The sequence below is a fragment of the Fictibacillus sp. B-59209 genome, assembly GCF_036216745.1.
Classification (GTDB): domain Bacteria; phylum Bacillota; class Bacilli; order Bacillales; family Fictibacillaceae; genus Fictibacillus_C; species Fictibacillus_C marinisediminis.
This window is the reverse complement of sequence record NZ_JARMMC010000020.1, coordinates 173681-230747: the sequence shown is the minus strand read 5'-3', so window position 1 is coordinate 230747 and position 57067 is coordinate 173681. Positions and strand designations below refer to the sequence as shown.

At 44.4% G+C, this 57067-nt stretch carries 60 protein-coding genes (2 of these 60 cut by a window edge); 47 read left to right on the top strand and 13 right to left on the bottom strand.

Annotation, left to right across the window (positions count from 1 at the left end; genetic code table 11):
* The 5 genes from P4361_RS17605 to P4361_RS17585 all read left to right on the top strand — a co-directional run.
* Positions 1-734, top strand: partial view of an ATP-binding protein gene (locus tag P4361_RS17605; RefSeq protein WP_062236622.1) — the 3' portion only. The gene continues 520 nt to the left of window position 1, outside the view; only the last 734 of its 1254 coding nucleotides appear in the window; the start codon falls outside the window, past its left edge; the stop codon is at positions 732-734.
* Between the two features lie 83 nt (positions 735-817).
* A complete protein-coding gene (locus P4361_RS17600) occupies positions 818-1387 on the top strand; it encodes a TetR/AcrR family transcriptional regulator (RefSeq protein WP_328090270.1) in 570 nt (189 codons plus the stop codon).
* Positions 1388-1552: 165 nt separating this feature from the next.
* Entirely contained in the window at positions 1553-3946 is a 2394-nt protein-coding gene (locus P4361_RS17595; protein WP_328090269.1) for a YhgE/Pip domain-containing protein, read from the top strand.
* Positions 3947-4158: 212 nt separating this feature from the next.
* Positions 4159-5310 carry an ABC transporter ATP-binding protein gene (locus P4361_RS17590; RefSeq protein ID WP_091006908.1) on the top strand — a complete coding sequence of 384 codons (1152 nt, stop codon included), beginning with the start codon at positions 4159-4161 and terminating at the stop codon, positions 5308-5310.
* On the top strand, positions 5300-6856 hold the full coding sequence (locus P4361_RS17585) for a glycine betaine ABC transporter substrate-binding protein (protein ID WP_328090268.1): 1557 nt from the start codon (positions 5300-5302) through the stop codon (positions 6854-6856). Before P4361_RS17590 ends, P4361_RS17585 begins: the two co-directional genes overlap by 11 nt.
* Before the next feature lie 46 nt (positions 6857-6902).
* Here P4361_RS17585 and P4361_RS17580 read toward each other — a convergent pair whose 3' ends face one another.
* Positions 6903-7625: an amino acid ABC transporter ATP-binding protein gene (locus P4361_RS17580; RefSeq protein WP_265408427.1), complete on the bottom strand. Its 723-nt coding sequence runs from the start codon at positions 7623-7625 to the stop codon at positions 6903-6905.
* A 234-nt stretch (positions 7626-7859) separates the two neighbouring features.
* Here P4361_RS17580 and P4361_RS17575 point away from each other — a divergent pair, with 234 nt between their 5' ends.
* The 18 genes from P4361_RS17575 (at position 7860) to paaX (ending at position 25011) form a co-directional block, all read left to right on the top strand.
* Positions 7860-8846, top strand: coding sequence for a LacI family DNA-binding transcriptional regulator (locus P4361_RS17575; RefSeq protein WP_091006902.1), 987 nt, complete (start codon positions 7860-7862; stop codon positions 8844-8846).
* A 53-nt stretch (positions 8847-8899) separates the two neighbouring features.
* Positions 8900-10198, top strand: a complete 1299-nt coding sequence (locus P4361_RS17570) for an ABC transporter substrate-binding protein (protein ID WP_328090267.1) — start codon at positions 8900-8902, stop codon at positions 10196-10198.
* Positions 10199-10438: 240 nt separating this feature from the next.
* Positions 10439-11683, top strand: coding sequence for a sugar ABC transporter permease (locus P4361_RS17565; protein ID WP_328090293.1), 1245 nt, complete (start codon positions 10439-10441; stop codon positions 11681-11683).
* Positions 11684-11713: 30 nt separating this feature from the next.
* Entirely contained in the window at positions 11714-12541 is an 828-nt protein-coding gene (locus P4361_RS17560; RefSeq protein ID WP_053355526.1) for a carbohydrate ABC transporter permease, read from the top strand.
* A 117-nt stretch (positions 12542-12658) separates the two neighbouring features.
* On the top strand, positions 12659-13393 hold the full coding sequence (locus tag P4361_RS17555) for an MBL fold metallo-hydrolase (RefSeq protein WP_328090266.1): 735 nt from the start codon (positions 12659-12661) through the stop codon (positions 13391-13393).
* Positions 13394-13510: 117 nt separating this feature from the next.
* On the top strand, positions 13511-14500 hold the full coding sequence (locus P4361_RS17550) for a lipoate--protein ligase (RefSeq protein WP_328090265.1): 990 nt from the start codon (positions 13511-13513) through the stop codon (positions 14498-14500).
* 265 nt (positions 14501-14765) lie between these two features.
* Positions 14766-16100, top strand: a complete 1335-nt coding sequence (locus tag P4361_RS17545) for a phenylacetate--CoA ligase family protein (protein ID WP_328090264.1) — start codon at positions 14766-14768, stop codon at positions 16098-16100.
* A 129-nt stretch (positions 16101-16229) separates the two neighbouring features.
* A complete protein-coding gene (gene paaA / locus P4361_RS17540) occupies positions 16230-17138 on the top strand; it encodes a 1,2-phenylacetyl-CoA epoxidase subunit PaaA (protein WP_425590279.1) in 909 nt (302 codons plus the stop codon).
* A gap of 23 nt (positions 17139-17161) precedes the next feature.
* Positions 17162-17509 carry a 1,2-phenylacetyl-CoA epoxidase subunit PaaB gene (gene paaB / locus P4361_RS17535; protein ID WP_053355522.1) on the top strand — a complete coding sequence of 116 codons (348 nt, stop codon included), beginning with the start codon at positions 17162-17164 and terminating at the stop codon, positions 17507-17509.
* Positions 17506-18312, top strand: a complete 807-nt coding sequence (gene paaC, locus P4361_RS17530) for a 1,2-phenylacetyl-CoA epoxidase subunit PaaC (protein ID WP_256226642.1) — start codon at positions 17506-17508, stop codon at positions 18310-18312. Before paaB ends, paaC begins: the two co-directional genes overlap by 4 nt.
* A 30-nt stretch (positions 18313-18342) precedes the next feature.
* Positions 18343-18843 carry a 1,2-phenylacetyl-CoA epoxidase subunit PaaD gene (paaD, locus tag P4361_RS17525; RefSeq protein WP_328090262.1) on the top strand — a complete coding sequence of 167 codons (501 nt, stop codon included), beginning with the start codon at positions 18343-18345 and terminating at the stop codon, positions 18841-18843.
* Between the two features lie 318 nt (positions 18844-19161).
* Positions 19162-19467, top strand: coding sequence for an EthD family reductase (locus P4361_RS17520; RefSeq protein ID WP_256226641.1), 306 nt, complete (start codon positions 19162-19164; stop codon positions 19465-19467).
* Positions 19460-20236, top strand: a complete 777-nt coding sequence (locus tag P4361_RS17515; protein ID WP_256226640.1) for an enoyl-CoA hydratase/isomerase family protein — start codon at positions 19460-19462, stop codon at positions 20234-20236. Before P4361_RS17520 ends, P4361_RS17515 begins: the two co-directional genes overlap by 8 nt.
* Positions 20237-20248: 12 nt before the next feature.
* Complete coding sequence (locus P4361_RS17510) at positions 20249-21019, top strand: enoyl-CoA hydratase-related protein (protein WP_328090261.1); 771 nt, start codon at positions 20249-20251, stop codon at positions 21017-21019.
* A gap of 153 nt (positions 21020-21172) precedes the next feature.
* The gene (locus P4361_RS17505; protein WP_425590275.1) at positions 21173-22042 is read left to right on the top strand and encodes a 3-hydroxyacyl-CoA dehydrogenase; all 870 of its coding nucleotides are present in this window, start codon (positions 21173-21175) and stop codon (positions 22040-22042) included.
* Positions 22039-23244, top strand: coding sequence for an acetyl-CoA C-acyltransferase (locus P4361_RS17500; protein ID WP_328090259.1), 1206 nt, complete (start codon positions 22039-22041; stop codon positions 23242-23244). Before P4361_RS17505 ends, P4361_RS17500 begins: the two co-directional genes overlap by 4 nt.
* Positions 23245-23256: 12 nt before the next feature.
* Positions 23257-24036 (top strand): enoyl-CoA hydratase-related protein, encoded by a 780-nt coding sequence (locus tag P4361_RS17495; RefSeq protein ID WP_328090258.1) that lies wholly within the window; start codon positions 23257-23259, stop codon positions 24034-24036.
* Positions 24037-24123: 87 nt separating this feature from the next.
* Complete coding sequence (gene paaX / locus P4361_RS17490) at positions 24124-25011, top strand: phenylacetic acid degradation operon negative regulatory protein PaaX (protein WP_328090257.1); 888 nt, start codon at positions 24124-24126, stop codon at positions 25009-25011.
* 54 nt (positions 25012-25065) lie between these two features.
* Here the strand turns inward: paaX and P4361_RS17485 are convergent, their stop codons facing one another.
* The gene (locus P4361_RS17485; protein WP_091006882.1) at positions 25066-25578 is read right to left on the bottom strand and encodes a gamma carbonic anhydrase family protein; all 513 of its coding nucleotides are present in this window, start codon (positions 25576-25578) and stop codon (positions 25066-25068) included.
* A gap of 72 nt (positions 25579-25650) precedes the next feature.
* On the opposite strand from P4361_RS17485, the gene P4361_RS17480 reads away from it, so the two are divergent.
* From P4361_RS17480 to P4361_RS17465, 4 genes are all read left to right on the top strand, one after another.
* Entirely contained in the window at positions 25651-26628 is a 978-nt protein-coding gene (locus P4361_RS17480) for an NAD(P)H-dependent flavin oxidoreductase (RefSeq protein ID WP_328090256.1), read from the top strand.
* Between the two features lie 129 nt (positions 26629-26757).
* Positions 26758-27747 (top strand): ABC transporter substrate-binding protein, encoded by a 990-nt coding sequence (locus P4361_RS17475; RefSeq protein WP_328090255.1) that lies wholly within the window; start codon positions 26758-26760, stop codon positions 27745-27747.
* Between the two features lie 125 nt (positions 27748-27872).
* The gene (locus P4361_RS17470) at positions 27873-28892 is read left to right on the top strand and encodes an ABC transporter permease (RefSeq protein ID WP_328090254.1); all 1020 of its coding nucleotides are present in this window, start codon (positions 27873-27875) and stop codon (positions 28890-28892) included.
* A complete protein-coding gene (locus P4361_RS17465) occupies positions 28867-29661 on the top strand; it encodes an ABC transporter ATP-binding protein (RefSeq protein WP_265408411.1) in 795 nt (264 codons plus the stop codon). The genes P4361_RS17470 and P4361_RS17465 overlap by 26 nt, the downstream gene beginning before the upstream one ends.
* 46 nt (positions 29662-29707) lie before the next feature.
* Here the strand turns inward: P4361_RS17465 and P4361_RS17460 are convergent, their stop codons facing one another.
* Positions 29708-30106: an HIT family protein gene (locus P4361_RS17460; RefSeq protein WP_328090253.1), complete on the bottom strand. Its 399-nt coding sequence runs from the start codon at positions 30104-30106 to the stop codon at positions 29708-29710.
* Between the two features lie 235 nt (positions 30107-30341).
* Here P4361_RS17460 and P4361_RS17455 point away from each other — a divergent pair, with 235 nt between their 5' ends.
* The 6 genes from P4361_RS17455 to lpdA all read left to right on the top strand — a co-directional run bounded on the left by P4361_RS17455 (position 30342) and on the right by lpdA (position 36699).
* On the top strand, positions 30342-30737 hold the full coding sequence (locus tag P4361_RS17455) for a thioesterase family protein (protein WP_053355506.1): 396 nt from the start codon (positions 30342-30344) through the stop codon (positions 30735-30737).
* Between the two features lie 68 nt (positions 30738-30805).
* Entirely contained in the window at positions 30806-31906 is a 1101-nt protein-coding gene (locus P4361_RS17450; RefSeq protein WP_248251665.1) for a Leu/Phe/Val dehydrogenase, read from the top strand.
* A 33-nt stretch (positions 31907-31939) separates the two neighbouring features.
* Positions 31940-33001, top strand: coding sequence for a pyruvate dehydrogenase (acetyl-transferring) E1 component subunit alpha (gene pdhA, locus P4361_RS17445; protein ID WP_328090252.1), 1062 nt, complete (start codon positions 31940-31942; stop codon positions 32999-33001).
* Position 33002: 1 nt separating this feature from the next.
* A complete protein-coding gene (locus P4361_RS17440) occupies positions 33003-34001 on the top strand; it encodes an alpha-ketoacid dehydrogenase subunit beta (RefSeq protein ID WP_328090251.1) in 999 nt (332 codons plus the stop codon).
* 12 nt (positions 34002-34013) lie between these two features.
* A complete protein-coding gene (locus tag P4361_RS17435; protein WP_328090250.1) occupies positions 34014-35264 on the top strand; it encodes a dihydrolipoamide acetyltransferase family protein in 1251 nt (416 codons plus the stop codon).
* A 1-nt stretch (position 35265) separates the two neighbouring features.
* Positions 35266-36699: a dihydrolipoyl dehydrogenase gene (lpdA, locus tag P4361_RS17430; RefSeq protein ID WP_328090249.1), complete on the top strand. Its 1434-nt coding sequence runs from the start codon at positions 35266-35268 to the stop codon at positions 36697-36699.
* A gap of 43 nt (positions 36700-36742) precedes the next feature.
* Here the strand turns inward: lpdA and P4361_RS17425 are convergent, their stop codons facing one another.
* On the bottom strand, positions 36743-37291 hold the full coding sequence (locus P4361_RS17425) for an XRE family transcriptional regulator (protein ID WP_328090248.1): 549 nt from the start codon (positions 37289-37291) through the stop codon (positions 36743-36745).
* A gap of 100 nt (positions 37292-37391) precedes the next feature.
* Between P4361_RS17425 and P4361_RS17420 the strand changes: the two genes are divergently transcribed.
* The 4 genes from P4361_RS17420 to P4361_RS17405 all read left to right on the top strand — a co-directional run bounded on the left by P4361_RS17420 (position 37392) and on the right by P4361_RS17405 (position 40941).
* The gene (locus tag P4361_RS17420) at positions 37392-38114 is read left to right on the top strand and encodes an AzlC family ABC transporter permease (RefSeq protein ID WP_328090247.1); all 723 of its coding nucleotides are present in this window, start codon (positions 37392-37394) and stop codon (positions 38112-38114) included.
* Complete coding sequence (locus tag P4361_RS17415; RefSeq protein WP_328090246.1) at positions 38104-38415, top strand: AzlD domain-containing protein; 312 nt, start codon at positions 38104-38106, stop codon at positions 38413-38415. Before P4361_RS17420 ends, P4361_RS17415 begins: the two co-directional genes overlap by 11 nt.
* Before the next feature lie 588 nt (positions 38416-39003).
* Positions 39004-39879, top strand: coding sequence for a Cof-type HAD-IIB family hydrolase (locus P4361_RS17410; RefSeq protein WP_256226626.1), 876 nt, complete (start codon positions 39004-39006; stop codon positions 39877-39879).
* Positions 39880-40059: 180 nt separating this feature from the next.
* Positions 40060-40941, top strand: a complete 882-nt coding sequence (locus tag P4361_RS17405; RefSeq protein WP_425590278.1) for a glycerophosphodiester phosphodiesterase — start codon at positions 40060-40062, stop codon at positions 40939-40941.
* A 12-nt stretch (positions 40942-40953) separates the two neighbouring features.
* Here P4361_RS17405 and P4361_RS17400 read toward each other — a convergent pair whose 3' ends face one another.
* The gene (locus P4361_RS17400) at positions 40954-41631 is read right to left on the bottom strand and encodes a YetF domain-containing protein (protein ID WP_062236525.1); all 678 of its coding nucleotides are present in this window, start codon (positions 41629-41631) and stop codon (positions 40954-40956) included.
* A 339-nt stretch (positions 41632-41970) separates the two neighbouring features.
* On the opposite strand from P4361_RS17400, the gene P4361_RS17395 reads away from it, so the two are divergent.
* Positions 41971-42798 carry an HAD family hydrolase gene (locus P4361_RS17395; protein ID WP_328090244.1) on the top strand — a complete coding sequence of 276 codons (828 nt, stop codon included), beginning with the start codon at positions 41971-41973 and terminating at the stop codon, positions 42796-42798.
* 87 nt (positions 42799-42885) lie between these two features.
* Positions 42886-44184 carry a M48 family metallopeptidase gene (locus P4361_RS17390; protein WP_328090242.1) on the top strand — a complete coding sequence of 433 codons (1299 nt, stop codon included), beginning with the start codon at positions 42886-42888 and terminating at the stop codon, positions 44182-44184.
* 33 nt (positions 44185-44217) lie between these two features.
* Here the strand turns inward: P4361_RS17390 and motB are convergent, their stop codons facing one another.
* Together motB and motA are read right to left on the bottom strand one after the other, a co-directional pair.
* Positions 44218-44994 carry a flagellar motor protein MotB gene (motB, locus tag P4361_RS17385; protein ID WP_053355493.1) on the bottom strand — a complete coding sequence of 259 codons (777 nt, stop codon included), beginning with the start codon at positions 44992-44994 and terminating at the stop codon, positions 44218-44220.
* The gene (gene motA / locus P4361_RS17380; protein WP_328090240.1) at positions 44987-45772 is read right to left on the bottom strand and encodes a flagellar motor stator protein MotA; all 786 of its coding nucleotides are present in this window, start codon (positions 45770-45772) and stop codon (positions 44987-44989) included. The genes motB and motA overlap by 8 nt, the downstream gene beginning before the upstream one ends.
* 242 nt (positions 45773-46014) lie before the next feature.
* Between motA and P4361_RS17375 the strand changes: the two genes are divergently transcribed.
* The 3 genes from P4361_RS17375 (at position 46015) to P4361_RS17365 (ending at position 48519) form a co-directional block, all read left to right on the top strand.
* Positions 46015-46326 (top strand): RNA polymerase sigma factor, encoded by a 312-nt coding sequence (locus P4361_RS17375; RefSeq protein WP_328090238.1) that lies wholly within the window; start codon positions 46015-46017, stop codon positions 46324-46326.
* Complete coding sequence (locus P4361_RS17370; protein WP_256226616.1) at positions 46323-46895, top strand: TlpA disulfide reductase family protein; 573 nt, start codon at positions 46323-46325, stop codon at positions 46893-46895. Before P4361_RS17375 ends, P4361_RS17370 begins: the two co-directional genes overlap by 4 nt.
* 187 nt (positions 46896-47082) lie before the next feature.
* The gene (locus tag P4361_RS17365; RefSeq protein WP_328090237.1) at positions 47083-48519 is read left to right on the top strand and encodes an ATP-binding protein; all 1437 of its coding nucleotides are present in this window, start codon (positions 47083-47085) and stop codon (positions 48517-48519) included.
* 78 nt (positions 48520-48597) lie between these two features.
* Here P4361_RS17365 and P4361_RS17360 read toward each other — a convergent pair whose 3' ends face one another.
* Positions 48598-49281: a CAP domain-containing protein gene (locus tag P4361_RS17360; RefSeq protein WP_248251683.1), complete on the bottom strand. Its 684-nt coding sequence runs from the start codon at positions 49279-49281 to the stop codon at positions 48598-48600.
* A 96-nt stretch (positions 49282-49377) separates the two neighbouring features.
* The gene (locus P4361_RS17355) at positions 49378-49914 is read right to left on the bottom strand and encodes a histidine phosphatase family protein (RefSeq protein ID WP_248251684.1); all 537 of its coding nucleotides are present in this window, start codon (positions 49912-49914) and stop codon (positions 49378-49380) included.
* 232 nt (positions 49915-50146) lie between these two features.
* On the opposite strand from P4361_RS17355, the gene P4361_RS17350 reads away from it, so the two are divergent.
* Positions 50147-50779 (top strand): hypothetical protein, encoded by a 633-nt coding sequence (locus tag P4361_RS17350; protein WP_328090236.1) that lies wholly within the window; start codon positions 50147-50149, stop codon positions 50777-50779.
* Between the two features lie 212 nt (positions 50780-50991).
* Here P4361_RS17350 and P4361_RS17345 read toward each other — a convergent pair whose 3' ends face one another.
* Genes P4361_RS17345 through P4361_RS17330 form a run of 4 tightly spaced genes read right to left on the bottom strand, consistent with a single transcriptional unit; the run spans position 50992 to position 53847 of the window.
* Positions 50992-51990 (bottom strand): NAD-dependent epimerase/dehydratase family protein, encoded by a 999-nt coding sequence (locus P4361_RS17345; protein ID WP_328090235.1) that lies wholly within the window; start codon positions 51988-51990, stop codon positions 50992-50994.
* A 12-nt stretch (positions 51991-52002) separates the two neighbouring features.
* Positions 52003-53136: an MFS transporter gene (locus P4361_RS17340; RefSeq protein WP_328090292.1), complete on the bottom strand. Its 1134-nt coding sequence runs from the start codon at positions 53134-53136 to the stop codon at positions 52003-52005.
* On the bottom strand, positions 53103-53249 hold the full coding sequence (locus P4361_RS17335) for a hypothetical protein (protein ID WP_328090295.1): 147 nt from the start codon (positions 53247-53249) through the stop codon (positions 53103-53105). The genes P4361_RS17340 and P4361_RS17335 overlap by 34 nt, the downstream gene beginning before the upstream one ends.
* A 13-nt stretch (positions 53250-53262) precedes the next feature.
* Complete coding sequence (locus tag P4361_RS17330) at positions 53263-53847, bottom strand: helix-turn-helix domain-containing protein (RefSeq protein WP_328090234.1); 585 nt, start codon at positions 53845-53847, stop codon at positions 53263-53265.
* 192 nt (positions 53848-54039) lie between these two features.
* Between P4361_RS17330 and P4361_RS17325 the strand changes: the two genes are divergently transcribed.
* The 4 genes from P4361_RS17325 to P4361_RS17310 all read left to right on the top strand — a co-directional run.
* Positions 54040-54495, top strand: coding sequence for a MarR family winged helix-turn-helix transcriptional regulator (locus P4361_RS17325; protein ID WP_062236491.1), 456 nt, complete (start codon positions 54040-54042; stop codon positions 54493-54495).
* Between the two features lie 135 nt (positions 54496-54630).
* On the top strand, positions 54631-54813 hold the full coding sequence (locus tag P4361_RS17320) for a hypothetical protein (protein WP_062236488.1): 183 nt from the start codon (positions 54631-54633) through the stop codon (positions 54811-54813).
* A gap of 87 nt (positions 54814-54900) precedes the next feature.
* The gene (gene cls / locus P4361_RS17315; protein WP_328090233.1) at positions 54901-56403 is read left to right on the top strand and encodes a cardiolipin synthase; all 1503 of its coding nucleotides are present in this window, start codon (positions 54901-54903) and stop codon (positions 56401-56403) included.
* A 69-nt stretch (positions 56404-56472) separates the two neighbouring features.
* Positions 56473-57067: the 5' portion of an undecaprenyl-diphosphate phosphatase gene (locus P4361_RS17310; RefSeq protein ID WP_256226602.1), read on the top strand. Its footprint extends 188 nt past the window's final position; the window shows 595 of its 783 coding nt (coding positions 1-595); its start codon is at positions 56473-56475; its stop codon lies off the right edge, out of view.

Here is a 57067-nt window from a genome sequence, read left to right as displayed (position 1 = left end):
TTACTTCTATCATCCTTATTGAAAGATTGACGTTCATTAATATGAGGCTTGAAGAAACCGCCTATCTCGATAAACTCTCTGTGGTAGGGCAGATGGCAGCAGCGATCGCTCATGAGGTCAGGAACCCCCTGACTACTGTCCGGGGTCTCATTCAATTTTTGGCAAAGGATACGGAAGATAAAAAGCTGGAAGAGCTTGCTCCTTTAATATTGGATGAATTAGACCGAACCAATAAAATCATTACTGATTACTTAACTTTGGTCAAACCCGGAAAGCCAGATCTAAAGGTCCTTCAACTGGATAAATTGATCCAGGATACGCTCTCACTGATAAGGCCTTACGGATTTCTTCATAATACAGTCATTGCGTACGAGCTAACTGGAGAGAATGATGAAATCGTTGCTGATGAGCATCATGTGAAACAATGTCTGATCAATATTATTAAAAATGCCATTGAGTCAACGGATGGAAAAGAAGGGCTGATTACAGTTTATAAACATTCTTTCTCCAAAGACTCCATTACACTGGCGATTGAAGATAATGGAAAAGGCATGTCTGAAGAAGAACTTCAGCAGATCGGGCTTCCTTTTTATACAACAAAGACCAAGGGCACAGGTTTGGGCACAATGATTATTAGCCGGCTCATCCGTAGTATTGGAGGGAGCGTGCGGTATGAAAGTACACCGGAGGAAGGGACGAAGGTTTTATTGACCTTGCCTGTTAAATCTTCCTAATTATACTTGTGTGATCCGCAATAACGTGGTAAAGTTTGAAATTGACCAGATGGGAAAAATGGTCAGTGAAAGGGAATGAGCCCATGATTGATCGAAAACAAAATATTATTGAAGCTGCAGCAAAGTCTTTTTCGCTGTTTGGATATAAAGCCACCACTATGGATCAGGTAGCTAAAATTGCTAATGTCGGTAAAGGGACAATTTATACTTTTTTTGATAATAAAGAAGAACTGTTCAGGGAAATTGTAACCGATCTTGTAAGGCAGATACGGTATGTCGCAGCAGATGCGATAAAGGAAGACCGAGCATTTCATGAAAATCTTCATTCCGCCTTATATGGTGTCCTGGATTTCCGCAAGTCCCATCAGCTTGCAATCAAGATTGCACAGGAAGGAAGAGAACTGAATACTCCTGCCGTAAAAGAGGCAAGCGTCATGCTTGAGAAGGCTGTTATCACTTTTATTAAACAAGAGCTTCAGAAAGCCATTGAAAAAGGAGAAATAAGGAAGTGCAACACAGATATTACTTCTTATGTGATGCTGAAAATGTACGTTTCACTCGTATTTGATTGGGAGCAGGAACATGAGCCTCTCAGCAAGGAAGAGATTGCGGACATTTTTGAAAATATTTTAATGACGGGACTTAAAAGGTAACAGTTGCAAACCTGTTATATTCGTGGTATTTTTGTAAATGACCAAATTTTAATTTTAGTCATTTTAAGTGATCTTTATTGCAAGATCTCTCTTTTTTTTTAATAAAATGACCGATTGACCGAAATGGTCATATTGTATGAAATGATAGAAATGGGTGAAATTAGCATGATAAGAAAACAATTTCAGGCCGTCCTACGCAATCCGAAATTACTGATTCCGGTTGCAGCCATTTTGTTTATTCCCATCTTGTACAGTGGAATTTACTTGTGGGCTTTCTGGGATCCATATTCGCATACGGATAGGCTGCCGGTCGCTGTAGTAAACGAGGATAAGGGAGCTAAGCTGGATGGTGAAAAGCTTCAAATCGGTGATGATTTAGTAAAAGATCTGAAGGATAACTCAGACTTCAAGTGGGAATTTGTCAGTTCGGATAAAGCTGAAACGGGCTTAAAGGATAATCAGTATTATGCGGTCATTGAGGTTCCGGGAAACTTCTCAGAAAAAGCTAAAACAGCGATGGATCCTCATCCTGATAAACTTCAGTTAAATTATAAAACAAATTCTGGCTATAACTATCTTGCCTCCCAAATCGGGAAAAAAGGTGTAGAACAGCTTGAAAACAAGCTCTCTAATGAAATTTCCAAAACGTATACCGGAATCATTTTTGATAAAATTGGTGAAATGGGCGATGGTTTCAAGAAAGCATCAGATGGTGCGGGGAAATTAGCTGATGGTTCTTCAAAAGCTTCTGGCGGCTCACACGATCTTGTTAAAGGCACTGAAGCCTTTTCGAACAAGACAGAAGACCTCCACAATGGCTTGAACCAGCTGGCGGGAGGATCGTCACAGCTTTCTGAGGGCTTGAAACAATCCGAAGATGGAGCTGGAAAGCTGTACTCAGGCATGAAAGAGAAATCCCCTGAGATCGACCAGCTCAATAAAGGCGCAAGCAGCCTTGAAAAGGGCCTGAACAGCCTATCCGGGGGACTGGATCAGCTTGACCAAAAAGGAAATCAGATAACGTCTGGACAGGAACAGCTGGCCAAAGGAGCCAATGACTTGAAGACGGGAGCAGCGGCTGCTTATGAAGGCTCAGCCGTACTCGATGATAAAGGAAAAGGTTTAGAGGATGGCGCCCAAAGCATTAGGGACGGAGCGGCTCAGTTATCCTCCGGGATGACAACGTTAAAAGACGGTGCTGACAAAACAGCAGCAGGGGCAAAAACCGTGAATGAGGGACTTGCTTCTTTAAAAGAGGATATGGCGAAAAATCCCGATATGCCAAAGGCTGAAATATTGGCCCGTGTCGCAGCTCTTGAAGCTGGAAGCAAGCAGGTCAGCGACGGTACTCAAAAAGTAGCCGAGGGGACAGCGCCTTTAAAAGCGGGTGCCGATCAACTTTCTGCTGGAGCTAACAAGTTATCAGCAGGCCAGGCACTGTTTCAAAAAGGTGTAGAAGCCCTTCATGCCGGCCAGAAGAAACTGGTAGACGGCACGGCTCAGCTGGCTTCTGGACAGCAGAAATTGCTTGAAGGAACAAAAACGTTTATGTCCCAAATCGGAGAAGCAAAAGGCGGCGCCGATCAATTAGCCGATGGCTCCGCTAAATTGTCTGCAGGAACAGCAGGGTTGTCCCAAGGCTGGTCCGGTCTTGTCGATAACGTCGGCAAACTCAGCCAAGGCCAGTCTAAACTGGCAAAAGGAAGCATTGATCTTACGAATGGCCTGCAGAGTGCAAAAGACGGTTCAGGCAAGCTGAGCGATGGAGCACGCCAACTGAATGATGGGGCTGGTAAACTGGCTTCCGGTGTCGATTCTATTAAATCCGGCAATGAAAAACTGGCTGGAGAATTGAACAAAGCGGCAGAAAAGGCTCACAAAGCGAAAGCTACGGATGATGAAGTCAAAATGATTTCCAATCCGGTAAAAACCTTGAACGCCAGCACCGTAAAAGATATGACCTATGGAACCGGGCTTGCTCCATACTTCTTGTCCCTAGGACTGTTTGTAGGTGCCCTCATGCTGACCATTGTGTTCCCGCTCGTTGAACCAGCGATGAAACCCAAAAATGCATTCAGCTGGTTCTTCAGCAAATATGCTTTTATGGCAGTGACAGGCATTGTTCAAGCTCTAATCGCGGATCTGATCTTGCTGCAAGGTCTTGGTCTCGAAGTACAGAACACAGGCAGATTTGTTTTGTTCAGTATCATCATCAGCTTAACGTTCATGGCCATTATTCAGTTCCTTGTTACAACCATGGGCAACCCCGGACGATTTATCGTTATCCTGATGCTGATCTTCCAATTAACATCAAGCGGAGGAACATTCCCGACAGAAATGATTCCTTCTTCACTGCAGACGGTTCACTTTTTTATGCCGATGTCCTATTCTATCGCCGGGCTGCGTGCTGTCATAACGACGGGGGATTACAGTCTTATGTGGCAGAATGCGATCATACTCGGGTACTTTATGGTTCCAATGCTGGCAGCTTCCCTTCTCTTCTTCAGAATCAAAATGAAGAAGTTCAGAAACGAAGAACCTGCTGCGAACACTATCTAATACTAAGGCAGTCCTATCTATTAATGAGGGGACTGCTTTTTTGCTATAAAGCGTTGTTTAGCTCCAGCACTTGTCGGCCCTTAACAGACTACTAGAGTTTTTCTTAAATTTGCTTGCTAAATTGGTTTCTTGCTTGATCAAATAGGGAAACATAGGAATGATGATAAAAATATGCCGTGACAGAAAAGGAAAGAGAAAGTAGGAGATAGACCTTGATCACATTTAAAAACGTGGCAAAGAAGTACCCTGATGGCTTTGAAGCCCTTAAAAACATTGAATTTCATATTAAGAAAGGAGAATTGATTGCCTTAATCGGACCGAGCGGCTGCGGAAAGACGACAACAATGAAGATGATTAACCGCCTGATCGAACCGACAGGAGGAACCATTCTAATTGACGGTGAAGATATTTCTGAAAAAGATCCAGTTCAGCTTCGCCGAAATATAGGATACGTGATTCAGCAGATCGGCTTATTGCCCCATATGACAATCGGTGAAAACATCTCCCTCGTACCAAGGCTGAAAGGCTGGAAGAAAGACAAGTATGATCATAAAATTGATGAATTGCTGAACTTGGTCGGACTTGACCCAGAAACGTTCAAAGACAGATACCCTTCCGAGCTTAGCGGCGGACAGCAGCAGAGAATAGGCGTCATCCGGGCTCTTGCCGCAGAACCACCTGTTATTTTAATGGATGAACCGTTCAGTGCACTGGATCCGATCAGCAGGGAGCAGCTTCAGGACGAACTGATCAAGCTTCAGGATACTATCCAGAAAACGATTGTATTTGTAACCCATGACATGGATGAAGCGTTAAAAATAGCTGATCGTATCGCCATTATGCGCGAGGGCAGAATTGTCCAGTTTGATACCCCGGAAAGAATCCTCCGTCATCCAGCCGATGATTTTGTCAAAGGCTTTATTGGTGAACAAAGGCTTGAAGACTTAAGCAACGATAAGCCGGCAGCAGCTGATCTCATGATTGATAAAGTTGTGACTGCGAGGGCTTCAAGAGGACTGGCGGAAGCATTGAAGATGATGAAACGCTATAAAGTAGACAGCTTAATGGTGACCAATCCGGAAGACCAGCTTCTTGGGATTGCAACTATTGGTGCGGTGGAACGGTTTTATAACGAGGAAGACAAAACGATTGGTGATATTATGGACAAGGACTTTCATGCCGTAGAGCTGGAGTCACCCTATACGGATGTCGCTGAGGTGTTTGCCAAGAAAAGGGCTTCATTTATTCCTGTCTTGAACAATGGAAAATTGGCAGGCTTGATTACTCAATCCACGATGATGCGTGGCCTTGCAGGAATGAAGACCTCCGCAAGACAGGAAGGAGGGTCTTTAGATGAACAATAAAAACTTTTTCTCAACACTTGTGGATACGTTTAAAACGAGGTGGCCGGACATTCTGGAAGGGCTGCAGCAGCATTTATTTCTTTCTCTTGTGTCGATCCTTATCGCAGCTGCGATTGCCATACCACTAGGCATTTATATTTCAAGAAGAGCTAGAATTGCGGAGCCTGTAATCGGTGTAACAGCTATCTTTCAGACGATTCCAAGCTTAGCATTATTCGGATTTTTGCTTCCGCTCTTTGGCATCGGAAGCACAACCGCAATTATTGCATTGACTGTGTATGCACTGCTTCCCATTTTAAGAAATACATATACTGGCATTACAGGAGTGGATCAGTCTGCGGTTGAAGCGGGCCGGGGAATGGGGATGACGAAGAATCAAATTTTAAGAATGATTGAACTCCCGCTTGCCCTTCCTATTATTATGGCAGGCTTGCGCACCGCCACAGTGTTAACGATCGGGGTAGCCACGTTGGCGGCCTTTATTGGTGCTGGCGGACTCGGTGACCTGATCTACAGGGGGCTTTCAACAACCAGGAATGAGCTCGTGCTTGCTGGTGCTATACCAGCTGCTCTGCTCGCGCTTGTTATCGATTATATTCTGAAGCGGATTGAAATCGCGTCTAATCCGGTCGGCAAAAGGAAGTTTTCGTGGAAAAAGGCGTCTATTATTCTCATACCCGTCGCTGCGCTGCTTCTGTTTTTCGCCATAAGGAGCGGTACATCAGACGATACGATTAAGATTTCAGGGAAGAAATGGACAGAGCAGTATATCCTTCCTTATGTTATCGCGGAATATGTAGAAGCAAAAACAGACTATAAAGTAGACGTAGGAGAAGGGCTCGGAGAAACCCCGATATTGACCCAGGCCATCAAAAAGGGTGATATCGACATGTACGTAGAGTATACAGGGACTGGACTGCTTACCATCCTTAAGGAAAAGTATTCTCCCAATCTTACTCCCGATCAAATCTATGACCGTGTGAAAGAAGGATACAAAAAGAAATATAAACTGGACTGGCTTGAGCCCCTTGGTTTTCAGAATACGTATGCTCTTGCTCTACGGCCTCAAAAGTATAAAGAACTTGGAGTGAAAACCACCTCTGAGCTTGCAGGCAAATCATCACAAGTCACGTTCGGCGCTCCAACCGAATTCTATGAACGTGAGGATGGCTATCCCGGTTTCCAAAAGGTGTATAACTTTAACTTTAAAGATAAAAAAAGCCTTGATCCCAATTTGATGTATGGAGCGGTAAAGGCTGGAAAAGTAGATACCATCGCTGCCTTTACAACTGATGGAAGGATTGCGCGCTATAATCTCAAGCTGTTAAAAGATGATAAGAAATTCTTCCCGCCTTATTATGCGGCACCGGTTGTCAGACAAGAAACACTTAAAAAATTTCCGAAGCTGAAGGATACTGTTAATCAGCTGGCAGGAAAAATAAGTGAAAAGGATATGGCAGAAATGAACGCGAAGGTGGACATCGATAAGGAAGAACCAGGGGATGTGGCAAGGGATTTCCTTAAGAAAAAAGGGTTAGTTAAATAAACATCCAATAAAAAAAGCCTGGCGATGCCAGGCTTTTTTTATTGGACTATAGAACCTTGCTTAAAAAGGATTTTGTCCTCTCATGCTGCGGGTTTCCGAATAATTCAGACGGAATGTTCTCTTCAACGATATAGCCGCCATCCATGAAGATGACACGGTCACCGACCTCACGGGCAAAGCCCATTTCGTGGGTAACAACGACCATCGTCATTCCTTCCTTCGCAAGCTGTTTCATCACTTCGAGCACTTCACCAACCATTTCGGGATCCAGTGCTGAAGTAGGTTCGTCAAAGAGCATGATCTTAGGATCCATAGCCAGTGCGCGGGCGATGGCTACACGCTGTTTTTGTCCTCCAGATAACTGTCCCGGGTAACTGTCTGCTTTGTCATTCAAGCCAACTTTGGATAGAAGAGCGAGAGCTTTTTCTTTAGCTTTCGCTGGTTCCATCCCCCGTACTTTTATAGGCCCAAGCGTCACGTTTTCCAGAACGGATTTATGTGGAAAGAGGTTGAACTGCTGAAACACCATACCAACATCCTGGCGTACAAGGTTAATGTTTACCTTCGGATCAACAAGATTATAGCCATTCACCACTACTTCTCCGCCAGTGATATCCTCTAGCTTATTTAAACAGCGGAGAAACGTGCTTTTCCCTGAACCGGACGGACCGATCACGCAGACTACTTCCTGTTCCTTGATTTCAGAGTTTATATCTTTTAACACTTCTAAATCCCCAAAGGATTTTTTTAAGTTTCGTACTTTGATCATTGAGAGTTCGTTCCCCCTTATTTTATATCCTATTAGATCTCTTTATCGTTTTCCTGATGTTAACTAGATTATACCTTCTGAAAGGGGAGAATGCGATGAATAAAACTTTTAATGTAAACTATTATAAAAATTTTTAGAAAACTTATTGACCTTCTAGGAAGTTTCACCTATACTCAATTTATGAAAACGATTTCATGATTTCGATTTCATAGTTAGAAATGAAGGAGAAACGCAATGGCGACTATTCAAGATGTAGCAAAGCTGGCCGGATTATCGAGAACAACAGTCTCCAGAGTAATCAATCAGCATCCATATGTTACGGATGAAAAGAAAAGACTCGTTATGAATGCGATGGAAGAGTTAAATTATGTACCTAATTCTTCTGCACGCCGGCTAAGAAAGCAGCAGACTGAAACCATTGCCGTTTATGTCCCAAGGATCACAAATCCCTTCTTCAGCCAAATGGTTGAGGTCATGGGAAACTATGCGTCCGATAAAGGATACCAGCTTATTCTCTGCCAGACGAGCTACAGCCGCAATCAGGAGATCAATTATCTTGAATTACTGAAAACGAAGCAAGTAGACGGGTTGATCCTCACGTCCATCGAGAATGAATGGAGTGACATTGAACCGTATATGAACTTTGGGCCGATCATGCTATGCAATGAATACAATGATGAAGCCGATGTACCAACCGTTTATTTAAATCAGGTTGAAGGCGGTTACATAGGGACGCGGCATCTCATCGAGCAGGGACATACGAAAATTGGATATTGCTCGGGGGACAACACCGCATCGCGCGTAGCTTCTGACCGGTACAAAGGCTATAAGAAGGCATTGGCTGAGGCAGGGCTTCCTGTCAACGATGAGTGGTTCCTGACAAGTGCATACAGCATAGAGGATGGAAAGCGGATTTTTCAAACCATCGCAGGCATGCAGAACCCTCCTACGGCAGTGTTTACCGGAAGTGATGAAGTAGCAGCAGGAATCTGGAAGGAAGCGGTCAATCATCAATGGCGAGTACCGGATGATTTAGCCATCATAGGTTTCGATGACCAGCCAATTGCAGATTTGATCGGTTTGACGACGATTGAGCAGCCGATAGAGGAAATTGCAAAGCGGGCAATGGAACAAATGATTCAAACGATAGAAAAGAAACTGCCAAGCAAGAAAAAGGAAATAAAGCTTGATTTTAAACTGGTTAAACGGCGGTCTACCTGATTCCATTAATGGAATCAGCAGTCCGCGTACTATATTAAAGGGGGATAACCTTGATGAACATCAAAAAAATCTCAAAGGTCATTACAACATCACTTGCTCTTTCACTCGTTTTGTCCGCGTGCAGTGACAACAAAGCGAGCACAGACGAAAAGTCAAAGGATTCTGGAAGCAAAGGTAAAAAAGTCGAGTTGATTTATGCTCGCGGTAAAGATGACACACATGCTACGCAAAAGATGGTAGCAGCGTTCGAGAAGAAGTACCCGAACATCGATGTTAAATTCCGTGAGATGCCTGCTGACACAGGAAAGCAGCATAACGCTTACGTAACAGCGTTCAACGCCAAATCTGATGAGATCGATGTCTTTGATATGGATGTTGTGTGGCCGGCAGAGTTTGCACAGGCTGGCTACGTTATGCCGCTTGACCGTTTCATTCAAAAAGACGGTGTAAAGCTGGATGAGTATAACGAAGGTGCATTAAGCGCTTCTAAATTTAAAGGAAAACAATGGGCTCTTCCTAAGTTCATTGATGCCGGTATGCTTTTCTACCGTACAGACCTTGTAAAATCACCGCCGAAGACGTGGGATGACCTTTTGAAGCAGGCAAAAGCAGATAAAGGAAAAGGCGGCACGAAGTTCGGATACTTGATGCAGGCAAAGCAATATGAAGGACTTGTATGTAACGCGGTTGAATTTATCGCTTCTTACGGTGGAGAGATCATCAATGACAAAGGAGAAGTTGTCGTAGATTCTCCACAAGCTGTAAAAGGGATCAAAAAACTTGTAGAAGTTGCTACTTCTGATGTTGTACCTAAAAACGTAACGACATTCGCAGAGCCTGAGTCTCATACAGCGTTCATTAACGGACAATCTGCGTTCATCCGCAACTGGCCGTATCAATATGCTCTTGCTAATGATAAGTCACAATCTAAAATTGTAGGCAAAATTGGCGTAGCACCGCTTCCTGCTGGTGACAAAGGACCTGCTGCTGCACTTGGCGGATGGCAAGCGGGTATCAACAAGAATACTGATGTACCGAAAGAAGCTTGGTTATTCCTTAAATTTATGGCGGGTGAAGAAGGACAGAAGCTTGATGCGATCAATGGCGGACATGCTCCAACGCTCAACAAATTGTTCGACGATCCAGATGTTCAAAAAGCAAATCCTTACTTTAAAGAAGAAGGATTCGTAAACGCTCTTAAATCAGCGGTTTCCCGTCCGGTAGCACCGAACTACACTGAGATCTCAGATATCATCCAAATCCAGATTTCCAAAGCGATCGCTAAAGAAATCACACCGGAACAAGCAGCGAAAAACATGCAAAAAGAAATCTCTGCAAAGCTTCAGAAGTAAGATAAAACCAGACAGGTAAATGCATAAGCCTTCATATTCATGGAGGCTTATGCAAAATTATTAGTGGTATCGATTCCAGAATGAAATGGATGGACTGTTGCTTCGCCAGTCCATCGATGGCATTCGTTATGTAAGGAGTGGACAAACGTGGAAGTAAAGCTAAATCCAGAAAAACAGCCAAAGCAGGTAAAGCCTTCTTCAGGCAAAAAACGAAAAGCGTCTGAAAGCAGATTGGGCTATATGCTTGTTGCCCCGTCTTTGATTTTAATTCTCCTTATCGCAGTTTGGCCCGTACTTCAATCGTTTTATTATAGCCTTTTTGACCTCAGGTTAAATAATCCGACAAAATCCGAAGTAAACTTGAGTTATCACATCGACCTTGAAAAATATTTGAACAGCTACCCTTTCCTGATCAGTACACTCGAGGATGAGGCAGGAAAAGCAAAGGGTTCGACAGCTGAAACGCTGAACGGCTTGATTAAGGAATTAAAAGATGTTGATGCTGGCATACAGAGTGATGCCGCCGTTAAGAAAAAATACGAACAAGTCGATGATAAACTGACCAACATGGAACCGGTAAGCGAGGATCTAAGCTCGGTAAAGGTTGATAAAGCTGATGCTTTGAAACTTGATAAGACGCTTCATAAGGTTTCCACTCAAGTTAAGGCCCTTAAGGGGCTTAAAAATGAAGACGATGCTCTCGGGCTGTCTTCTTCCCTGAACGAAGCGGTAATCAAGCCTAACTTTATCGGATTTGACCATTACAAAAGCAATCTGACGGACAAGCGGATGTGGATGGCGATTTGGAATACAAGCGCGTTTACCATCATTTCCGTTTTTATAGAACTGGTACTTGGACTTGCGATTGCTGTATTGATCAATAAAGCTTTCTTTGGAAGAGGTCTGGTCAGGGCGACGATCCTCATTCCATGGGCAATTCCAACCGCCGTTTCTGCGAAAATGTGGCAGTTCTTATATGATGGCCAGAATGGGATTGTCGCTAAGATTTTTGAAAAAATCGGACTCGTCGATAATGCGACGGATCTCCTGACAAGCAATATCGGAGCCATGTTCTCTATTATTTTTACGGATGTCTGGAAAACGACTCCATATATGGCGTTATTGCTCTTAGCCGGTCTGCAGACAATCTCATCTTCACTCTACGAGGCCGCGTCCATTGATGGAGCGACCAAATGGAAGCAGTTCACCACCATTACACTGCCTTTGTTGAAATCCAGTATTCTGGTAGCCTTGCTGTTCAGAACACTCGATGCTTTCCGGGTATTTGACCTTGTTTATGTACTGACAGGCGGAGGTCCTGCCAACTCAACGGAAACGATATCGATCCTGGCGTACAAAAGAATGTTCGAACAGACCAATTTCGGGGACGGTTCAGCACTGTCGGTTATCGTCTTTGTCTGTGTTGCCGTCATTTCCATGATTTTCATCAAGTTTCTTGGCCGTGAGCTGTTAAACGACAAGTAGGGCAGTTACTGTAAAAAGGAGTGAGAATTCGTGAATAAAAAAGCAGGACCGCTGTTTTATATCTTTCTTGCAATCTTTGTGTTTCTCGTCATGTTCCCGTTCTTATGGATGCTGTTAAGCTCGATTAAGCCAGTTTCAGAGCTGTTTGGGGATAAGGCGTTCCATCCGTTTACAGACCATCCTACTTTTAAAAACTATGTGTCTGTATTCACTAACTATCCGTTTCTTAAATACTTATGGAACAGCTTCGTTGTTTCGGGTGTTACGACGGTGTATACAGTTTTAATCGCATCATTCACAGCTTACGCGATCGCGAGGCTGCAATTTAAAGGGAAGACAGTCATTTTGGGGCTGGTGCTCTCGGTATCCATGTTCCCGCAGATCGCTACCATTTCACCGATCTACATTCTATTGAAGAATATCGGATTGACCAACAGCTACTTAGGTTTGATCATTCCCTATACAACGGTTACGCTTCCGCTGTCGATCTGGATTCTGGTTACCTTCTTCCGCAAGATCCCGTTTGATCTGGAGGAAGCAGCAAAGATGGATGGAGCAACCTTGATGCAGACGTACTGGAAAGTTATACTGCCGCTGGCTGTACCGGGAATCTTTACAACAGCCATTCTCGTATTTATCGCAGCGTGGAATGAATTCCTGTTCGCCTTAACCATCAACACCGATGATAAATTAAAAACAGTTCCAGTCGGGATTGCAATGTTTGAAGGGCAGTTCACCGTACCTTGGGGCGACATAACAGCCGCAACAGTCATTGTGACTGTCCCGCTCGTTATCATGGTTCTGTTGTTCCAACGCAGAATTGTTTCCGGCCTTACATCCGGAGCCGTAAAAGAATAGAAGGCTTTCCTTTCCTTTCGTTTAGGTGCCAGGCACCCGCCTTTGACAGATGTCAAAAGGCGGTGCCTGGCACCTTTTAAGGTTATACTATAAAAAAACCATAAGGAAGTGAATGAAGTGAAGCTAACAGTAATTGGGTATTGGGGCGGCTATCCGGGAAAAGGAGAAGCTACTTCGGGTTATCTTCTGCAGCATGAGGGATTTAATCTGCTGATTGACTGCGGGAGCGGTGTTTTGTCCAGCCTGCAGAACTATATAGGGGTTGAGGAAATGAATGCTGTGATCCTGTCGCACTATCATCATGACCATGTGGCAGATATTGGCGTCCTTCAGTATGGACGGCTCGTTCAATCCTTTTTGCAGAAAGGTATTCCAACACTGCCGGTTTATGGCCACACAAAAGATCAAAAGGGTTTCCAGAGCTTAACGTACCGTTCAGCTACTGCGGGTAAAGCCTACTTCCCGGAACAGCTGCTCCAGATTGGTCCGTTTCACATCTCCTTTATGGAGACAAAGCATCCGGCACCATGCTATGCGATGAGAATTACAGATGGAAGTAAAACCTTCGTATATACAGCAGATTCTGCTTACCTCTCTGACTTTGTTCCCTTTAGTAAAGGTGCAGATCTGCTTATTTCAGAATGCAATTTCTACAGTGATCAAGATGGAAGCGGCCCTGGACATATGAACTCTCATGATGCTGCAAACATTGCAGCCAAAGCGGATATTCCTCATCTGCTTCTCACGCATCTGCCGCATTTCGGTGACCATAACCAGCTAATCGAACAGGCGTCAGAAAGGTTTAGCGGCAAAGTGGAAACTGCATCTTCCGGGTGGACGTGGAAAGGATAAAATACAACCATAAATTGTTAGGGAATGAGAAGTCTGACAGCTTGCTATTCTTCTAAAAGAGTTGTATAACGAAAAAGGAGAAATTATTTCTAACGGAGCAGTGAAGGAGAATAAGCTATGCTGTTTATTGATAACCGTAATATTACGGATCCCAGAGTAAACCTTGCCATCGAGGAATACGCTTTAAAAAACCTGGATATTAACGAAACGTATCTTTTATTTTATATTAATGAACCTTCTATCATTATCGGGAAGAATCAGAATACGGTAGAGGAAATCAATGCTGATTATGTTCGGGAGCACGGCATCCATGTCGTCCGCCGACTATCTGGCGGGGGAGCGGTCTACCATGATACCGGCAACCTGAACTTCAGCTTTATTACGAAAGATGACGGCAATTCTTTTCATGATTTTAAAAAGTTTACCGATCCTGTCGTCAAGGCACTGAATAAACTAGGTCTCAATGCGGAGCTTAGCGGAAGAAATGATATTCTCGTTGACGGGAAGAAAATTTCAGGAAACGCTATGTTTACCACCCGCGGCAGAATGTTTAGCCACGGTACACTTATGTTTGATTCCGAAATTGAAAATGTTGTCTCTGCTCTTAATGTAAAATTAGATAAGATTCAATCGAAAGGCATCAAGTCGATACGCAGCCGGGTTACGAATATTAAAGAGCATATGAATGAAGAAATGACGATGGAAGAATTCAAGCAGATTCTACTTTCGTACTTGTTCGAAGAATTTGAGGAAATCCCGCGCTATGAACTGACCGTAAAAGATTGGGAACAAATTAATAAGTTATCAGAAGAAAGATACCGCAATTGGGATTGGAACTATGGCAACTCTCCAAAATCCAACGTCGAGCTTTCTAACCGTTTCGCCGGAGGATCTGTGGAAGTAAAGCTGCAGATCGAGAGAGGCATCATGCGTGAATGTAAAATTTACGGTGATTTCTTCGGAGTAGGCGATGTACGTGACATCGAAGAGCGGCTGATTGGCATTCGCTATGACAGAGGGGAAATCGAAAAAGCGCTGGAGGATGCAGACATGCGCCATTATTTTGGAAATGTAACGAGAGAAGAATTTTTGGACCTGCTCTATTAATTAAAAAGCTCTGTAAGACTAAATGATGGAGCGTTTCATTTGTTCCACAAATCACTATATATAGAATCTGTTTTAATAAAGTCAATTAATAAAGACAGCTATGGCATGGGGCCACAGCTGTCTTTTTTGTTCATCTTCCATTTGACAGAATAATCGTAAAACGATAAGATTTAGAAAATAGTATTACATATATAATTAAAACGAAAATAAAACGTCATACGTAATAACTAAAAATGAAAGGGCTTACTAACTAAAGAAGAGGTGAATGCAGTTGATCTTTGATCGGGAAATGGAATGCATGGAACGAGGGGAAAAGCAGGAACTTCAGTTATCAAGACTTAAGGAAACAGCTGGGAAGGTATATGAGAGTGTGCCTTTTTACCGAAAAGCATTTGTGGAAAAAGGGATTGCGCCTGAGGATATTCATACGCTGGAAGATATAAAAAAATTGCCCTTCACCGTAAAAAAGGATCTTAGGGATCATTACCCCTTTGGCCTTTTTGCCATGGATACAAAAGAGCTGACACGCGTTCATGCTTCTTCGGGTACGAGCGGGAAGCCTACCGTCGTTGGATATACGGCAAAAGATATTGAAAACTGGAGCGAAATGGTGGCACGGTGTATCGCGATCGGCGGAGGTGAGCCTGGAAAATTCCTTCATAATGCATACGGTTACGGCCTCTTTACAGGAGGACTTGGCCTTCATTTTGGTTCAGAACGCCTGGGGATGGTGACTGTACCGGTTTCTGGAGGCAACACGGAACGCCAAATCCTGCTCATTGAAGACTTTAAGCCAGAGGTGATCTGCGGAACTCCGTCCTATATCCTGACTATTGCAGAAAAGATGGAGAAAATGGGCAAGGATCCTCGCGCTACTACCTTAAAATACGGCATATTTGGTGCAGAGCCTTGGTCAGAGGAGATGAGGACTGCTCTAGAAGAAAAGCTGAATATTAAAGCGATGGACATCTATGGACTTAGTGAAGTGATGGGGCCGGGTGTAGCCATGGAGTGCCATGAAGCACAGGACGGACTTCACATCATGGATGACCACTTTTTTGTTGAAGTGATCGACCCTGACACACTTGAACCAGTTCCAGAGGGAGGAACGGGCGAGCTTGTGTTTACTAGTTTAACGAAAGAAGCCTTCCCTGTCATAAGGTACCGGACAGGTGATATCGCTTCGCTTCGTACGGGAAAATGCGTCTGTGGACGCACTTCCGTCAGGATGTCACGTGTTAAAGGCCGGATTGATGATATGCTCATTATCCGCGGTGTCAACGTTTTTCCATCCGAAATTGAGAACTGTCTTCTAAAAGCAGAGGATCTTGTTCCTCATTATCAGCTCCACGTTCATGCAGACGGTTTTAAAGAGAATGTTCAGCTTCACGTAGAGATTACAGAAGCTTGTTTCACACGCATGGAACAAAACCTTGACCATGTGGATTTGGAATTGCTCAAAGACCGAATCAAGCATGCGGTTAAAAGCAGCTGTCTTGTAAATCTGGATATCCATCTGCTTCCTCCGGGCTCCATTCCAAGGTCTGAAGGGAAGGCAGTTCGGGTGGTCAGACATAAAACCGCTCAATTAGGTGTATAGTTGGTTGTTATTTATATGACGATATTTTATAATAACGGTAAAAAAACGTAATATAATTAGGAGGGGCTTATTGTGCAGGCAGGTCTCAGCTTTGAACAGTTAACAAACGATGAAAAGCACCAGCATTTTATGGATCGAATCAACCGCGGTGAAAAGATAGAAGCCGATGATTGGATGCCGGATGATTATAGAACAAATCTCATACGTCTCATTTCTATGCATGGCATTTCGGAAATTATGGGAGCGCTTCCAGAAAAGGAGTGGGTACCAAAAGCACCATCCCTTCACCGTAAATTAGCGATTATGGCGAAAGTGCAGGATGAAATGGGGCACGGCCAGCTCTTATTGCGTGTTGCGGAGGATCTCATGGCTCCTCTCGGGAAAACAAGAGAAGACATCATGCAGGATCTGTTCTCCGGCCGTCTGAAATTTCACAACGTCTTTCATATGGAGGCACCGACTTGGGGGGATGCCGGAATGATCGCCTGGCTAGTGGACGGAGCAGCCATCATCTCGCAGAGCATGATGCTCGATTCATCATACGGGCCATACGCAAGAGCGTTAAAGCGTATTTGCGCAGAAGAAGTCTTCCATGCTCAGCATGGCGAGAGCATTATTTTAGCTCTTGCTGAAGGTACGCCTGAACAGCGAGCATTGCTGCAGGATTCCCTTAACCGCTGGTGGACGTCACTGATCATGTTCTTTGGTCCGAAGTCAGCAAAAGAAACGGGTAATTCGAACGCCGATAAGAACATCATGTATAAAATCCGGACGAAAACGAATGAAGATCTTCGCCAGGAGTTCTTCACCAAATATATTCCGCGCGTCTGGGCGCTCGGCCTTACCATTCCAGATGAAACGATCCACTTTGATGAAGAGACACAGATGTGGGTGTATCAGGATGTCGACTGGAATGAATTTAAACAGATTGTTTCAGGAAATGGGCCGTGTTCACAGGAACGATTGGATTTGAGAAGAAGTTCATATGACACCAACAGCTGGGTTCGGGAGGCACTTGCCGCCCAAAAGGCGATCTAAAGGCGGAGGAGAGTGGATAACGAATGAGCGAACAAGGAAACCAATTTTATAACGTGTATGAAGTGTTCAGCAAGAAGACAGATAAAGCTCCTTTTCAGCATCAGTTCAGCCTGCTTGCGCCGAACGCAGATATGGCTCTTGTCATGGCAAAGGAAAATTTCTTCCGCAGAGAGACAGTGGCTGACATTTGGGTCGTCAAACGGGAGAACATCCGCGGCTTAACACAGAGTGAAAGAGAAATGCTGAAAAGACTGGATAAAGACTATAGAGAAACTAAAGGATATGGTTACCTGAAGAAAAAATGGCGTGACTACAATCAGGAACAGTTTACAGAACAGCACATCATGGGCGGAAGGGAAGAGAGCCGATGACCGGAGAAACATTAAACCAACAAGAAAAAAAAGCGCTCAAGGAATTGATCTATCAGCTGGCAGATGATGACTTTATCCTGGCTTACAGAGGATCGGAATGGCTTGGACTCGCTCCCCATATCGAAGAAGACGTTGCGTTTTCTTCCATCAATCAGGACATGATGGGGCATGCCTCAATGTACTACCACCTTTTGGAGGACCTTGGTGAAGGAGAAGCGGACCGCATTGCGCATCTCAGAAAACCCGAAGAGTTCCGCAATGCCATCCTGCTTGAAAGGGTGAATGGAAGCGGGACCTATCTTGATAAACCGGACTATGACTGGGCATTTGCCGTCGTAAGAAACTATTTTTATGCGGTCCACAAACACATCCGTCTGGAATCGCTGAGAATGTCTTCCTACGAACCGCTGGCCAATGCAGCGAAGAAAATCATGACAGAGCAGTATTACCATTTGATGCACTGGGATATTTGGTTCAAGCAGCTTGTAATGAGCACAGAAGATGCGAAGCAACGCATGCTGTCAGCAGTGGATAGAGTATGGAGAGATTTTGGCGGAGTACTTACGCTGGGACCATTTTATGGAGAGGTCGTAAAAGCTGGATTAATAGAAGATGAACCGCTTCTGAAGAAACGCTGGCTTAACAGGATTGAGAAAGTATTCTCGGAAACCGGTATAACAGTACCAGGAGAGCCGCTGATTGAAAGCGGTAACGGCCGGAAAGGCGAGCATACGCCTGATCTTGCTGAAGCCCTTTCCACTCTTTCAGAAGTGTTTGCCACTAACCCGGCTTCCGGCTGGTAACAAAACGCAGGACCGGAAAGGAGAGACAGCATGGTTATACAATCTATGAATCTAAAAGAAAAAGTAATCTCAGCCCTCAAAGATGTAAAAGACCCGGAGATTGCTTCTGTAAGCATACTGGACCTGGGAATGATTGAAGACGTTGAGGAAAGAGAAGGCTCTGTACTCATCAAAGCGCTGCCTACGTTCGTTGGCTGTCCGGCCCTTCATATCATTGAAAGAGTTATTAAACAGGCTGCCCGTGCTGTAGAAGGTGTGAAGGAGGTTCATGTGGAGTTTGTCTACACGCCGGCTTGGACAACAGACCGGATTACTGAAGAAGGTAAAGAGAGATTAAAAGAGTTTGGGATTGCGCCTCCACCGGCAAATCATGTGATGGGGGAACCGTGGAGCATCGATTGTCCGTATTGCGGCTCCTCATATGTAACCATGGAGAATATCTTCGGCCCGACCGCATGCCGCAGCATCCTATATTGCAAGTCTTGTAAAAACCCTTTTGAAGCGATGAAGCCTGTAGCAGATATGAATTGAAAAAGAAGGCTCTTTTCAAAAAAATTGTTGCTTATGAGTGTAAAGAGCTTCATTGACAAGTTGATTGGAGTGCAAGGTGCGAGACTCCGGCGGGATGAAGCGTGACAGGTGAGACCAAGGAGGCGCTTGCGCCACGGGGCTCACCGCACGCCCCGCGGAAAGCGAGCAGCCTGAAACGGAGATCAACCGCCTTCCAAGAGCACCAAAGGTTACGAAAACAGCCAAAAAGAAAAAGGGGAACAGCCAGTTTTATAGAAATGATGTAATGCTGTCTTATTATGACGAACCAATAAATATACAGTCGAGAGGAAGATACAAATGGTAAAATTGATCGCACTTTATAAAACTCCGGAGAACAAGGAAAGATTTGATGACCATTATTTCGGTACACATACAGAAGTAACGAAAAAGATTCCAGGGCTTCGCAAAATGGAAGTAACAAAGATTGTAGGCTCCCCAATGGGAGAAAGCAAATACTACTTGCTCTGTGAAATGTATTATGACGATCATGAATCATTAAAAGCAGGGATGAAATCAGCTGAAGGAAAAGCTTCGGGCAAAGACTTGATGTCTTTTGCCGGAGACCTCGTTACATTGATGATCGGTGAGGAAGTGAATGAGTAATTTCACAACGATAACGTCAAAAGTAGAAGAGGGTATTGCACTGATTGAGCTTAACCGCCCCAAAGTGCTTAACGCCATCAACCGAAGCATGGTGTCAGAGCTTCTGTCTGCTTTTGAGCAATATGACCGTGATGACCAAGTGAAAGCGATCGTTCTAACCGGAAACGACCGGGCATTTGCGGCCGGAGCCGATATCGATGAAATGATGAATGACGATGCCATTACGCTTGAACTGCTTAACCAGTTCAAGGATTGGGACCAGCTGCACACCATCAAGAAGCCGATTATCGGAGCGGTAAGCGGATTTTGTTTCGGCGGCGGGTTTGAGCTTGCGCTGTGCTGTGACATCCTTTTTGCTTCTGAAAAAGCACAGTTCGGTTTTCCGGAAATCAAGCTTGGCGTGATGCCTGGTGCAGGAGGAACAGTCAAGCTGACCAAGCTCATGGGGCAGAAAAAAGCACTGGAATGGCTGTGGCTCGGTGAACCGATGACTGCGAAGGAGGCTCATCAGCACGGGGTGATCAACAGGGTAGTAGCTCCTGAACTCGTGTTAGAAGAAGCAATGAAATTTGCACGTACCATCGCCTCCAAAGCACCGCTCTCCTTACGGTTGATTAAAGAGACGGTCTATAAAGCGGTCGATGACTCTGTTCTCGACGGCATGCAGTTTGAAAGAAAAAATTTCTATCTGCTGTTTTCTTCTGAAGACCAGAAGGAAGGCATGAAAGCTTTTGCTGAAAAACGGCGGGCTAATTTCAAGGGGAAATAAGGAGGAGCGCTGATGTTTGAAACGATCATGTACGAAACAAGAGCCGGAGTAGCCTGGATTACACTGAACAGGCCCGACAAGCTCAACGCGTTCACGAGAGTGATGCATAAAGAGATGCTTTCCGCTTTAAAAACGGCTGGCAAAGACGAGGAAGTACGTGCGGTCGTCATTACGGGTGCAGGGCGTGCGTTCTGCTCCGGCCAGGATCTCGGCGGAAGCGACAATCCTGACTACGGAGAGGTTCTCCGCCAAGGTTATAATCCAATGGTCCAGGCTCTCGTTTCTATCGAGAAGCCGGTAATCGCTGCTGTAAACGGTGTGGCGGCCGGTGCAGGAATGAGCCTGGCGCTTGCCTGTGACTTCAGGGTGGCTTCTGATAAAGCAAGCTTTATCGAAGCGTTCATCCACGTAGGCCTTGTTCCGGATTCCGGCAACCTGTATTTTCTTCCAAGGCTTGTAGGCCATGCGAAGGCCATGGAACTTGCTGTATTGGGTGAGAAGATTTCTGCTGAACAGGCAAAAGAATTGGGTCTTGTCACAAAGGTTGTATCCGATGAAGTTTTTGTTCAGGAAGTGGAGACGTTTGCGGTTCGATTGGCGAATATGCCGACGAAAGCGATCGGTCTGATCAAGCGATACATGAACAAAAGCTGGGAAAGCGATTTAAACGAAGTGCTGGAATATGAGGCACTTGCACAGAAAACAGCGGGCAGCACCCAGGACCATAAAGAAGGGGTTACCGCATTTATGGAAAAACGCAAGCCCGTGTTTACAGGGAAATAGATTGTATGCTGGAATGTGGCTGGTTCTAACCAGCTTCCATTCCTTCAGGAAGACAAACATTCGAGGATCTATATATAGCTGAAAAATAAAAAAAGCGGGCTGCAGCAGGGCTCGCTTTTGCAACATTCAAGGAATGTGGAGGAGATACCATTGATGCAATCCATCGTTGTTGTCGGATCAGGAGTAATGGGCAGAGGAATTGCCTACAGTGCAGCAGTAGGGGGCTTCCATGTGCAGCTGGTTGATGTTCAGGAGGAAGCGCTAAAAAACGCGGAACGTGAAATAGAAGCCATTTTTTCAAAAGGTGTTGCCAGAGGAAAGCTGGGTGCAGAAGAAGCTGAAACGGCGAAAAATCGGCTTTCTTACTCCAGCCATCTTTCGGAAGCGGCAAGCCAGGCTGACTTGGTCATTGAAGCCGTTCCGGAAAATTTTGAGATTAAAAAGGCTGTATTCACAGAGCTGGACAAAGCAGCACCAGATCACTGCTTTTTAGCTACAAATACATCGACTATGAGCCCGACTGAAATCGGTTCATTTACGCAGCGTCCTGAAAAGGTCGTCGCTATGCACTTTTTCAACCCGGTCCACAAGATGCCGCTTGTTGAGATTGTAAGGGGGCATGAAACGAGCGATGAAACAGCAGCTGCGGTAAAAGAAGCAGCAGAGCGGATGGGAAAAGAAACGGTCATTGTTAACGAGTTTCCTGGCTTTGTAACGAGCCGGATTTCGGCGATGGTCGGAAACGAAGCGTTCTTTATGCTTCAGGAAGGTGTAGGTACTCCGGAAGAAATCGATAAAGCGATCAAGCTTGGTTTAAACTATCCGATGGGGCCGTTTGAACTTGGCGATCTTGTCGGTCTGGATACACGGCTTAACAACTTAAACTATCTTCATCAGACCCTCGGTGAAAAATACCGTCCATGTCCGCTTCTTGTTAAATATGTGAAAGCGGGAAGACTTGGCCGCAAGACCGGACGCGGCGTCTATGATTATATGATCGAGAAGGGCGGCGTAACCAAATGAGAGAAGCCGTTATTGTCGATGCAGTGAGGACGCCCATCGGCCGCTACAAAGGCGGGTTGAAAAACGTCCGGCCGGATGACCTTGCAAGTATTGCCATTAAGGCGTTAATGGAGAGAAATCCGAATGTACCAGCTGCAGAGGTTGAAGAAGTTATTCTTGGAAACGCAAATGGTGCAGGAGAGGATAACCGGAACGTAGCCCGCATGGCGGCGTTACTGGCAGGACTTCCTGTCGAGGTTGGCGGTACGACGATCAATCGATTGTGCGGTTCCGGACTTGATGCCTTTATCTATGGAGCAAGGGCCATCATGGCGAATGAGGGAGATATCTTCATTGTCGGCGGGACGGAAAGTATGACAAGAGCACCTTTCGTAATGGCGAAGCCGGATGCGGAATTTCCGCGCGGCGACATGAAGATGTTTGACACAACAATCGGCTGGCGGTTCATCAACCCGCTCCTTAATGAAAAGTATGGAACTGACTCCATGCCGCAGACGGCTGAAAATGTGGCGCAGCGCTGTGGAATTTCCCGTGAGGCGCAGGACAGCTTTGCGGCAGAGAGCCAGCACAGGGCCCAGAAAGCGATAGAAGCAGGGCGGTTTAACGAAGAAATCATTCCTGTAGTTTTAAAGGATAGAAAAGGCAATGAAACCATTTTTGATAAGGATGAGCATCCTAGACCAGGTACTACAGCTGAAAAATTGTCAGGGCTCAAACCTTTGTTTGCCGGCGGCACGATCACTGCAGGAAATGCATCCGGAGTTAATGACGGTGCAGCTGTGCTGTTGATGATGAGCGCTGAAAAAGCAAAGGAATTGGGCGTGAAACCTCTGGCGCGCTATAAGGCTTCTGCTGTTTCTGGTCTGGAGCCTTCAGTTATGGGGCTGGGGCCGATTGAAGCGAGCAGAAAAGCGGTGCAGCGGGCGGGCATCACGCTGGAGGAGCTTGGTCTGATCGAACTGAATGAAGCATTTGCCTCCCAATCTCTGGAGTGCATAAAACAGCTGGAGCTTGATCAGCAAAAGGTAAATGTGAACGGCGGCGCGATTGCTTTTGGACATCCGCTTGGAGCGAGCGGTGCAAGAATCCTGACGACGCTAATTCATGAGATGAAGAAACGAAACGTAAAGCATGGGCTGGCAACGATGTGCATCGGCGTGGGCCAAGGCATCGCTGCCGTCATTGAAAATATAGAGGAGTAAGGGGAGAATGAAATGCCGGAAGCTATTCTTTATGAAGTAAAAGACCATATCGCTTATGTTACGTTAAACCGTCCTGAAGTGCTGAACTGCTTTAACTATCGAACACTGCAGCGGCTCGGTGAGGTTGTTAATGAAATCCATCATAAGCAGGATGCCCGTGTTGTTATTTTCACAGGGGCAGGAGAGAAAGCCTTCAGCGCAGGAGCGGACCTCAAAGAGCGGCGCACCCTCTCAGAGGCCGATGTTAAACGCAACGTACGAAAAATCCGTGATGTATTTTCTGCGGTTGAGGCGCTTCCGCAGCCTACAATCGCCGCGATTAACGGCCATGCGTTCGGGGGCGGGTTTGAACTGGCGCTTGCATGCGACATTAGAGTTTCCGTTGATTCAGCTTCCATGGGCCTGACTGAGCTTAGCTGGGCGATTATTCCGGGTGCAGGTGGAACACAGCGGCTTCCGCGATTAATTGGGCAGGCTAAAGCGATGGAGCTTATTCTGACAGCCAAGAAAATGAAGGCTGATGAAGCCTGGCAATACGGCATTCTGAATAAAGCGGTGACGAGAGAAGAACTGTTGCCGGCATGTGTAGAATATGCTGCCGCCATCCTGAAGAACGGACCGATCGCTGTGCAGCAGGCAAAGTACTCCATCAAGCACGGTATGGAAACCGACCTGCAGACAGGGCTTGCGATCGAGGCCAAAGCCTATGAAGTGACCATTCCTACAAAAGACAGAGTGGAGGCGCTTGATGCCTTCAGTGAAAAAAGACCTCCTGTTTTTAAAGGGGAGTAGATTTTACCTGGATAGCTTGTTCTGCTCTATGTGTTTTGGTAGGATAGGAGTCATCTAAATTGACAGTAAAGCAAATGAGGGACAGTCATGCAAAACAGTTTAAACACGCGTTCAATGATTTTTACGCTGTATGGAGATTACATACGCCACTATGGCAATGAAATATGGATTGGAAGCCTGATCCGCCTTCTTGAGGAGTTCGGCCATAACGAACAGGCGGTAAGGGCAGCCATCTCCCGTATGAACAAACAGGGCTGGATCGTTTCGCGCAAGCAGGGGAACAAGAGCTATTATTACTTAACCCCGCGCGGAGCAAGACGAATAGATGAGGCCGCAAAACGGATATTCAAGCTGCAGCCCGAAAAGTGGGACGGTACGTGGTACATGTTTACGTATACCATTCCCGAAGAAAAGAGAAGCATCAGGGACGAATTAAGGAAAGAATTGGTATGGAGCGGGTTCGGTCTTTTGGCCAACAGCTTCTGGATCTCTCCCAACAACCAGAAAGAACAGATCAATCAGATGATGGAGAAGTACGAGATTCAGGACTTTGTCCACTTTTTTACGGCAAAATACGAAGGGCCTCATGAAAACGCACAGCTCGTAAATGAGTGCTGGGACTTGACGGATACCAACCAGAAGTATGATGAGTTCATCAAGACTTACTCCCAAAAATATGTGATTGATAAGAATAAGATTGAAAAGGGCGAGATGACAGATGGCGAGTGCTTTGTAGAACGAACAAAGCTCGTCCATGAATACCGCAAGTTCCTGTTTGTTGATCCCGGGCTTCCTCAAGAACTTCTCCCATCCGACTGGCTCGGAGATTATGCAGCCTCCTTATTTGGAGATTATTACAGAACACTCGCGGGTCCTTCCAGCCGCTTTTTCGAGGAGATCTATCAAGAAGGAAACGAACTGAAAAGAGACAAATCTTACAACGCGCTGAACCACCCGCTCATCCAGGAACTGTAGATTTGTAAACAAAAAGCACTTTCATCCTGAGCGGGAAAGTGCTTTTTATTTCCATTATTTTAGCTCCTGCTTAAACTGCTGCCCTTTTTGCTGATACGTTTCAATGGTTATTCGGATAATCTCCAGGTCTTTGTCATTCAACTCCCGAATGACTTGGCCGGGAGAACCCATGACCATGGTACGGGGCGGAATCTTTTTTCCGGGAGGGATAAGGGTGTTTGCTCCGATAAAGGCTTGTTCACCAATCTCGGCACCGTCGAGGATTGTCGCACCCATTCCGATCAGTGCACCCTTTCTGACCGTGCAGCCATGAAGGATGACATTATGCCCAATCGACACTTCATCCTCAAGAACGAGGGGATACTGCTCGTATAGATGCAGTGTGCAGTTATCCTGGACATTGCAGCGATCTCCAATGGTGATCGGCCCTTCATCCCCGCGAAGGACACTGTTAAACCAGATACTGGATTCTTTGCCGATTTTGACATCGCCAATGATATGTACGCCCGGGGCAATAAAAGCGCTTTCATCAATCTGCGGCTCTTTTCCGTTAAATGTGTAATTCATAGAATAGATCCTCCCTGTTGTTTTGACTGTGATTATAAAAAGTATAACAGATTCATAGGAAGGAGTAAGAAAATGAACACTGTATGCAAGATTTTAGGCATCCAATATCCCATTATTCAAGGAGGAATGGGGAATGTCAGCAACGCACAGCTGACAGCGGCTATCTCAAACGCAGGTGCCCTGGGGACAATTGGAGTAGGGACGATGCTCCCTGATGAAGTAGAAGCGATGATCGTGGAGACTGCTTCGAAAACATCGAAGCCGTTCGCTGTCAATGTTCCGCTCACTGTGGCATCCAACGTAAAAGAAATCTTTCAGCTGATCATCAAGCACCATGTTCCCGTTGTTTCTTTATCAGCTGGAAATCCCGCCCCCTACATTCACAAGCTGCAGGAACACGGCATTAAAGTCATTTGCGTGGCCGCTTCTGTTTATCATGCGAAAAAGGCAGAAGACGCGGGAGCAGATCTCATTGTCGCAGAAGGATATGAGGCAGCTGGTTTAAACTCTCCATTTGAAACAACAACGATGACGCTCATTCCGCAGGTAGCCGATGCGATCAAGATTCCGCTGATCGCAGCTGGCGGGATCGGGGATGGACGAGGTGTAGCGGCCGCCATGATGCTCGGGGCAGAGGGTGTGCAGCTCGGTACGAGATTCATAGCAGTTAAAGAAGCTCCGTTCCACCTGCGCTATAAAGAAGCGCTCATTCAGGCAGATGACCGGGATACAGTTGTTGTCGGCCGTTCTGTCGGAAGAATCCGCAGAGTGATGAAAGCTCCTTATGCCGAGAGACTGCTATCGAAGGAATCAGAAGGCATTACGCTCGAAGAATTTAATGCACTGACGACGGAAGACCAGCACATTGCAGGCGCAATAAAGGGTGACTTTGAGCAAGGATTCATCAACAGCGGGCAGATTGCAGGATTGATTAAAGACATGCCTTCAGCAAGCGAGCTGATACAGAAAATGATGAAAGATGCCGGACTGGCCATCAGCCGCAAGAGCAGCGAGCTTTCTAGCTGGCAAAAACAAGGAACAGACCTTTAAAAGGAAAAGAATTTATAATATAATTAATCTTGTAAATAGTTTGAAAAATTTACTAGAGGCATGACCGTTCAACCAGTGCTGCAACGAGATAGGGAGATGTCTGCTGTAGTAAAAAGGGGGAAAAAGAGAATGAAGAAGTGGAAAGGTTTACTCGGTGTTTCACTGGCTGGTATGGTGCTGCTGGCAGGCTGCGGAACATCGAAAGAAACGAACAGTGAGGAAAAAGGCGGCAAGGAAATCAAGATTGGTGTCACTCAGATTGTAGAGCACCCGTCGCTTGATGCGGCCTATAAGGGCTTTAAAAAAGCTATTTCTGCCAGCGGACTGAAAAATGTAAAGTATGATGTCCAGCTAGCGCAAGGAGATCCAAACAATTCTCAGACGATTGCCAAGAATCTTGTGGGTGAAAAAGTAGATCTCATTTTTGCCAACTCCACACCGAGTGCCCAGCATGCTCTTAACGCTACAAAAGACATTCCGATCGTATTTACTTCAGTAACGGATCCAGTCGGAGCCAAGCTCGTACAAAGCTTTGAAAAACCTGGAGACAACATTACTGGAACGACGGATACTCATCCTGATGCTATCCCAAAAACGATAGAGTTTATTGACAAACAGACCGATGCAAAAACAGTGGGCTTGATTTACAACAAAGGAGAACAGAACTCTGTTGCCCAGGTAGACCTTGTGAAAAAAGCGCTTGAGGAATCTAATCTGAAACCAGTGGAAGTCAGTGTCTCAACCTCTGCGGATGTGAAGCAGGCTGCAGAATCACTCGTCGGACGTGCGGATGTTTTTTATATCGTTACCGACAATACAGTAGTATCTGCCCTCGAATCCGTTATCAGTGTGGCTGAAGACAAAGATATACCGATGTTTGCAGGTGAGCTTGATTCTGTAAAACGCGGAGCCTTCGCCGCATACGGATTCGATTATTATGACATCGGCTATGAAGCCGGGCAGATGGCAGCGGACATTTTGAAAGGTAAAAAGAAGCCTAGCGAAATTAAGGTGCAATACCCTCAAAAGCTGAAACTCGTCATCAATAAGAAAGCTGCAAAAGCCATGAACATCAAACTGAAAACTGAATGGGACTCAATGGCTGAATATACAAAGTAAGTCTCCCGTGTTGGGTTTGACACATCGCTTTTGGTCAAATCCAGCACGTTTTTTTCGATGGCAAAGGGAAAGAGCAAACCGTATGCAGTTTATAAAGACAAACGCTTTTTAGGGGAGGAATACAGATGTTTGCACTCTTTAGCGCTTTGGAATCAGGTGTGATCTATGCCATTATGGCACTCGGTGTATACCTTTCGTTCCGTATCCTGGACTTTCCAGACTTAACGGTAGACGGAAGTTTTGTAACAGGTGCAGCGATATCTGCCAGTTTAATAGTCCACGGACAGAATCCTTTTATTGCCACGATGGCAGGAATACTCGCTGGATTTATCGCAGGCTGTATAACAGGAATCTTACATACCAAAGGAAAAATTAATCCGCTCTTATCCGGAATTCTCATGATGATCGCCCTCTACTCCATCAACCTCCGGATTATGGATCAGCGTTCAAATGTACCGCTTCTGGGAGAAGATACAGCATTTACTTTAATCACTTCCTTTTGGCAGAAACTTGGGCTCGACAGCATGTTCAATAAGCTGTTCACAGCTATTGGACTGGGAGATAGTCTTCCAAAAACCTGGGGCATCTTTTTTGTCATGGCGATCGTGACGATTCTTATCAAATTTGCAGCTGACTGGTTCCTGAAAACGGAGATTGGGTTGGCACTCCGGGCGACTGGAGACAATAAGCGGATGATCCGAAGTTTTTCGGCAAACACGGATGGCTTAACGGTTCTTGGGCTGGGGTTGTCAAACGCTCTTGTCGCTTTTGCTGGTGCACTCATCGCCCAATACGGAGGTTTTGCTGACGTCGGGATGGGGATTGGCATGATTATTATCGGACTCGCTTCTGTCATTATCGGTGAAGCTTTGTTCGGAACAAGGTCCATTGCCCGTGCAACGCTTGCGGTTGTTTTAGGGGCCGTTGTTTATCGCATCATCATTGCCTTTGCCCTGCAGATTGAATTTTTTGAAACGGGTGATTTGAAATTGATTACAGCGCTGATCGTTGTCTGCTCTCTTGTCCTTCCTAAACTGCTGGAAGCGAGAAAGGAACAGGCGAGGAAAATGAGGAGAAAGCAGCTGAACCATCAGACTATGGACAGAAAGGGTGAAGAAATTGCTGCATCTAAATTCGGTTCATAAAATCTTTAACGAAGACACACCCGATGAAAAAATCGGCCTGTCGAACATCAACCTGCAACTGGAACCTGGAGATTTTGTCACAGTTATCGGGAGCAACGGAGCGGGAAAATCAACCTTAATGAATGTTATTTCAGGTGTACTGTTTCCCGATGCAGGCCAGGTTATGATTAAAGGAAAAAACATACTTTCTTTGCCTGAACATAAACGTTCCAAGTTTATTGGAAGGGTCTTTCAGGACCCAATGGCGGGAACGGCTCCGACGATGACGATTGAGGAAAATCTGGCGATGGCTTACGCGCGCAATAAGAGAAGAACTCTTAAACGGGGGATTACGAGAAAATCCAGGGACTTCTTTAAGGAAGCAATAAAGTCTCTTCATTTGGGCCTGGAAAACCGTTTTACCGCTAAAGTCGGCCTGCTATCCGGAGGTGAACGCCAGGCGCTGTCCCTGCTTATGGCAACTTTTACAGAGCCCGATATCCTGCTTTTGGACGAGCATACAGCAGCACTTGATCCTTCCCGTGCGGCGCTCATTACGGAGCTGACGAAGGAGATTGTGGCCGCACACGGGCTTACTACCTTAATGGTCACTCATAACATGCAGCAGGCGATCGATCTCGGCAACCGGCTGATTATGATGGATAAAGGGCAGATCATCCTGGATGTCGATGAAGTCAGCAAAAAGTCTCTAACCGTAGAAATTCTTCTCAATGAGTTTCAGCGCATAAGAGGAGAAAAGATGGCGAGCGACAGGGCTCTTCTTTCATAAATCACGAGGCAAAACTAAAGCTGTGTTCCGGCCGGAACACAGCTTTTTATACGTTTTGAGGGCGTTTATTGAAGGGGCTTTTGAACCAGGAGCGAATTCCTCGCCCCGCGTAAGGTTCATCTGAAAAACGGGGAATAACATGAAGATGGGCATGCAGGATATGCTGGCCGCCAATTTCGCCGCTGTTCCAACCGATATTATAGCCATCCGGCTTCAGTGTTCGATCAAGATAAGCTTTAGCGAAGGCCAAAAGACTGTAGGTATCGTTCCATTCTTCCTGTGTAAGATCAAAGACAGACGGCCGGTGAGCTTTTGGAATGATTAATCCGCTTCCTTCAAGGATCGTCTGGTTTTGCGGGCTTTGGATATACAGACACGTTTTGTTTTCGAACACAATCTCCTGATCCTCCAGCCCGAATGGCTGGCATAAAAGACACTTTTCCATATTTTCACTCCTTCTGGTTTTTATTTTTTCATAGTCTTGCTATATTGTATAGATTTGAAATCTTCAGGCTATTCATTGACTGACTATTCAACAAAATGATATCATTACGTTAAGAAAACGTTATATAATTATCGTGTTTAAACGAATGAATAAATGAGGGCATGGACCATTAGCTGGAATATGTCCTCATTGTCTGCGGTCTAACGAATGGATGTATCTATTAAGAGGTGATGTCATGAAACCAGGAATGAAAATCGGTGATACAGCAACCATTACAGCTGTAGTGACACCGGATATGTTTGCGCAATTCGAAGGAAAGCTCGTTCATCCTGCTTATTCCACCGTATCCATGGTCTATCATATGGAGTGGGCAGCGAGGCAGATTATTCTGCCTTACCTTGAAGAAGATGAGGAAGGAATAGGTGGAGGAATCAAAGCTTCCCATCTAGCGCCTACACCTGAAGGAATGAAGCTTGAAATACAAGCAACCCTTACAGAACTAAAAGGAAGAGCTGTGATATGCAAAGTTGAAGTAAGAAATGAAAAAGCAACAGTAGGAGAGGGAGAGGTCACACAATACATTCTTCCAAAAGAAAAAATCTCTCAGAAACTGCATGAAATGACGAGCTAAATGCCATAAAATGAAAGCGCTTACTTTAAAGCGCCAAAGAGATAAAGGATCACCAAGGGGGAGTAAGCATGTTTGAAAAGATATCACAGCATGAACAGGTTGTATTCTGCAACGATCAAGCCACCGGCTTAAAAGCCATTATTGCAATACATAACACCACGCTTGGGCCGGCACTAGGAGGCTGCAGAATGCGCCCGTATAAATCAACGGATGAAGCACTTGAGGATGTACTTCGGCTGTCAAGGGGGATGACGTACAAGTGTGCTGGAGCAGACGTGGATTTTGGGGGAGGAAAGTCGGTGATCATCGGCGATCCGACAACAGATAAATCTCCGGCATTATTCCGTGCTTTCGGCCAATTCGTAGATTCTCTTAACGGCCGCTTTTATACAGGCACAGATATGGGGACAACACCGGATGACTTCGTGCATGCCCTGAAAGAAACGTCCTGTATAGTAGGTGTGCCGGATGAATATGGAGGAAGCGGGGATTCGTCCGTCCCTACTGCACAGGGTGTCATATACGGGCTTCGAGCAACCATCCAGGCGCTGTATGGCTCAGAAGATCTTTCCGGTATGTCCTACAGCGTACAGGGGCTTGGAAAAGTTGGTTATAAAGTAGCGGAGCAGCTTGTCGCTGCCGGTGCCCATGTGTACGTCACCGATATTAACCAGCAGGCGCTAAAGAGTATCGTGGACCGGGCGGAGCTTCTTCCGGGAACGGTTGAAGTTGTTGATGGCGATGAAATTTACGGAGTAAACGCTGATATATTTGTTCCTTGTGCACTTGGAGGTATTGTCAATGACGAAACCATCGACAGGCTCAAGGTCAAAGCGGTTGTGGGAAGTGCAAACAACCAGCTGCTTGAAGACAAACACGGAATCTATCTTCAGCAGAAAGGAATCCTTTACGGACCGGACTATATCGTGAACGCCGGCGGGTTGATCCAGGTCGCTGATGAGCTTTACGGACCGAATAAGGGCCGTGTGCTGAACCAGACTAGAGCCATCTATGATTCTCTTCTGGCAATCTATAAACAGAGCAAGGAACAGAATCTATCTACCATGGAGGCAGCCAACCGCTTCTGTGAGGACAGGATTGAACACCGACAACAGCGAAACAGTTTCTTTTCCCATGATAAAAGACCGAAATGGAATGTGCGGCATTAAAAGGGAAGCTATCAAATTAAAGGGGGAGTTAGTGTGGAAAGTCAATTTCCGAAGAAGCAGATTTTAAACGAAAAGGGAATGCTGGTGGATGATTCATTTAAAAGCAGGCTGACGGAAGAACTCGTGAAAAATCTCTATACGAAAATGCTGAGAGCCCGTCTCTTTGACCGCAAAGGAGTAAACCTTCAGCGGCAGGGCCGTATCGGAACGTACGTGCCGTTTGAAGGCCAGGAAGCGGCGCAGATCGGCAGTGCCATGGCGATGGGAGAGGGAGACTGGATGTTCCCTACCTACCGTGACCATGGGGCGACGTTAACGTTCGGACACTCCGTAAAGAATGTGCTTCTCTATTGGAAAGGCCGCCAGGAAGGCTGTATTCCCCCCGCTGGAAAGAACATTTTTCCGCCTGCCGTTCCGATTGCTTCTCAGCTTCTTCATGCAACCGGGACAGCATGGGCTGAAAAAATGAAAGGAACAGACCGTGCCTCCATCGTTTACTTTGGAGATGGAGCGACCTCAGAGGGTGATTTTCATGAAGGGCTTAACTTTGCGAGCGTGTTTAACATTCCGGTTGTCTTTTTCAACCAGAACAACGGTTTTGCCATCTCTGTTCCAATTGAAAAGCAAATGAAGGCAAAGACCATCGCACAAAAGGCACTCGGCTATGATATTGAAGGAATAAGGCTGGATGGCAATGATGTATTTTCCGTGTACTTCCATACTAAAGCCGCCATTGAAAAGGCAAGGGCTGGAGGCGGTCCTACTTTAATTGAGGCCGTTACCTGGAGATATGGTGCCCATACGACAGCAGACGATCCGTCCAAATACAGAGACCAAAACGAGAGTACGATTCGGCGTGAAACGACTGATCCTCTTATCCGGCTGGAAAAGTATATGAAGATGGAAAACATCTGGGACGGCCAATGGGCTTCAGATCTTGAAAAAGAAATAACGGCGGAGATTGAAGCAGCCGTTAAAGAAATGGAAAACGAAAAACCGCCGCACGTTAATGACATGTTTGATCATGTTTTTGCAGAAAATCCATGGCCGATCAACGACCAAAAAGAAGCGTATGCGCTTATGAGGGGGGAGTAAGATGACAACTGCAGCAGTTGAAACGAAAAAGCTGACACTTGTTCAGGCTGTAACGGACGGGCTTAGAACGATGATGAGGGAAAGCAAAGAAGTCATCGTTTTAGGTGAAGACGTCGGGCGCAACGGAGGAGTTTTCCGGGCGACGGACGGTTTGATGGATGAGTTTGGCGAAAAGCATATCATTGACACTCCGCTGGCTGAGTCAGGGATTATCGGTACTTCCATTGGGCTTGCGATGAACGGCTTTCGCCCTGTAGCAGAAATGCAGTTCCTTGGCTTTATTTATCCAGCATTTAACCAGATCATGACTCATGCTTCAAGGATAAGAGCAAGAACACTAGGTGCTTTCACGGTCCCTATGGTTATCCGTGCTCCGTTCGGTGCAGGTGTGCGCGCTCCTGAAATCCATTCTGATTCGGTGGAAGCTCTGTTCACTCACATGCCGGGAATCAAAGTGGTTGTTCCGTCGAATGCGTATGATGCCAAAGGGCTGCTCATCGCGAGCATAGAGGATCCGGATCCAGTGCTTTTCCTTGAGCCGATGAGATGCTACAGAAGCTCAAAGATGGATGTTCCAGAAGGAAAGTACACCGTAGAAATCGGTAAAGGAAGTGTTCTGAAAGAAGGAGAACACGTAACATTACTGACTTATGGGGCGATGGTCGATACAGCATTAAAAGCAGCAGAAGAAGCAGAAAAACAAGGGGTAAGTACAGAAGTTATTGATCTGCGTACACTGTATCCGCTTGATAAAGACCTGATCGCCCAAAGTGTCCAAAAGACAGGCAGAGTAGTCATCGTACACGAGGCATCATCTACAGGAGGCCTTGGAGATACCCTTGTTTCTTTAATCAACGATACTTCATTCCTTTATATGAAGGCGCCGGTAGAACGGGTTACCGGTTTTGATACGCCAGTACCGATGTTTGCCCTGGAGGACCATTATCTTCCGGACGCAGCAAGAGTAACATCAGCAATTCATAAAGTGATTAACTTTTAGGAGGCTGTAAAAATGGTTGAAGTAAAGTTGCATGACATAGGCGAAGGGATGCATGAAGGAGAGATCATTCATTTCTTTGTAAAACCTGGAGATACGGTTTCCATTGACCAGCCTCTTGTTGAAGTTCAAACCGATAAAGTGACCGCAGAACTGCCGTCACCAATCGCAGGCAAGGTTACTGACATTCTTGTGAAGGAAGGAGAGACGGTCACTGTAGGAACGGTTCTTCTTACTCTGCAAGGAGAGGGTTCTGGCCAAGAGTCTATAACGGAGATTGACTCTCCAAAGGTGGTGCAGGAACCAACAGCACAAGCACCTGAAAGAGAAGCTTCCATCGCGATACTGAATAAGCGGGTTATGGCTGCACCTTACACCCGTAAAATAGCGAGAGAGCACGGCGTTGATATCGAAAAGGTGACAGGCACCGGACCGGCAGGAAGAATTACAGAACAGGATGTATTGTCGTTTGCAAAAGGAAGTACAGAACCGAAAGCATTCGAAATTCATGCAGCCGCCGAGCCTGCCGTAAAGCTGGAAATCGAAAATCGCTCTGCAGAAGCAGAGGAAATTCCATTCAGAGGCCGCCGTAGGCAAATCGCGAAAAAGATGACTCAATCGCTGTTCACCATTCCACATGTTACCCATTTTGAGGAAGTGGATATGACGAATTTGCTTGAATTAAAGAAGCAGATGAAAGAGCTGGATCCTAACAACAACAAGGGATTCAACGTTTCTGTAGCAGCGTTTTTTGTAAAAGCCATTCAGCTTGCACTGCAGGATTTCCCAATCTTCAACAGCAAACTGGATGAAGAAAAAGAAGTCATCAGACTTGAGAAGCAAGTGAATATCGGTATCGCCACAGATGCTGAAGATGGTCTGATTGTGCCGGTGATCAAGAATGTAGAACGTAGAACCATTAAAGATATTAATTCCGATATGAAAGAAAAAATAATGAAGGCAAAAGAAGGCAGGCTCACAAGAGATGAACTGACAGGCGGGACCTTCACGATCTCAAATGTCGGGCCCTTGGGCAGCATGGGTGCGACCCCGATTATTAACCATCCCGAAGTTGCTTTAATGGCTTTCCATAAAACGAAGAAGATGCCTGTTATCATCAACGACGAGATTCAGATCAGATCCATGACGAACCTTTCGATGTCGTTTGACCACCGAATCGCTGATGGGGCAACGGCAGTTCAATTTACAAACCGTTTTAAAGAACTGATTGAAAATCCTTCCGTCATGGTATTGGAGCTGATATAAAATGGTCGTAGGAGAATTTACACAAAAGCGGCAGCTGATCATAGCGGGTGGAGGGCCAGGAGGCTATAATGCAGCCATCCGGGCGGCACAGCTTGGCATGGAAGTGACCATCATAGAAAAGGAAAAACTGGGCGGGGTATGCCTGAATACTGGATGCATTCCATCCAAGACACTGACGCATGCGGCGGCAGCATTCGCTTCATTGTCTCATTTGAACGAAATGGGCATCCAAACAGGAGAAGCTGGATTTGAACTGCAGACATTTAAAGAGTATCAGCAAAAAACAGTATCAGCTCTGCAAAAAGGGATAGAGGCTCTTTGCAAAGCAAATAAAATCGAAGTCATCACCGGTACAGCTACATTTATGTCTGGGAACCGGATCGGTGTAGATTCCGGCCATCATTATGAAATGTATGAGTATGAAAAAGCGATTATTGCCGTGGGAGCATCGCCTGTATTACCTCACGGAATCGTGCCGGTGGAAGGAAAGATTATCAGTGCCGATGAACTTCCGCGCCTTCAGGAGCTGCCAGAACATCTTGTGATCAGCGGATCGGATTACATCGCGCTTGAAACGGCAATGGCTTATCGAAACCTTGGCTCGGAAGTTTCCGTCATCTGTGAGGACGATACATTTGGACTGGATGAATCCATCTCTAAAGAACTTCATCGGGTATTAAAAAAGTCCAAGATTAAGCTTTTCAAAAACAGCACACTGCTCGAAGCCTATTCATCAGAAACCAATGTCGCTATTACCATTCAAAGCGATCAGGAGAAAATCACTCTGGATGCCAGCCACCTGATGGTTTCAGGTGAATCCAGGCCAAACACGAAGGATCTGGGATTGGAATTCTTAAACATCAGCACCGATAAGCAAGGATTTATAATGGTCAATGAATTCGGTGAAACAAATGTTGATGGAATTTATGCTGCAGGAGACTGCACAATCGGCAGGAGGCTTGCCAGCAAGGCGATCAAGCAAGGAAAAGTGGCGGCTGAGCATATCAGCGGCATGAACACATCCTTTAACTTGGCGCTGGTACCGCTTATCATTCAAACTGTTCCTCCAATCGCATCAGTAGGATTGACAGAAGGAGAGGCGAGGCAGCAAGGCTATGAGGTGAAGACCGGCCAGTTTGCCATGGGAGGCAACGGGTTTGCCAGTATTGCCGGACAGAAGGATGGTCTTACAAAAATGGTCATTGATGAGAAGACAGATCTTCTTCTCGGTGTTCACATGATGGGTGCCGGTGCAGCGGAATTAATTCAGGCAGGTACAACGGCCCTTGAAATGGTAGCCAGGGATGAAGACATAGCCTATCCGGTTTATGCGCATCCATCGTTAAGTGAAGCATGGCTTGAAGCGGTTGAGCACGCAGCCGGAAAAGCGATTCATATTCCGCCTGCCAGGAAAAAGGCAACCTCACGATCGTAATACAAACAGAAAACAACCTTCCATCGTTTTGGAAGGTTGTTTTCTATGGATAATAAATCATCATCGTTATTCTTACAGGGTCATTCTCCTGATTTTCATATACATGAACATAGTCTGCAGCAAAACGAATATTTTCACCTGCTGACAAATTAAAATAGTTTTGATGGACAGTTAATGAGAGGCAGCCTTTTTCCACGAGAATGTATTCTTCTACACCATCCCCATGGGGCTCAGACGTATAATGGCATCCTGGAAGAAGTTCGACAGAATAGATTTCGAAGGATTTTCCAGGCTCCATAGGATATAGCGGCCTTACAAGGAATGTCCCATCTTTGTCTGCTATCGGTTCAACATCCGCAGTGTTTACTTTTTTGATAGCAGGCTGATCCTCCTCCAAAAAGGAACTGAACGAAACACCTAACCCATTTGCGATTTTCCACAGTGTACTGACGGTGGGATTGGATTCTCCCCGTTCAATCTGGCTGAGCATGGGTTTAGAAACTCCGGTTGCATTTGCCGTTTTTTCAAGGCTCCAGTTCCGCTGCCCTCTCATCGCTTTTAACCTTCTGCCTATAACTTCATTCAAATTCATAAAAAGAAATTCTCCTTGTTGTTTCGTTTTATATAACATACAATATGTATAATATAACATATTATCTGAAAATGAAGCTAATAAAGGAGTGTTCTACATCATGCTGCCATTCCCTTCTGCAGAAAAGGAAAGTCACCCATTCTATACAGGTATTCAGGCGGGGCTATCTATTGCTATTGGTTATTTGCCGATTGCTTTTACATATGGATTGCTGGCGAAATCAAGCGGGCTGTCGTTGGTTGAAACGGTTGGAATGAGTGTCATCGTTTTTGCAGGTGCTTCCCAGTACATTGCTCTTTCGATGATTGGAGCAGGTACGGGTGCTTTTGAAATCATCATAACCGCGTTTATTATGAATATCCGCCATTTATTGATGAGTGCTTCATTAAACGAAAGAATGAAAGATGACGCTAAGTGGATTAAAGCTATTTACGGATTTCTGATTACGGACGAGACGTTCTCAGTAGCAGCCACACGAACAGAAAAGAAACTGACATCAGCTTTTATGCTCGGTTTAGGTTTAATTGCGTATGGCAGCTGGGTCGTTAATTCAGGGGTCGGCTATTTGATTGGTGCTGGACTCCCTGCAACGATCCAAAACGGTATGGCAGTTGCTCTTTACGCGATGTTCATAGGGCTCTTGATTCCTTCTGCGAAAAAATCACGAAAAGTCATTGCATTGGCAGGAACAGCTGCACTTCTTAACTCGCTCTTTTCTCTTTATGAACCGTTGGCAGGCGGCTGGGGAATCATTTTATCAACTCTTATTTCTTCGGTAGGTATTGAATTTTTTGTTAAGGAGGAGAAGGTTCATGGAAAATAATCTGCTTTGGATGATTGCAGGCATGGGAGTTGTGACTTATCTTCCGCGTGTCCTGCCTCTTGTACTCATCAATACGAACCGAATTCCTCCCAGACTGCAGCGGATTTTGAGCAATGTTCCTTTTGCCATTCTCGGAGCATTGATTTTCCCTGGGATCCTGCATATAAACGGGGACAGTATGTGGTTTGGATTATTGGGGGCATGTGTGGCGGGCTTGACCGCGTATCTGAACTGGAACATAATTTTTGTGGTTTTAAGCTCTGTTGCGGCTTTAAGCCTCTACTCCTTTTTAATGGGATGACAAAAGTTACCACGTTAGGATAGGCATCCATTAGAAAGTTGGCGAATGGTATGGGTTTACATCTTATTCGATTTGTTGCAATTGGATTGTTTTCTACAACCGTGTTATCGCTTATTCTTTTTCAATGGCTGTTTTCGTAACCTTTGTTGCCCTTGGGAGTGTTTGATTTCCGTTTCAGGCTGCTCCCTTTCCGCGGGGCGTGCGCTGAACCCCTCGGCGCAAGTGCCTGCGGGTTTCACCTGTCANNCAAGGAAGGCTTCGGCAGTGTTATATCGCACGAAGAAAATGTGAAATTCATTTTCGAGGAATCTCGCACCTTCCACTCCAATCAACTTGTCAATGAAGCTCTTTACAAAAATGTTCCCAAAGCAACAATCTTTTAGAAATGAGCCTTTTCAATCTGTAGAAGTCCTTCATGCTTTCATCGATGTGTTTACAGGTTTTTTTCATAATGATTAAAGGGTAAAGAGCTATTGTGCTCTTTTTTTATTACAGCAAATGCGCTTGCATTCTTATAAATAATTAAGGTAATGTATTGAAAAAAAGGGGTACACTGAAAAAAGGAAAGAAGAGATAAAGGATGATAAGATGAAACTGATAGCAATAGATATGGACGGAACACTTGTAAGCAAACAATTGAAAGTGACGAAAGCGAACAAAGAAGCTATTGAGAAAGCCAGGGAAAAAGGCCATATGGTTGTGATTGCTACGGGACGTTCATTTGATGAAGCGAGATATACACTCAGTGAAGCAGAATTGTATCTTCCGTTGATTTGTGTGAACGGCGCTGAGATTCGCTCGGATAAATGGGAAAAGGTTACGAGCATTCCTATCCCGTCAAAACAATACTTTGACATTGAAAAAGCGCTTCGTGCCAACGACATCTATTATGAAGTGTATACGAGTGAGGGCACCTATACAGATAACCGTGAAAAAGCGTTTAAAGTCATGAAAGACATCGTTCTGACTTCAAACCCTGAAGCCACAGAAGACGATGTCCATAAAGCGGCATTAAGGCGGTTTAAATTGGGTACAGTTAAATATATTAGCGATTATGACAAGCTGATGGAAAAAGAAGGTCTCGAAGTATACAAAATTTTGGCCTTCTCCAGTGAGCAGGAAAAAATCGCAAACTCTGTAGACAGGCTGAGCAAGATTGATCATCTGGCCGTCAGTTCATCCGCAAATAATAACCTTGAGATTACAAATGCGGATGCTCAAAAAGGAGTTGCCCTTGAGAAGTTTGCCAAACTGCACAACATAAGCCTGAACGATACGATGGCGATCGGGGATAACTATAACGATGTCTCCATGCTTGAAAAGGCAGGCATCAGTGTTGCCATGGGGAATGCTTACGATGAAATCAAACAGATTGCAAAACATGTGACCAAAACGAATGATGAGAGCGGAGTCGCCTATGCGATCGAAAATTATTTGGAAGAACGGAAGACGAGCCTTGCTTAACAGGCTTGTCTTTTTTGTTGAGAAATATTTTCCGAGGATCATTTTTAAATTTTACAATATTTATACTTTCTAAATATTCGTTTACCTCTTATTTACACCTGCTTTATTACCGCTTAATACTCCCTTGGTATGCTTGGTCTGTTCGATAATGCGGAAGGGGAGAGTAAGTTGAACAAAAAAATGACTTCTTTACTAAGTGCGGCCGTTCTTGGAGCCAGCCTGTTTTCAGGACATAATGCGGATGCTGAATCTGTTCAAAAACACCATGACGTTCTTGACGTCGCACATCGAGGTGCATCTGGCTATGCTCCGGAACATACGCTGACTTCCTATCATATGGGTGACAAGATGCATGGAGACTATATTGAGATTGACTTGCAGATGACGAAAGACGGCAAGCTGATCGCTATGCATGATGAAACCGTCGATCGTACAACAAACGGAACGGGAGAAGTGAAAGATTTCACTTTAAATCAAATCAAACAGCTTGATGCGGGTTCTTGGTTTAATGAAAAATATCCGCAATATGCGAAGCCGATGTACAAAGGGTTGAAAGTACCTACACTCGAAGAGATTTTCAAGACATTTGGCAAAAACAAAAATTACTACATAGAAACGAAATCACCAGATGTGTATCCAGGTATGGAGGAGAAGCTCATCAGCCTCGTGAATAAATATCACATCAATAAAGACACGCTGCTCGTTCAATCGTTCAGCAAAGACAGCCTGTTGAAAGTGCACAAGCTTGACCCATCTTTAAAATTAATTCAGCTTCTTGATTATAAGAAGCATGCAGTTTTAACTGACCAGGATCTTAATTCCTATAAGCAATATGCAACTGGAATTGGTCCAAACAAAGATTTCCTGGATAAAGCTTATGTACAAAAAGCGGTAAACGGCGGATTGGAAATTCATCCTTACACCGTAAATGAAACAGCAGATATGCAACGATTGATCGATTGGGGAGTAACAGGGATGTTCACGAACTTCCCGGATAAGCTTCATCAAGTGATTGAGAAAAATAAACAGGAGCAAAATCATCGCCCTGTAAACGCAGAATGATGAGAAAGCCGCTCAGATGATGAGCGGCTTTTCGTTATTTTTTTGAGCAACGTAAAGGGTACCATCTTCCTGCAGCTGTGCAAAAAAAACAGATTTACAGGAAGAGATTCCAGCATTTTGCAGTTTCTTCTGGATCCATTCCTCAGTAAGTCCATATTCCCGCAAGTTTCCTTGCATCACAGTTCCGTCAACAATCAGTTCGGAAGGGAGGAAATGGGAGGGAGCAGCATCAGGCGTTTTCTTCTTTTTTATACTAAGCTGTCCGTTGGGCTCAAAGATAGCATAATCTACTTCTGTTATAGAGAAGATTTCCTGGTTTCTCAGCAGCATGCACAAATCATCCAGACCGAGATTGAGCTTATCCAGCGCCTGCTGCATTATCATTCCTTTTTTTATAACAATGCAAGGCTCACCCTCCAGAGCCAATTTGGACTTGGGTGACCGTTTAACAAGAAATTCGATAGCCAGGAGAGCAAAACTCCATATCAAAACCGCGACTAAGCCATTGGAAATAGGAACGTCTCTATAGTGAATAATCATTTCGCCGACGATGTTGCCAAAGGCTATACTCGTCGCATAATTAAAGTAGGTTAGCTCTCCTAACTGTTTCTTTCCAAATACTTTTGTAAAGATCAATAGAAAGATCAAACCAAGTAATGTCCTGACTACTGTTTCTGTGATACCGTTCATCCGCTCACCTCTTTGCTATTCCCATTTTTACCGAAAAGAAAGAAGAGCAAACAAAAAAGATGGCTTTAAAGGCCATCTTTTTTTGATTAGCATCCCCATGTCATTTTTTGCATAAGAAGATGGCACAGAATAAGCTGTTTCAACCTTTGCCTTAGGATTTCCACCTTGTGTTCTTCTGCTTTTGGCATGAAATTGATGGCAAGAATGGATGAAAGCTCTCTGACCGAGGGAAGTATATCACCTGGATATAAAAAATGGAAAAAAAGTTAACCTGAATACTCAGCCTGTTTTACTTCCGAAAATAATGAGCATACAATAAAGAGGAGAGGAGTTGTGTATATGCGTGAAATGATAGAAAAAAGCAAGCTTTTAATCTTTGATTTAGATGGCACCCTTTATGAGGACACTGATCATTTTGACTATTATTGCCGTCTACTTCAGCAGCGGGCGGATATATCGATACAAGGAGAGTTTTATAACTCTTATGAAGAGATGAAACAGGGGAAACATTCTGTTGCCATCGGAAAAGTGTATGACTTGAAAGAAAATGCGTCGCTCACTGTCGATCCCCTGACTTTGCAGGTAACGGCTGCACATCTTTGGGACGGTACTCAAATGAATGAAGAAACCATGAAGAGGGAGTACTCTGGAGAACTTACATATGATTTTGAACGCTTTATCGCTATTGGGGATGGCTGGTGGCTGCCCTATGTTACCGCCATGCATTACGGTCTGAGCCAGCAGGATACATGGGATTGCTACAACGCGACAAAGATGTATATGGTCAGTGATGAGTTTTCACTCACAAAAACGCCATTATTGAAGGAAAGCCTTGAGAAACTGAAGAAGAAAAAACACCTTGTTCTGATGACAAACAGTGATAAAGAAGATGCGCTGCGTCTGCTCCTTGAACTGGAGCTGCAGGATGTGTTTGATGAGATCTTTCCTTCCTCACAGAAGCCTGTAAAGACCAAAGAGATTCTGATGGCCATTACATCCAAATATAAGGTGAAGCCGGATGAAGCGGTTTCCATCGGAGATAATTTTATCAACGAAATCGCACCGGCCCTGCTGATGGGGCTAAATGCCGTGTACATACAGCCGAATGGCTACGATCTCCAGCATGACAATCTTTATATTGTTCCTACTTTGGGACAGGCTTTTTAAAAGATGTGAAAGCTTTTGCTCTTTTTTGTTCTAATTTGGACAAAGTTACCTAAACTAGGAATAGGATGTCCGTAAGGGGGAGAGCGTGTGAAAAAAGCAATTCTGGTCGCTATTGGCTTTATTTTGTATGGAGCCGCCATGTGGTATTACTTAATGCATGGGGCTCAGGCCGATCTGCCGGTACAATTCCGGGGTTCTGCTGCTGATCCTACCATGTTTATGAATGATAGGCAGCTTAAGCTGAGCTATGATTTCTCAAGGATAAAGGATTGGATCTACTTTTTGTCTGTTCCGTTGGAATGGCTGATCTATCTGCTCGTTTTAGGGTTTGGAATATCAAAAAAAATGAGGAGTACTGTCAAGCAAGTGACCCGTTTTTCAGTCATCCATACAGCTCTTTATGTCCTTTTGCTGTCCTTTGTGAGCTGGATTTTGACCTTTCCGCTTCGATACTACAGCTATACGATCTCAAGGGATTATCATATCTCCGTACAGCCGTTCAAGGGATGGATGAAAGACAGTTTGATCGACTTTTGGGTAGGGTGGATATTTACGGTATTAACTGTACTCGTCATCTATTTTTTTATCCGTAAAAGTAAGAAGAAGTGGTGGCTGTACGCGTGGCTGATCTCCATTCCGTTCACCATCTTTATGTATTTCATCCAGCCCGTTGTGATTGATCCGCTCTATAATAAATTTTATCCTTTAAAGGACCAGGTGCTGAAGGAGAAAATATTAACGCTGGCCGAACGGGCAGATATACCGGCTTCCAACGTATATGAAGTGAACATGTCGGAAAAGACCAATTCCCTCAATGCTTATGTAAATGGCATAGGGTCCAACCTGCGTATTGTATTATGGGATACGACGCTCGATAAACTGAACGATAAACAGGTTTTGTTTGTCATGGCCCACGAGATGGGTCATTATGTGATGAAACATCTGTATCAGAATCTCATAGGTGCGATCATCCTGTCGTTCTTCGGCCTCTTCCTGGGAAGCAGAATTTATTCCTGGGCGATCTCAAAGTGGGGCAAACGGTGGGGTATCAAAGGAGTGAGTGATATCGCTGGCTTGCCGGTGCTTCTCCTGATATTCAGTCTATTGTCGTTTGTTGCTGGTCCTGTTGAAAATGCGTTTTCCCGTAAAGCGGAGAAGGATGCAGACCGCTATGCCATTGAGATGACCAAGAATCCCGACTCAGCAGTTGGAGCTTTCCAGCAGCTGACGATCTCAGGGCTCAGCGAAGTGAATCCGCCAAAGCTCGTGAAGTTCTTTTTGTATGGCCACCCCACTATGCTCGAAAGGATTACCTTCCTCGATTCCTATAAACAAAAATACGAACCAAAGGAACTGGAGAAAGCAAAGAAACAAAAACGCCAGTAGCAGAAATAAGAGGATGAGCCGAAGCTCATCCTCTTATTTTGCGTTTTCAAGACTATAGTTTGGCAGGACGAGTACTTCAACACGCCTGTTTTTTGCTTTGCCTTGTGCGGTTTTGTTGCTGGCTCTCGGCCGGTATTCCCCATAGCCGCTGGCGCTTAGTGTTTGTGGTGATAGATGCGGGTTCTTCATCATGATTTGCATGAAGTTAATGGCTCGCATAGCACTTAATTCCCAGTTTGACTTGTACTTAGCCGTTTCAATCGGAACATTATCCGTATGCCCTGCAATAATAATATTTCGGGGAGGATTGGTGACGAGTAATTTAGACAGATCCTTTCCTATACTGACCGATTCTGTCTTGACGGTTGCACTTCCTGAATCAAAGAGCGCATTATCCAAAATGGTAATCAATAGGCCATTCTCTGTCAGTTTCGTCTGCAGGCTTTTCGATAGATGTTTGTCTTTTATAAAACTGTCTATTTTTTTCTGGACCTTATGAAGGGATTCTAGCTCTTCTTTGGCCTTCTCCATCCGTTCCTTTTCCTGAATCGATAATTGTACGATCTTTTCTTTTTTAGGAAGCGGCGTTGATTCGGTTGATGAGATGGGTGCCTGTTCTTCCATTACGCCGGTTCCGCCGGAGAATTGACTGCGGAACGTGCTGGCCATCTGTTTGAACTTGGATGCATCCACTTCACTCATTGCAAAAAGAACGATAAATAGCGCCAGGAGAAGAGTCAGCATGTCGGAATAAGGAATGAGCCATGATTCATCTACATGATCTTCATGTTTTTTCTTTTTTCTAGCCAATGCTGACACCCTCTTTTAGGCTTTCCCGTTCGCTTGCCGGGATGTAGGTTAATAATTTTTCTTCCAATATTTTTGGAGAGGTTCCATCCTGGATGGATAAAAGCCCTTCAATCATAATCTCTTTTAGCATGACTTCATTCTGTGATTTTCGTTTTAATTTATTGGCAAAGGGGTGCCATAGGACATACCCAGTAAATATTCCAAAGAGCGTTGCGATAAAAGCAGCAGAAATGGCATGTCCGAGGGCCTCAATATCATCCATGTGTCCGAGGGCTGCAACAAGACCGACAACTGCTCCGAGTACTCCGAGCGTCGGCGCATAGGTGCCTGCCTGTGAGAAGATGCCCGCGTTGCTGAGATGGCGTTCTTCCATCGTTTCCAAATCTTTTATTAGTACATCCTTGATAAATTCGGGGGACTGGCCGTCGACAATCATTTTGATCCCTTGTTTTAAAAATGGATCATCAATTTCTTCAGATTTCGGTTCGAGTGCAAGCAAGCCTTCCTTTCGGGCGATAGTTGCCCATTCAATGAAAATTGCAATCAGTTCTCCCATGCTTACCATCTTCTGATCGGTAAACAATATCTTAAAAAGCTTTGGAAGTTTTTTTACTTCGTTTAAAGGAAAGGCAATCATGATGGCAGCAGCTGTTCCTGCAAAGATAATCAGCAGTGCTGCGGGATTGAAGAGCGAAGAGATAGCAACCCCTTTTAAAACCATACCTACACCAATAGCAATAAATCCAATGATTAAGCCAATCACCGATGTTTTATCCATATTATATTCATCCTCGCTTTTTGCTGAATTTAAAGATAGATCTCCTGTTCCGGTTACACTTATATATCGGCGTTTCTCCATGTATTTTTATAGAAACTTCGTCGTGGCAGATGCAGAATTCCAGAATTCAGGTCATCCAAAACACTAATTCAAACGTTATCTTAATAACGCTGTTTATTACGGTAGGACAAAGCAGACATCTATAGGTATAATGACAGTAAAACGATTCAAAGGAGACAGGTATGTCAAAGCTTACGGATTTTGAACTTTATCTTAAAGTTCAAAACGGGGATAAATCAGCGCTTGAGCAGATTTACGACCGATACGAAAAGTTATTGTTTTCCTTTGCTTACCGAATGACCCAGAGGCAAGATACTGCAAAAGATGTGGTTCAGGAAGTTTTTATAAAACTTTGGAGAAAAAAAGGAGTTTATTCGGAAGAGAACCTACAGCAAAAAGCACACAGCCTAAAGGCTCTATTGTCCTTCTTTCTAAGCTGTAATATGCAGGGGAAGAAACCCATCAAGAAAAACATAAAGAGGCAGATTCTATGAAAATAAAACCATTCATTATTGTTCTCATCCTCGTTGGTTTAATCGGGCTCGCCCTTTGGACATCAAAGCAGGAAGCACAACCTAAGGACCGGAATGCATCGAGGGGTACATTCAGCCCGGTGGAGGAGAATGGACGTACAGGCTTAAAACCAGGCAATAAAGTGCCGGATTTTACGATAATGGCACTGAACGGAGAAAAGGTTTCCATTAAAGATTACCGTGGTAAAAAGGTCATTCTGAATTTCTGGGCAACGTGGTGCCCTCCTTGCCGAAAAGAAATGCCCGATATGCAGAAAGTCTTCAACCAATATGAAGAAAAGAAGCTGGAAATCCTGGCAGTAAATCTAAGATATACAGAGAAAAGCACGGATTCGGTTTCAGAATTTGTAAAGGAACGAAAAGCAGCGTTTCCGATTTTGTTAGATACGGATGGAACGGTCAGTAAGAAGTTTCAGGCGGTATCTCTTCCGACGAGTTATTTGATTGACTCCAAGGGGATAATCCAAAAAAAAATAATTGGACCTCTTTCTCAAAATCTTATGATTGATTTTGCAGAAAAGGCAAAATAAGAAAATCCCTCCTTGCTCATTTGAGCAAGGAGGGATTTTCTATCCTTCATAGGATATTATTACTAGTAATTCCTAAAGAAAATTAGGCACTTTGCATAATAGGAATTTCTTACCTTTTACCGAATTATATCAAAGGGGATCGATAGCGTACAAAAATCCAACTATGGAGAAAAGGGGTATACACACCATGGTTGAACAATTTTTAGTGAAAATGATGAATATGCAGAGGCGTATAGAACAACCTCAAAAGGAGGACGGACAGATTCATACATTGGAACTCAGTCCGGTTCAATTTTTCAAGCTGAAAAGAAAAGCTGCAGGAAACTATGTTGTCACGCACTCTGAGGGGAAGTTTGCCCAAGAAATTGCAATTCGTGGAGCTGCTGCAGTACGCCCTTTGAGTGATCTGATACCTCTTAAAACTATTCAGCACTGGGAAATTTACTTTGAAAAAGCCTTCAGCGGCCATGCCTGCTTTTTTGAAACGCACTATGCGGACCGTTCTTATCATACGGTTCTTTCACCTGTGTTTCATAATGGACAGGTATCAGAAGTTGTTGGTACTTCAACGGATTGTACACGCGATACAAAATCACGAGAAGAATTAATACTCTATACGCACAAATACAAAGAAATATTTAATAATACACTCAATCCTATTCTTTTGCTGAATAACAGCAGAGTCATTCTCGAAGCTAATCCAGCCGCGCGCAAGGTGCTGGGAATCTCACACGGGGATTTAAACCAAAACAGGCTGGATGCCTTCATCTGTGAGGAAGATGAAGGAGAATTATCTCTTAATTGGGATCTGTTCATGCTCGATCCGAGCCTCAAATGGGAGTTTAAATCAGGATTTGCAGACGAAAAAAGGCTGATTGAATTTACAGGAAAGAAAGACATACTGCCGGGCATCCACCTGTGTATCCTGGAAGATGTGACTGAACGAAGGCAGACAGAAGCCCGCCTTCTAAAAGCGGAGACCTTGAATGTCGTCGGTGAGATGGCTGCTGGAGTCGCCCATGAAATCCGTAATCCTCTCACCAGCCTTAAAGGGTTTATCCAGCTGCTTAAAAATGAAAGCCAAGCACATGATGCTTATTATTCCATTATTTTAAACGAAGTTGACCGGATTGAGTATATTATCAAAGAGTTTCTGCTGCTTGCCAAGACCGACCGCCAGCATATTGAAAAAAGCAGTCTCGTGCTCACACTAAAAGAAACAGTCTCCCTGCTTCAGACACAGGCGATCCTAAAAAACATTGAACTGGAAATGGAGATTGGCGAAGGCATTCCTGATATTGATTGTGATCCTTTTCAGATTAAACAGGTTTTTATTAATTTAATAAAAAATGGGATTGAAGCGACGGCGGAAGGTGGAACCATTACCATTAAAGCTTTCCGCAAAGGAAAAGATTATGTTCATTTCTGCTTTACGGATAATGGAACGGGAATGCCGAACCAAGTATTGGACAGAATTGGAAAACCATTCTATACAACAAAAGAAGAGGGAACAGGTTTAGGGCTCATGGTCAGCTATAAGATTATTGAAAATCATAAAGGCCGGGTAAGGGTTTCAAGTGAAGTAGGAAAAGGGACAACATTTGAAGTGGTTTTGCCGATTTAAATTGAGAGTAAATGCGGGAGAAATGAATGTCCATACAAAAAAGAGGCGCCCGCAGGGGCAGCCTCTTTTTTTTGATGATCATCCAGTGAATTCTTGGACAAACATTTTACCGTACTTTCCGCCGTCAACAATCCCGATACCAACTTTTGTGTAGTCAGATTTAAGGATGTTTTCACGGTGTCCTTGAGAGTTCATAAGAGATGTGTGAGCTCCATCAACTGAAGAGTTTCCGGCAATGTTTTCACCAGCTGTTTGGTATTGGATGCCAAACTTCTTCATCATGTCGAATGGGGAACCGTATTTTGGTGAATTGTGATCGAAGTAGTTATTGTCGATCATGTCTTGTGCTTTTACTCGAGCCATTTTAGTTAGCTCCATATCTACTTGAAGCGGTTTAACCCCTGCTTTTTCACGCTCTTGGTTTACTTTGTCAACCATTTGCTTTTCGTCAGCAGTTAATTGCCCAGCAGCAGCGTCAGACTTTGGTGCTTCACTCGCTTTTTGCTGTTGTGGAGCTGCTTGAGTTTGAGTTTTTTCTTGAGCTGGAGCTTGTTGTTGCTTTTGCTCAGCTTTTTGAGTTTGTACATCGAATCCTTGTTTTTTAAGAGATTCGATTAATTTATTTATATCAGCGTTCGATTGTCCTTGTTGTGGTTGTACTTGTACATTTCCACCTTGAGGGCAATCTTGCGCATGAGAAATTCCTGCGTTAGCACCGAATAATGATGCACCTAGAATTGAAGCTACTACTACCTTTTTCATGGATGTATTCCTCCCGTTTTTGTATAGTGATGTTAGCTACAACACAGGTTTCGCCCTTAGGTGTCCGCGGGTGGGGGTGTGGAAACAACTACCAGTTTATTTCCAGATTCTTTGGATACGGCTTTCTTCCTGTACGGTCACTTCATATACATCGGGGTTCGATAGAGCCTTCCATTCTGAAAAACCCATGCGTTCATCAAAGAGTTTTAATAACAGAGTCATTAAATTTCCATGTGTGACAAGAACGATACACTGATACGGCGAAGCGATGATTTCTTTCAGAAGCGGCCGAACCCTTTCCATTGCCTTCCGATTGGATTCTCCTCCTTCAAGAACGGCTTCAAAGTCGTAAAAGGAATGCTCAAGCAGTTTCAGCCAGTCAGGATGATCCTTTGAGGATAATATCCTTTCAGCTAAGCGGTCATCTTTTTCGATGGGGAGATCCTTAAATTTTGCCAGAGGTTCAATGGAATCAACTGCTCTGGTAAAAGGACTTGAAATAATTCTGTCAACGGGTTTGTTCATTAGAAAGTTCTTTAAATCGTGGGATTGCTGCAATCCTTCCTTTGTCAGGACAGCGTTTCTTTCCTGGCCACTGGCTTTGCAATGCCGGACAACTAAAATCGATTTCATGTGTGTTCCTCTTTCTGCAGAATATAGTTCTAACCCTCTAAACTTCGAGACCATTAAACAAGATTCCTTTCACGAATAATATAGAAGATGGAATTTAGCTGATCCAGCTTCAGTGTCCAGGGAAGAAAACTAAAAGCTTTTTTCGTCATTGGCCCTCGAAGGACGAAAACTAGATGCATTTTTTCGTCCCAGGTAGGACACTTCAGCTTTTCTTATTAGAAAGGAGTACGGTATGTATCCTGAACTTAAGCAGTTTAATCAAATAAGCAAGGATTATGAAGAACGTATAAAAGAGGCTAATGATCGATGGAAGATCCTACATAAGCAGAAGGATATGGCCTCTTCAGAGTATGAGAGTCTTCTTGGACAGTATGGCAGAAGAAATTCCCGTGTCAGTATGGAAGCCCTTCATGAGAGTAAGGACGAGTATCTCAGGCTGTTAGCGAAGGAACGGGATGCCATGGAACATCTGGATGAGCTTAAAGAAACCAGACGGGACAGGATGAAGGATTTTGTGAATACCCTTCATCAGGCAAGAGACCGTGAAGTGGATGCTGCTACAAGAACGATGAAGAAAAAGATAGAGGAAATGCACCGTTTGAAGGCAGAATATTTAATGATTGTTCAGCAGATTCATCAAATTCATCAGTATGTAAATGAAATTGAAGAATCTACACTAAAGGCTTTCCAAACGATGGACAGCCGCTATCAGCAGAGAACGGATTATTCGATCTATCCAGCTTTAGCCAAGATGGAGATCAGCCACCGTGAAATTCAGCAGGTATTTACGGCTGGAAAGCTGCCGTCTGAACTGACGAAGTACACAGATCCTTATTCTTCGTTCCATTTGCCCAGAAAGAAATAATCAAAAAAAAGCCATAATCTTAGGGATTATGGCAAAAGCCGAACGCATGATGAAGAATTGGGGTGGGGAAGAGCTTTTTCTGCCGGAGAGACTTTTAAGCCGGCAGGATAGAGTGACATTCTCTACATGATTACAATATGCAGCTGTTATTGTTCAAGACTGGACAAGTGCCATGGGGAAGTCACCCAATTTTCCAATTTTTTCAGAAATGATCAAGAATGTGACACTGTTTTGGCGCGCCATTCGGATAGCAGTTCCTTCTCCCTATCCGGGGACATGCCGGCTTTATAGTCTTCTGGTTTCATATTTCTGGTCTTATCCCAGTTAAAGGTGTCCATAATGGTTTCTTGGATACTTCGGAAAGCAAGCCCGGAGGCGATCGCTTTGTCATTGTTCATATGCTGTATTCCGATGGATTTCTTGGAGGAAATCCATAACGGAAGTTCCATCCATTCATCGACTTTCTTCTCATTTAAGAAGGATTCTTCTACCCAAATAAGCTCACCCCCGGATTTGGTGACAGAGAGACAGGCTTTCAGGACTTCAGCCATCCTATAATGATCTCCTACTGCATTAAACACTCCAGCTGCTTTTTTCTCCACCATTGAAACGATCCATTCAGACAAATCCCTGACATCAATGAATTGAACTTGTCTTTCTGGTTCTGCAGGTGCTAAAATTCCCCCGCCTTTCGCTGCTCTGGCAGGCCAATACGTAAATCTGTCTGAATAATCGTGGGGTCCGACAATTAAGCCGGGACGGATGATCAGACAGGACTCACCGTAGGTCTGTTTGATTTTTTCCTCACAGGCGGCTTTTAATGGGCCATATGTCTCTCCGGTTATTTCCTCTGTGGCTGGATCCGTAAGGACACCAAGTTCACTTTCTTCTGTCTGGTTTTTTTCCTCCATGCTTTTATAGGCGGATACAGAAGAAATATACGTGTAGTGAGGAACTGAATCCCTCAGAGTTTTCGCCATTTGTTCAGTCTGCCTCGGGAAATATCCGCACGTGTCGACAACAGCGTCCCACTTCTGTCCTCGTAATGGCTTTAAATCGCTGTCTCTGTCTCCAATCAGGGTTTGGCATTCAGGAAACAGTTCTTGATTTGACCCCCGATTGAAAAGAGTAACCTGATGGCCTTTCTGTAAAAATGAAGCCGCAATATATCTTCCTACGAATCGTGTACCGCCAATGATCAGTATTCTCACTTTTATTCCTCCTCAGCTGGTTTTACGAAATACAGGCAATTTCCAAAGTACAATCAAGTTGACGAGCAGCAATGAACAGGAGCCGCCAAACATAATGGAAGCGATAGAGACGCCATTTGAAAGAAAGAAAGAGGTAACCGCATAGGAAACAGGGGTTAACCCCAAGGAAGCCATGGTTAATAATCCTGAAAGCCTTCCGAGCATCGACCTATCCACTAATTGCTGAAAAATAGAGAGGATCGGGATATTCGTTGCTGGAAATGTCATGCCGATTAGAAATAAGACGGCCATGCACCCGGCTTTAAAGTGAGTTTGGCTAAAAAGCATGAGAGCCGCCGCCATGGAAAACAGGGCGGCCGTCGCAAACATGCCGCGGTATCTTTTTACATTGAGGAAGCCGATGACCAGAGAACTGACGACCATTCCTGCAGCCATTGATCCGTCCATATAGCTGAAATCAAGAGCAGAACCATGCAAGATGGTTTTTACAAAAATGGGCAATCCCATCATCAACGGCCCTACTACGCTTAAATTTATGAATATGGTACTGATGAAGAGAGCGATTAGGAATGGCTGAGTCTTAACAAAGGAAAAGCCTTCTTTGATGGAGGCGAAAATACCTGGTGCGCCGCTGCTGTCAGTGGAGGCAGGCTTTAAGTTAATCAATCTGCTGAGTAAAGCCGAGCATAACAGCATGACTGCCGGTACAGAAAAGGAGAACAGGTACCCTCCCCATGAGACAAGGAATCCTCCAATCATCGGCCCAATGATCATAGAGGCTTGCTGAGTCGTCTGAATGATGGAGTTTGCTCTTGTCAGCTGAGAATCCTCAACAAGCATGGGAAGAAGCGCACTGTTTGCAGGCCAGACGAAGGCATCGAGAATTCCAAAGACGAGGCCGAATACGGCAAATGAATAGACAGAAACCTCACCTGAACCGAGCAAGATCAAGAGTCCGCCGAGCAGGATAGAGCGTGTAAGGTTAGAGACCGATAAGATTTTGGTCCGGCTTACACGGTCTGCGATGACCCCTCCAACAGCCATGAACAGGAGGCGGGGAATACTTGATGCGATCATTACCATTCCAAGAGAGGCTTCCATATTAAGTGTTTTTACAATGTACCAGGATTGAGAAAACAAAAATATTGCAATACTGAAGGCTGAACAAAAAGTAACTCCCCACAAGAGCATAAATTTTTTTGGCTGGAAAAAGAAACCGGAATTGCCGGCTGTTCTTCTTTGATTATAGCTTCTGCCATGTTAACTCCTCTCCTATTCGTCAGGATATTCGGGTTCACGGAACGGGAATGCCAGCAGCAGCGTGTGATAGAGCTCTCCGTCCTGCTGCCGGTTTTTTTTTAAGGAATTAATTAACTCCTGCAGTTCTTTCGCTTTTTCCTCAAATTCCTGGATTTGAGCCTCATTCAAATACAATTGGTCATAGCCGAATTTAATCTGTTTCCACTCTTCGAACAAGCTGCTGTCTACCCTGCGCAAATAGCTTTTTGTTTTATCAAGGGAAATTAGAACATTTTCCCTGAGCGTATCGGATAATTCATTTTTCACATGATCCTTGTGTTGTTTAAGAATGTTTTCAACAGAAAAATTTCTGGCGATCGGACGATAAAATTTTTGGATGATGCCGTTTTTTTCCTCAGTTTTTTCTACTGTAATCAATCCCACGCGGTCTAATTCTTTTAAATGATAATGAATTTTTGGGGCGGGGGCTTCGAGAATACCAGCAATCATTTTTCCTGTTTTGGCTTCATCAATAATTTCCCATAAGACTTTTAAGCGAAGGGGATCGCTAATGACTTTTAGCTGTTCGGCATCTTCCAAATAATAAATTTCTTGCATGTTCTCCTCCTTTTGAACGTTCAAATTATATTGAACGTTATAAATTTATATTACCTCATCCCGTAAAGTATGTCAATTTTATCCAAGTGAGCCATTAGACCTAGAAATTCTAATTTTCCAAAAAATAAATTTCCAATGTTTAGATTTTTTAGTATAATGTTATTAGTTCATAAAGTTGGAGGATTCTATTAAATGAAAATAGAAGGACTAAAGGCATATGTTGAAAAGCTGGAAGTGGCTCATTATATACTGTCTAAAAGTTTGCATCCGGAAACGACAGGTGAAGGAGATCTAACCAGAACCCAATACATTTTAATGAGAATGCTATCTGTAAGAGACCGTTGGACAGTTACTGAATTGGCTGAAATGCTTGAAGTGAAGCCGAGTGCAGTAACCGTAGCGGTGGATCGCCTCTATAAAAAGAATTACGTGCAGCGTTACCGCAGTGAAGCTGACCGAAGAATTGTTTATTTGGAGCTTTCCGAAACAGGAATTGCAATCTTGCATGAAGCTGAAGAGCGGCGTCTGGTAAGTATGGAAAATTTATTGAGTAAACTCTCTCAGGAAGAGCGTGAAATGCTGATTACGATTTACGGGAAATTTGGGAAGAATACCTCACAAAGCGAAGAGCTGACGTTCGCACCATAAAAAAACAACGGATCTTTTTCCGTTGTTTTTTCTTTTGCTCATTCTGATTTGCATAAAGGGCTTTGAAATGAAATATTTCATACTCCGGCTGAAGTTGAAAATACTATAGATATTCAAGATGAAGGAGGGATCTTTATGCTGAGAAGAGAAGGGTTGATTCCCACTGTATTAGGAACTGTTGTAAGCTTGGCTTCTTTTTCTTTTAGAGGTAACACACGCAAGTATTCTTCACTTTCTAACATCCTGCTTGGGTTTGGACTTGCACATATCGTACTTGGGGTCATTGATTTGTTTGAACATAATGAAGATGAATGGTAAGAGGGAGAAGCTTTCTCCTTCTTCTTGGTTTAATGGACTGATTTTACGGGAATTTTAGTTGAAAACCAAGCAGTAGGAGAATCAGCCATGAAACGAATTCTTGAATTTTCATTTGTCCTTGCAATGATTGCAGCTTTGTACATCATCTTTTTTTCAAATATGGGATTGTATTGGAAGTGGGGGAGCGCCGCTGCTTATTTTGCGATCCTTTTTATCACTATTTATTCTCTTCTGCTCGAAAACCGGACAGCACAGCATACGCTGGTCTGGATCTATGCTTTAGTGTTCTTTCCTCTTTTCGGTTATATTTTTTACCTGTATTCCGGACAGCTTTACTTAAAGGGCCACCTTTTCAAGAGCAAACGGAAGCATGACAGAGAAGAATTGCTGCTGCTTGCCAAAAGAGAACAGAAACCGGATTGGTCTTTATTTAATGAGCATCAAGCTTGTTTTTCAAGATTTGCGCACAACGTAACGATGACCTTTCAAAACAGTGCCACCCAGACAAAAATCCTTAAGAATGGGGAAGAAACATTTCCTGAAATCAAACGCAGACTGCTGGAAGCCACAAGGTACATACATATTGAATATTACATTTTCAGATCGGACCGTCTTGGGAAAGAAATTATCGATATTTTAATTCGTAAATCCGAAGAAGGGGTTGAAGTTCGCTTCTTATATGATGCGGTTGGAAGCCTCACCCTCGCATCACATGAAGTCGACCGAATGAAAAAAGCTGGCATTAAGGTTTATTCGTTCCTGCCTATTAAATATGGATTCTTTAATCAAAAGTTTAATTTTAGAAATCACCGTAAGATTATCGTCATTGATGGAGCAGTAGGATTTGTCGGAGGCCTGAACGTAGGAATTGAATATTTGGGAGAGGACCAAAAATTCGGTTTTTGGCGTGATACCCATATGGTCATGGAGGGAGAAGCCGTTCAAACGCTTCACGCTGTGTTCTTACTGGACTGGGATTACGTCAGTGAAGAATACCTGCTTGAGAAGGAAGAGTATATCAAGCCTGTTCCTGTTGCAGGGGATGGGGTGGTTCAAGTGGTTCCGAGCGGACCGGATACTCAGGAAGGCATCATGAGTGATTTGTATTATTCCCTCATATCCTGTGCAACAAAATCCATCTGGATCGCTACGCCTTATTTTGTTCCGAACGAAGCCATCAGAACTGCATTAAGAATTGCTTCAAGAAAAGGGGTTCAGGTAAGGCTGATGGTGCCGGAGATCAACGATGGTTTTCTGACGCAGTATGCTACAAGGTCGTATTTTCCTGAATTGCTGCGCAGCGGAATTGAAATCTATTCTTATAAGAAGGGGTTTTTACACCAGAAAGTTATCATCGTAGATGGGGACATGGCATCCATCGGTACAGCGAACATGGACATGAGAAGCTTTCATCTGAATTTTGAAGTGAATGTATTTTTAACGGGGACTTCATCGATAAAAGACCTCGCAGAACATTATGAGGAAGATATAAAAGATAGTGAAAAGGTAAGGCCTGTCGGTTTTTATAAAAGAGGATTATGGGAGCGGACGAAGGAATCGATTGCTCGGCTGTTTTCCGGTATTCTGTAGTAAACCCTTGTACTAACTTTCCTTTCCGGTGAATACGTTTTATCATGATGAGTGATAAGAGGTGAACACATGGATTGGCTTGAGGCGGTCATATTAGGGATTATTCAGGGGATGACTGAATTTCTGCCTGTAAGTTCCACAGGGCATCTTCTTTTAGGAAGGCATTTCTTTCGACTGGATGAAGCAGGGCTGTTCCTCGACAGTATGCTTCATATTGGCACACTGATTGCAGTGGTGACAATTTATTGGAATGAGATCAAAGAACTGATTAAGAAACCCTTCAGCAGACTGTCCATGCTGCTTGTGGCAGGCACTATACCCACCGTTATTATAGGCTTGTCATTTAAGGACTATTTTGAGGAGATCTCGAAGACCGGTGTTACTGTAGGATGGGAGTTTCTTGCCACAGGGTGTGTGCTTTGGTTTGCGGATACCATGAAATCAAGAGGACATAAGCAGCTGGAAGACATTACGATTATGGATGCGGTTTTAATTGGAAGTTTTCAGGGAGCAGCAATCCTGCCTGCAGTATCCCGTTCAGGGTTAACGATTGCTGCAGCACTTTTCCGTAAGATTGACAGAGGAACAGCAGCTTACTTTTCCTTTTTGTTATCTATACCGGCTATCGCGGGAGGGTGTCTGCTTCAAGTGAAAGATGTGCTGG

What these genes read in the sequence shown, in the direction of transcription:
- P4361_RS17470 (WP_328090254.1), top strand. Translation starts at nt 27,873, where the DNA reads ATGTTTGCACTCTTTAGCGCTTTGGAATCAGGTGTGATCTATGCCATT.
- motA (WP_328090240.1), bottom strand. Translation starts at nt 45,772, where the DNA reads ATGGATAAAACATCGGTGATTGGCTTAATCATTGGATTTATTGCTATT.
- P4361_RS17410 (WP_256226626.1), top strand. Translation starts at nt 39,004, where the DNA reads ATGAAACTGATAGCAATAGATATGGACGGAACACTTGTAAGCAAACAA.
- paaD (WP_328090262.1), top strand. Translation starts at nt 18,343, where the DNA reads ATGGTTATACAATCTATGAATCTAAAAGAAAAAGTAATCTCAGCCCTC.
- lpdA (WP_328090249.1), top strand. Translation starts at nt 35,266, where the DNA reads ATGGTCGTAGGAGAATTTACACAAAAGCGGCAGCTGATCATAGCGGGT.
- P4361_RS17480 (WP_328090256.1), top strand. Translation starts at nt 25,651, where the DNA reads ATGAACACTGTATGCAAGATTTTAGGCATCCAATATCCCATTATTCAA.
- P4361_RS17360 (WP_248251683.1), bottom strand. Translation starts at nt 49,281, where the DNA reads ATGAAAAAGGTAGTAGTAGCTTCAATTCTAGGTGCATCATTATTCGGT.
- P4361_RS17435 (WP_328090250.1), top strand. Translation starts at nt 34,014, where the DNA reads ATGGTTGAAGTAAAGTTGCATGACATAGGCGAAGGGATGCATGAAGGA.
- P4361_RS17440 (WP_328090251.1), top strand. Translation starts at nt 33,003, where the DNA reads ATGACAACTGCAGCAGTTGAAACGAAAAAGCTGACACTTGTTCAGGCT.
- P4361_RS17510 (WP_328090261.1), top strand. Translation starts at nt 20,249, where the DNA reads ATGTTTGAAACGATCATGTACGAAACAAGAGCCGGAGTAGCCTGGATT.
- paaX (WP_328090257.1), top strand. Translation starts at nt 24,124, where the DNA reads ATGCAAAACAGTTTAAACACGCGTTCAATGATTTTTACGCTGTATGGA.
- P4361_RS17350 (WP_328090236.1), top strand. Translation starts at nt 50,147, where the DNA reads ATGTATCCTGAACTTAAGCAGTTTAATCAAATAAGCAAGGATTATGAA.
- P4361_RS17450 (WP_248251665.1), top strand. Translation starts at nt 30,806, where the DNA reads ATGTTTGAAAAGATATCACAGCATGAACAGGTTGTATTCTGCAACGAT.
- P4361_RS17475 (WP_328090255.1), top strand. Translation starts at nt 26,758, where the DNA reads ATGAAGAAGTGGAAAGGTTTACTCGGTGTTTCACTGGCTGGTATGGTG.
- paaB (WP_053355522.1), top strand. Translation starts at nt 17,162, where the DNA reads ATGAGCGAACAAGGAAACCAATTTTATAACGTGTATGAAGTGTTCAGC.
- P4361_RS17550 (WP_328090265.1), top strand. Translation starts at nt 13,511, where the DNA reads ATGCTGTTTATTGATAACCGTAATATTACGGATCCCAGAGTAAACCTT.
- paaA (WP_425590279.1), top strand. Translation starts at nt 16,230, where the DNA reads ATGGATCGAATCAACCGCGGTGAAAAGATAGAAGCCGATGATTGGATG.
- cls (WP_328090233.1), top strand. Translation starts at nt 54,901, where the DNA reads ATGAAACGAATTCTTGAATTTTCATTTGTCCTTGCAATGATTGCAGCT.
- P4361_RS17325 (WP_062236491.1), top strand. Translation starts at nt 54,040, where the DNA reads ATGAAAATAGAAGGACTAAAGGCATATGTTGAAAAGCTGGAAGTGGCT.
- P4361_RS17565 (WP_328090293.1), top strand. Translation starts at nt 10,439, where the DNA reads ATGCTTGTTGCCCCGTCTTTGATTTTAATTCTCCTTATCGCAGTTTGG.
- P4361_RS17575 (WP_091006902.1), top strand. Translation starts at nt 7,860, where the DNA reads ATGGCGACTATTCAAGATGTAGCAAAGCTGGCCGGATTATCGAGAACA.
- P4361_RS17420 (WP_328090247.1), top strand. Translation starts at nt 37,392, where the DNA reads ATGCTGCCATTCCCTTCTGCAGAAAAGGAAAGTCACCCATTCTATACA.
- P4361_RS17500 (WP_328090259.1), top strand. Translation starts at nt 22,039, where the DNA reads ATGAGAGAAGCCGTTATTGTCGATGCAGTGAGGACGCCCATCGGCCGC.
- P4361_RS17415 (WP_328090246.1), top strand. Translation starts at nt 38,104, where the DNA reads ATGGAAAATAATCTGCTTTGGATGATTGCAGGCATGGGAGTTGTGACT.
- P4361_RS17595 (WP_328090269.1), top strand. Translation starts at nt 1,553, where the DNA reads ATGATAAGAAAACAATTTCAGGCCGTCCTACGCAATCCGAAATTACTG.
- P4361_RS17520 (WP_256226641.1), top strand. Translation starts at nt 19,162, where the DNA reads ATGGTAAAATTGATCGCACTTTATAAAACTCCGGAGAACAAGGAAAGA.
- P4361_RS17485 (WP_091006882.1), bottom strand. Translation starts at nt 25,578, where the DNA reads ATGAATTACACATTTAACGGAAAAGAGCCGCAGATTGATGAAAGCGCT.
- P4361_RS17400 (WP_062236525.1), bottom strand. Translation starts at nt 41,631, where the DNA reads ATGAACGGTATCACAGAAACAGTAGTCAGGACATTACTTGGTTTGATC.
- P4361_RS17495 (WP_328090258.1), top strand. Translation starts at nt 23,257, where the DNA reads ATGCCGGAAGCTATTCTTTATGAAGTAAAAGACCATATCGCTTATGTT.
- P4361_RS17375 (WP_328090238.1), top strand. Translation starts at nt 46,015, where the DNA reads ATGTCAAAGCTTACGGATTTTGAACTTTATCTTAAAGTTCAAAACGGG.
- P4361_RS17455 (WP_053355506.1), top strand. Translation starts at nt 30,342, where the DNA reads ATGAAACCAGGAATGAAAATCGGTGATACAGCAACCATTACAGCTGTA.
- P4361_RS17355 (WP_248251684.1), bottom strand. Translation starts at nt 49,914, where the DNA reads ATGAAATCGATTTTAGTTGTCCGGCATTGCAAAGCCAGTGGCCAGGAA.
- P4361_RS17505 (WP_425590275.1), top strand. Translation starts at nt 21,173, where the DNA reads ATGCAATCCATCGTTGTTGTCGGATCAGGAGTAATGGGCAGAGGAATT.
- P4361_RS17320 (WP_062236488.1), top strand. Translation starts at nt 54,631, where the DNA reads ATGCTGAGAAGAGAAGGGTTGATTCCCACTGTATTAGGAACTGTTGTA.
- P4361_RS17370 (WP_256226616.1), top strand. Translation starts at nt 46,323, where the DNA reads ATGAAAATAAAACCATTCATTATTGTTCTCATCCTCGTTGGTTTAATC.
- P4361_RS17365 (WP_328090237.1), top strand. Translation starts at nt 47,083, where the DNA reads ATGGTTGAACAATTTTTAGTGAAAATGATGAATATGCAGAGGCGTATA.
- P4361_RS17585 (WP_328090268.1), top strand. Translation starts at nt 5,300, where the DNA reads ATGAACAATAAAAACTTTTTCTCAACACTTGTGGATACGTTTAAAACG.
- P4361_RS17545 (WP_328090264.1), top strand. Translation starts at nt 14,766, where the DNA reads ATGCAGTTGATCTTTGATCGGGAAATGGAATGCATGGAACGAGGGGAA.
- P4361_RS17515 (WP_256226640.1), top strand. Translation starts at nt 19,460, where the DNA reads ATGAGTAATTTCACAACGATAACGTCAAAAGTAGAAGAGGGTATTGCA.
- paaC (WP_256226642.1), top strand. Translation starts at nt 17,506, where the DNA reads ATGACCGGAGAAACATTAAACCAACAAGAAAAAAAAGCGCTCAAGGAA.
- P4361_RS17460 (WP_328090253.1), bottom strand. Translation starts at nt 30,106, where the DNA reads ATGGAAAAGTGTCTTTTATGCCAGCCATTCGGGCTGGAGGATCAGGAG.
- P4361_RS17330 (WP_328090234.1), bottom strand. Translation starts at nt 53,847, where the DNA reads ATGCAAGAAATTTATTATTTGGAAGATGCCGAACAGCTAAAAGTCATT.
- P4361_RS17600 (WP_328090270.1), top strand. Translation starts at nt 818, where the DNA reads ATGATTGATCGAAAACAAAATATTATTGAAGCTGCAGCAAAGTCTTTT.
- P4361_RS17580 (WP_265408427.1), bottom strand. Translation starts at nt 7,625, where the DNA reads ATGATCAAAGTACGAAACTTAAAAAAATCCTTTGGGGATTTAGAAGTG.
- P4361_RS17405 (WP_425590278.1), top strand. Translation starts at nt 40,060, where the DNA reads ATGACTTCTTTACTAAGTGCGGCCGTTCTTGGAGCCAGCCTGTTTTCA.
- P4361_RS17425 (WP_328090248.1), bottom strand. Translation starts at nt 37,291, where the DNA reads ATGAATTTGAATGAAGTTATAGGCAGAAGGTTAAAAGCGATGAGAGGG.
- P4361_RS17570 (WP_328090267.1), top strand. Translation starts at nt 8,900, where the DNA reads ATGAACATCAAAAAAATCTCAAAGGTCATTACAACATCACTTGCTCTT.
- P4361_RS17395 (WP_328090244.1), top strand. Translation starts at nt 41,971, where the DNA reads ATGCGTGAAATGATAGAAAAAAGCAAGCTTTTAATCTTTGATTTAGAT.
- P4361_RS17335 (WP_328090295.1), bottom strand. Translation starts at nt 53,249, where the DNA reads ATGGCAGAAGCTATAATCAAAGAAGAACAGCCGGCAATTCCGGTTTCT.